The organism is Psychroflexus torquis ATCC 700755, assembly GCF_000153485.2.
Classification (GTDB): Bacteria; Bacteroidota; Bacteroidia; order Flavobacteriales; family Flavobacteriaceae; genus Psychroflexus; species Psychroflexus torquis.
Genome location: NC_018721.1, coordinates 1,498,894 through 1,556,564 on the forward strand (window position 1 = coordinate 1,498,894; position 57,671 = coordinate 1,556,564).

42 protein-coding genes and 6 pseudogenes (1 of these 48 running past the window's edge) are annotated in these 57,671 nt (G+C 34.4%); 20 read left to right on the forward strand and 28 right to left on the reverse strand.

The window, feature by feature from the left end; all coding sequences use genetic code 11:
* Positions 1–25, reverse strand: the 5' end (the start) of a protein-coding gene (locus tag P700755_RS21230; RefSeq protein ID WP_083858482.1) for a hypothetical protein. 239 nt of this gene lie to the left of the window's left edge; only the first 25 of its 264 coding nucleotides appear in the window; it begins with the start codon at positions 23–25; its stop codon lies off the left edge, out of view.
* A 285-nt stretch (positions 26–310) separates the two neighbouring features.
* Between P700755_RS21230 and P700755_RS06565 the strand changes: the two genes are divergently transcribed.
* The 4 genes from P700755_RS06565 to P700755_RS06580 all read left to right on the forward strand — a co-directional run bounded on the left by P700755_RS06565 (position 311) and on the right by P700755_RS06580 (position 3,131).
* Complete coding sequence (locus P700755_RS06565) at positions 311–1,591, forward strand: acetyl-CoA hydrolase/transferase family protein (protein ID WP_015023942.1); 1,281 nt, start codon at positions 311–313, stop codon at positions 1,589–1,591.
* Between the two features lie 152 nt (positions 1,592–1,743).
* Entirely contained in the window at positions 1,744–2,112 is a 369-nt protein-coding gene (locus tag P700755_RS06570; RefSeq protein ID WP_015023943.1) for a hypothetical protein, read from the forward strand.
* A gap of 13 nt (positions 2,113–2,125) precedes the next feature.
* Positions 2,126–2,518: an AAA-type ATPase lid domain-containing protein gene (locus tag P700755_RS06575; RefSeq protein ID WP_157609259.1), complete on the forward strand. Its 393-nt coding sequence runs from the start codon at positions 2,126–2,128 to the stop codon at positions 2,516–2,518.
* 220 nt (positions 2,519–2,738) lie between these two features.
* Complete coding sequence (locus P700755_RS06580; RefSeq protein WP_015023944.1) at positions 2,739–3,131, forward strand: VOC family protein; 393 nt, start codon at positions 2,739–2,741, stop codon at positions 3,129–3,131.
* A gap of 226 nt (positions 3,132–3,357) precedes the next feature.
* On the opposite strand, the gene P700755_RS06585 is transcribed toward P700755_RS06580, so the two are convergent.
* The 3 genes and pseudogenes from P700755_RS06585 to P700755_RS21235 all read right to left on the reverse strand — a co-directional run.
* Positions 3,358–3,921: a PIN domain-containing protein gene (locus tag P700755_RS06585; RefSeq protein WP_015023945.1), complete on the reverse strand. Its 564-nt coding sequence runs from the start codon at positions 3,919–3,921 to the stop codon at positions 3,358–3,360.
* Entirely contained in the window at positions 3,911–4,366 is a 456-nt protein-coding gene (locus P700755_RS06590) for an excisionase family DNA-binding protein (protein ID WP_015023946.1), read from the reverse strand. Before P700755_RS06590 ends, P700755_RS06585 begins: the two co-directional genes overlap by 11 nt.
* Positions 4,367–4,761: 395 nt before the next feature.
* Positions 4,762–5,065 (reverse strand): annotated as a pseudogene (locus P700755_RS21235) (transposase); the annotation flags it as partial.
* Between the two features lie 690 nt (positions 5,066–5,755).
* Between P700755_RS21235 and P700755_RS06595 the strand changes: the two are divergent.
* Positions 5,756–6,250: a hypothetical protein gene (locus P700755_RS06595; protein WP_157609260.1), complete on the forward strand. Its 495-nt coding sequence runs from the start codon at positions 5,756–5,758 to the stop codon at positions 6,248–6,250.
* Between the two features lie 300 nt (positions 6,251–6,550).
* On the opposite strand, the pseudogene P700755_RS06600 reads toward P700755_RS06595, so the two are convergent.
* Both P700755_RS06600 and P700755_RS06605 read right to left on the reverse strand, forming a co-directional pair.
* Positions 6,551–7,683: pseudogene (locus P700755_RS06600) on the reverse strand (IS91 family transposase).
* Positions 7,683–8,459 carry a tyrosine-type recombinase/integrase gene (locus P700755_RS06605; RefSeq protein ID WP_015022703.1) on the reverse strand — a complete coding sequence of 259 codons (777 nt, stop codon included), beginning with the start codon at positions 8,457–8,459 and terminating at the stop codon, positions 7,683–7,685. Before P700755_RS06605 ends, P700755_RS06600 begins: the two are co-directional and overlap by 1 nt.
* 1,081 nt (positions 8,460–9,540) lie before the next feature.
* Between P700755_RS06605 and P700755_RS06610 the strand changes: the two genes are divergently transcribed.
* Together P700755_RS06610 and P700755_RS06615 are read left to right on the forward strand one after the other, a co-directional pair.
* Complete coding sequence (locus P700755_RS06610; RefSeq protein WP_015023949.1) at positions 9,541–9,945, forward strand: hypothetical protein; 405 nt, start codon at positions 9,541–9,543, stop codon at positions 9,943–9,945.
* Between the two features lie 230 nt (positions 9,946–10,175).
* A complete protein-coding gene (locus P700755_RS06615; RefSeq protein WP_015023951.1) occupies positions 10,176–10,697 on the forward strand; it encodes a DUF4440 domain-containing protein in 522 nt (173 codons plus the stop codon).
* Between the two features lie 60 nt (positions 10,698–10,757).
* Here the strand turns inward: P700755_RS06615 and P700755_RS06620 are convergent, their stop codons facing one another.
* Positions 10,758–11,732, reverse strand: coding sequence for an IS110 family RNA-guided transposase (locus P700755_RS06620; protein ID WP_041758658.1), 975 nt, complete (start codon positions 11,730–11,732; stop codon positions 10,758–10,760).
* 1,418 nt (positions 11,733–13,150) lie between these two features.
* Between P700755_RS06620 and P700755_RS06625 the strand changes: the two genes are divergently transcribed.
* Positions 13,151–13,666, forward strand: coding sequence for a hypothetical protein (locus tag P700755_RS06625; RefSeq protein WP_041758660.1), 516 nt, complete (start codon positions 13,151–13,153; stop codon positions 13,664–13,666).
* Positions 13,667–13,680: 14 nt separating this feature from the next.
* Positions 13,681–14,175: pseudogene (locus P700755_RS20615) on the forward strand (DUF6155 family protein).
* Positions 14,176–14,320: 145 nt separating this feature from the next.
* Here P700755_RS20615 and P700755_RS06635 read toward each other — a convergent pair.
* Complete coding sequence (locus tag P700755_RS06635) at positions 14,321–14,902, reverse strand: TetR/AcrR family transcriptional regulator (RefSeq protein WP_015023954.1); 582 nt, start codon at positions 14,900–14,902, stop codon at positions 14,321–14,323.
* A gap of 80 nt (positions 14,903–14,982) precedes the next feature.
* On the reverse strand, positions 14,983–15,738 hold the full coding sequence (locus P700755_RS06640) for an SDR family oxidoreductase (RefSeq protein ID WP_015023955.1): 756 nt from the start codon (positions 15,736–15,738) through the stop codon (positions 14,983–14,985).
* 560 nt (positions 15,739–16,298) lie between these two features.
* Between P700755_RS06640 and P700755_RS06645 the strand changes: the two genes are divergently transcribed.
* From P700755_RS06645 to P700755_RS19690, 3 genes are all read left to right on the forward strand, one after another.
* The gene (locus P700755_RS06645; protein ID WP_015023956.1) at positions 16,299–17,318 is read left to right on the forward strand and encodes a saccharopine dehydrogenase NADP-binding domain-containing protein; all 1,020 of its coding nucleotides are present in this window, start codon (positions 16,299–16,301) and stop codon (positions 17,316–17,318) included.
* Positions 17,319–17,635: 317 nt separating this feature from the next.
* On the forward strand, positions 17,636–17,884 hold the full coding sequence (locus P700755_RS19685; protein ID WP_086000785.1) for a hypothetical protein: 249 nt from the start codon (positions 17,636–17,638) through the stop codon (positions 17,882–17,884).
* A 48-nt stretch (positions 17,885–17,932) separates the two neighbouring features.
* On the forward strand, positions 17,933–18,325 hold the full coding sequence (locus P700755_RS19690) for a hypothetical protein (RefSeq protein WP_157609261.1): 393 nt from the start codon (positions 17,933–17,935) through the stop codon (positions 18,323–18,325).
* Positions 18,326–18,694: 369 nt separating this feature from the next.
* Here the strand turns inward: P700755_RS19690 and P700755_RS06655 are convergent, their stop codons facing one another.
* Positions 18,695–19,603, reverse strand: a complete 909-nt coding sequence (locus P700755_RS06655; RefSeq protein ID WP_015023957.1) for a histone deacetylase family protein — start codon at positions 19,601–19,603, stop codon at positions 18,695–18,697.
* 432 nt (positions 19,604–20,035) lie between these two features.
* Positions 20,036–20,332, reverse strand: a complete 297-nt coding sequence (locus P700755_RS20620; RefSeq protein ID WP_041758193.1) for a hypothetical protein — start codon at positions 20,330–20,332, stop codon at positions 20,036–20,038.
* A gap of 235 nt (positions 20,333–20,567) precedes the next feature.
* Between P700755_RS20620 and P700755_RS06665 the strand changes: the two are divergent.
* Positions 20,568–20,774 (forward strand): annotated as a pseudogene (locus tag P700755_RS06665) (IS1380-like element ISPto6 family transposase); the annotation flags it as partial.
* A gap of 8 nt (positions 20,775–20,782) precedes the next feature.
* Here the strand turns inward: P700755_RS06665 and P700755_RS06670 are convergent.
* Complete coding sequence (locus P700755_RS06670; RefSeq protein ID WP_083858480.1) at positions 20,783–21,343, reverse strand: IS630 family transposase; 561 nt, start codon at positions 21,341–21,343, stop codon at positions 20,783–20,785.
* Between the two features lie 13 nt (positions 21,344–21,356).
* A complete protein-coding gene (locus P700755_RS06675) occupies positions 21,357–21,851 on the reverse strand; it encodes a helix-turn-helix domain-containing protein (protein WP_015023771.1) in 495 nt (164 codons plus the stop codon).
* Positions 21,852–21,896: 45 nt separating this feature from the next.
* On the opposite strand from P700755_RS06675, the pseudogene P700755_RS06680 reads away from it, so the two are divergent.
* Positions 21,897–22,973 (forward strand): annotated as a pseudogene (locus P700755_RS06680) (IS1380 family transposase); the annotation flags it as partial.
* Positions 22,974–23,559: 586 nt separating this feature from the next.
* Here P700755_RS06680 and P700755_RS06685 read toward each other — a convergent pair.
* Positions 23,560–24,204 (reverse strand): 4'-phosphopantetheinyl transferase family protein, encoded by a 645-nt coding sequence (locus P700755_RS06685; protein ID WP_015023959.1) that lies wholly within the window; start codon positions 24,202–24,204, stop codon positions 23,560–23,562.
* Between the two features lie 118 nt (positions 24,205–24,322).
* Here P700755_RS06685 and P700755_RS06690 point away from each other — a divergent pair, with 118 nt between their 5' ends.
* The 5 genes from P700755_RS06690 (at position 24,323) to P700755_RS06710 (ending at position 41,117) form a co-directional block, all read left to right on the forward strand.
* Complete coding sequence (locus P700755_RS06690) at positions 24,323–24,934, forward strand: TetR/AcrR family transcriptional regulator (RefSeq protein ID WP_015023960.1); 612 nt, start codon at positions 24,323–24,325, stop codon at positions 24,932–24,934.
* Between the two features lie 10 nt (positions 24,935–24,944).
* The gene (locus P700755_RS06695) at positions 24,945–30,200 is read left to right on the forward strand and encodes a type I polyketide synthase (protein ID WP_015023961.1); all 5,256 of its coding nucleotides are present in this window, start codon (positions 24,945–24,947) and stop codon (positions 30,198–30,200) included.
* A gap of 17 nt (positions 30,201–30,217) precedes the next feature.
* Positions 30,218–32,695 (forward strand): SDR family NAD(P)-dependent oxidoreductase, encoded by a 2,478-nt coding sequence (locus P700755_RS06700; protein WP_015023962.1) that lies wholly within the window; start codon positions 30,218–30,220, stop codon positions 32,693–32,695.
* A 30-nt stretch (positions 32,696–32,725) separates the two neighbouring features.
* Positions 32,726–39,424, forward strand: coding sequence for a PfaB family protein (locus tag P700755_RS06705; protein WP_015023963.1), 6,699 nt, complete (start codon positions 32,726–32,728; stop codon positions 39,422–39,424).
* Between the two features lie 94 nt (positions 39,425–39,518).
* A complete protein-coding gene (locus P700755_RS06710; RefSeq protein WP_015023964.1) occupies positions 39,519–41,117 on the forward strand; it encodes a PfaD family polyunsaturated fatty acid/polyketide biosynthesis protein in 1,599 nt (532 codons plus the stop codon).
* Positions 41,118–41,497: 380 nt separating this feature from the next.
* Here P700755_RS06710 and P700755_RS06715 read toward each other — a convergent pair whose 3' ends face one another.
* From P700755_RS06715 to P700755_RS06765, 12 genes and pseudogenes are all read right to left on the reverse strand, one after another.
* Positions 41,498–42,931 (reverse strand): acyl-CoA thioesterase/bile acid-CoA:amino acid N-acyltransferase family protein, encoded by a 1,434-nt coding sequence (locus P700755_RS06715; protein ID WP_169314465.1) that lies wholly within the window; start codon positions 42,929–42,931, stop codon positions 41,498–41,500.
* 325 nt (positions 42,932–43,256) lie between these two features.
* Entirely contained in the window at positions 43,257–43,586 is a 330-nt protein-coding gene (locus tag P700755_RS21240; RefSeq protein WP_157609262.1) for a transposase, read from the reverse strand.
* Between the two features lie 302 nt (positions 43,587–43,888).
* Positions 43,889–44,941: an alpha/beta hydrolase family protein gene (locus P700755_RS06725; RefSeq protein ID WP_015023967.1), complete on the reverse strand. Its 1,053-nt coding sequence runs from the start codon at positions 44,939–44,941 to the stop codon at positions 43,889–43,891.
* A gap of 61 nt (positions 44,942–45,002) precedes the next feature.
* Positions 45,003–45,200: a hypothetical protein gene (locus P700755_RS19890; protein WP_157609263.1), complete on the reverse strand. Its 198-nt coding sequence runs from the start codon at positions 45,198–45,200 to the stop codon at positions 45,003–45,005.
* Positions 45,201–45,478: 278 nt separating this feature from the next.
* A pseudogene (gene tnpA, locus P700755_RS06730) lies at positions 45,479–45,871 on the reverse strand (IS200/IS605 family transposase); the annotation flags it as partial.
* 361 nt (positions 45,872–46,232) lie between these two features.
* Complete coding sequence (locus P700755_RS06735) at positions 46,233–47,318, reverse strand: DUF418 domain-containing protein (protein ID WP_015023969.1); 1,086 nt, start codon at positions 47,316–47,318, stop codon at positions 46,233–46,235.
* Complete coding sequence (locus tag P700755_RS06740) at positions 47,318–47,701, reverse strand: hypothetical protein (RefSeq protein WP_015023970.1); 384 nt, start codon at positions 47,699–47,701, stop codon at positions 47,318–47,320. The genes P700755_RS06735 and P700755_RS06740 overlap by 1 nt, the downstream gene beginning before the upstream one ends.
* A 44-nt stretch (positions 47,702–47,745) precedes the next feature.
* The gene (locus P700755_RS06745) at positions 47,746–50,793 is read right to left on the reverse strand and encodes an efflux RND transporter permease subunit (RefSeq protein ID WP_015023971.1); all 3,048 of its coding nucleotides are present in this window, start codon (positions 50,791–50,793) and stop codon (positions 47,746–47,748) included.
* 5 nt (positions 50,794–50,798) lie between these two features.
* Entirely contained in the window at positions 50,799–51,860 is a 1,062-nt protein-coding gene (locus tag P700755_RS06750) for an efflux RND transporter periplasmic adaptor subunit (protein ID WP_015023972.1), read from the reverse strand.
* An 11-nt stretch (positions 51,861–51,871) separates the two neighbouring features.
* Positions 51,872–53,239 carry a TolC family protein gene (locus P700755_RS06755; RefSeq protein ID WP_015023973.1) on the reverse strand — a complete coding sequence of 456 codons (1,368 nt, stop codon included), beginning with the start codon at positions 53,237–53,239 and terminating at the stop codon, positions 51,872–51,874.
* 177 nt (positions 53,240–53,416) lie between these two features.
* On the reverse strand, positions 53,417–54,268 hold the full coding sequence (locus tag P700755_RS06760; protein WP_015023974.1) for a LytR/AlgR family response regulator transcription factor: 852 nt from the start codon (positions 54,266–54,268) through the stop codon (positions 53,417–53,419).
* A 1,252-nt stretch (positions 54,269–55,520) separates the two neighbouring features.
* The gene (locus tag P700755_RS06765) at positions 55,521–55,718 is read right to left on the reverse strand and encodes a hypothetical protein (RefSeq protein ID WP_015023975.1); all 198 of its coding nucleotides are present in this window, start codon (positions 55,716–55,718) and stop codon (positions 55,521–55,523) included.
* Between the two features lie 213 nt (positions 55,719–55,931).
* Here P700755_RS06765 and P700755_RS06770 point away from each other — a divergent pair, with 213 nt between their 5' ends.
* Positions 55,932–56,963, forward strand: coding sequence for an IS1595-like element ISPto1 family transposase (locus P700755_RS06770; protein WP_015022784.1), 1,032 nt, complete (start codon positions 55,932–55,934; stop codon positions 56,961–56,963).
* Here P700755_RS06770 and P700755_RS18675 read toward each other — a convergent pair.
* Both P700755_RS18675 and P700755_RS18680 read right to left on the reverse strand, forming a co-directional pair.
* The gene (locus P700755_RS18675; RefSeq protein ID WP_051007943.1) at positions 56,949–57,335 is read right to left on the reverse strand and encodes a hypothetical protein; all 387 of its coding nucleotides are present in this window, start codon (positions 57,333–57,335) and stop codon (positions 56,949–56,951) included. The two genes, P700755_RS06770 and P700755_RS18675, sit on opposite strands and share 15 nt — an antisense overlap.
* A 12-nt stretch (positions 57,336–57,347) precedes the next feature.
* On the reverse strand, positions 57,348–57,560 hold the full coding sequence (locus P700755_RS18680) for a DUF4062 domain-containing protein (RefSeq protein ID WP_051007944.1): 213 nt from the start codon (positions 57,558–57,560) through the stop codon (positions 57,348–57,350).
* Between the last annotated feature and the right edge of the window lie 111 nt (positions 57,561–57,671).

The following is a 57,671-nucleotide window of genomic DNA, read 5'->3' on the forward strand; positions in this document are numbered from 1 at the left end:
TAATGAACTTTACAAGTTTAGTCATGTGTAAACGTTCCTCCTCCGATTGAGCATAAAAAAATCTGCTATTTCTCCATAATCTTTTGTATCCGCCCAAGAAGCCATAGCCAGATAATGCATGGAGGCTTGTACGTCGTATTTAATCTGGTCGTTAAGTACATTTTCTATTGATGTTGTTATAGTTGTAAGATTCAGTTAACAATGATATAATGATGTGGTTAAACGAATTAATCACAAATATTTATTTAGAATCATTATAAATTATTATTTAGAATCATTATTAATAACTATTTTTGTGGAAAAAAACGAAATGATTATATACGAAACTACTGCAAAAGAAGCTGTTAATATCATAAAATCAGGCGATCGTGTTTTTATTCATACTGCTGCAGCGGCTCCCGCACAACTCATTCAAGCGATGACGGATAGGCATGATGAGCTGGAAAATGTAGAAATTATCTCTGCACATACTGAGGGTGAAGTACCCTATGCAGATGATGCTTATGCCAGAAGTTTTAGTATCAATTGTTTCTTCGTAGGACATAATATGAGGGCGCATGTGCAGAGAGGACGTGCTCACTATATACCTATTTTCCTGAGTGAAATTCCTGAACTTTTTAGGAGTAGAAAAATGCCCATTGATGTAGCTTTAGTTACAGTATCTGTTCCCAATGATAAGGGCTTTTGCTCTTTAGGCTGCTCGGTAGATATTTCTGATGCAGCTATTGATACGGCTCGTTATGTCATCGCTCAGATTAATCCAAATATGCCTTTTGTACATGGTAATGGTATTATTCATTTAAGTCGCATACACGCTTGTGTACATGTAGATGAACCCCTATTTGAAATGAAAATTAATACTATAACGGATACAGAAAAAAGTATAGGTAAACATATTGCAGGTTTAGTTGAAGACGGTGCTACGTTACAAATGGGTATCGGAGGAATCCCAAACGCTGCACTGTCTTATCTAACTAATCATAAAAACTTAGGCGTTCATACAGAAATGTGTTCTGACGGTATTATCGATCTTGTAGAAACAGGTATTATTAATGGTAGTAAGAAAGTGACAGAACCTGGTAAAGTAGTTTCTGGTTTTGCTTTTGGAACAAAACGTATTTATAATTTTATTGATAAAAACCCAATAGTAAACCTGAAGGATGTTGGTTATGTAAATGATACGCGTACCATACGCCAAAATCCGAAAGTCACCTCCATAAATAGTGCCATAGAAATCGATTTATATGGCCAGGTATGTGCCGATTCCATAGGGACAAAGCATTACTCCGGAGTAGGAGGTCAAATGGATTTCATCCGTGGTGCGACACTTTCAAAAGGTGGAAAAGCAATTCTTGCCTTACCCTCACGTACCTCTAAGGATATTCCACGTATAGTCCCAACGTTGAAAATGGGTGCTTCTGTAGTGACTACGAGAGCACACGTGCAGTATATAGTGACAGAATTTGGTATAGCCTCCTTATACGCAAAAAACTTAAAAGAACGAGCTAGAGCTATGATCAGCATTGCACATCCTAATGATCGTGAATTTCTATGCAGAGAAGTATATAAAAATTCAAAAATTATGGTGTAATGCTTCTATTATTCACAATAATGCACCATTTAGAACAGAATCATTAATCTTAATTGTTCTGTTACAACACTAATGAATAGTTCGCTTTCGCTAAAGAATATCAAGAAGAATAAAAATTTTAAAAATTGACCACTAAAAAAATACGTATATCTATGAAAATAAATAGCAAAGATTTAAATAAGCTCTACAGCAACGATATAGGAATTATATTTAAATGGAAAGGTGCCTCTGAAGGACACCCCTATCACGATAAAATTAATTTTGTATTCAATGAGACTGGATTACATTTTGATCTCGCAGAACTATACATTTTCCAGCAAGATGTTGAAAATGCACTGAGGAGGCCTCTACAATGTGGGTGTGAATATCCGAAAGAATGCAGATCAATACTTCTAGAAACACCCTTTTCTCAGCTTAGCTTCGCTATGAGTTATAATGAATTGATATTGATGAAAGAACTCATTGAAGGGAGTTTGTTTCAAATAGAATTATCAGATATACTTCTGAATATTCTAGAATAAACCATCACTATATTTGGAACAACGTATCCTCATTTTCATCGGTGTGCTATCTCTTATTTCAAACACCATCACCGTCTTAATGGCCTACAATTTTCCAGGAAACATTAAAGAATTAGAAAATCTAATTGAGCGGGCTGTTATTGTGGAAAGTGGCACAACATTGAGCCCAGGACGTTGGATGCCAAAAACTGATGTTTTAACTCATACGGATGATTTTAAATCATTTGAAGCGTTGCAACGCGATTATATTATTGACGTTTTAAACTATACTAATTGGCGTGTTAGCGGACATAAAGGAGCCGCTACTATTCTTAATATAAAAGATAAAACGCTTTTTGCCAAAATGAAACGTTTAGGTATTAAGAAACAAATTTCACTGAAAAGTAGTCGATGGGCAACTAAATAATTTGGCTTAAAAGTTCAAATAAAGTGAAGAGAGTAAAACTTAAAATTTCTAGAGTTTAAGTTTTGAGAGATAGCCGATTGCATTAATAAGAGATGTTTAAAGTTATTCTTATTAAAACAATAAAAAAATTACTAGATTTATACTTAAAATAAGATGGAAATAACACAACTTGATTTGTTATCAATATGTTGGCAACAAGCTAAAAAAATAATCTAACTGAATGGAATTTGACCGAACGGGAATAATATTATACACGCTTAAATACAAAAAGTGCGTCGAATTTTATGAAAATATACTTGGACTAAAAACAATGTTCGAAAGCGAAAATTTAACATGTTTTGAGTTTGGACAAGCATATTTAATGGTAGAATTGGATGATATATCTGATGGACAAAAAACTGGACTAGAGCGGACAAAAACATGTTTACGTATGAATGTGTCAAGCGTGAAAATAATTGCGGAAAAATTGATTTCGAAAAATATAGAAGTTGATTATCAAGAGCATTCATGGGGAACAATTGCTAAAATTTTAGACCCTGACGGTAATTTATGCGCTTTTAAGGACAGCAAAATGTTCGAACAACAAATTTCGTCTCATAAGCAAATGGACTAATCAGAGCGTAAAAAAAGCCTACTTACAACAAAACCTATAAGTAATGCGGGCTAAGGTGCTAAATCGATAGGTTTGCGTATTTTTATGAGGTCGCAAAATCTTTAGAATTTTACTTTAGACATAAAATATAAATTAAACAAAAAGCTTTTGCTACTGGCTGTGGGGGAATGGGAATTGCTTCTCTGCTCCCGCACTAATTATAGCTTAGGCGATGGCAATAGTTAGATTACAACTGTGAATGTAGAAAATCAGCAGTTTCTTTCAATCCTCTATTTCTTAGTATATCCAAGACTTGGAACTCATCTAAATCTGGGTTTCTTCTGTTTAATACCAATTCCCTAAAAGCTTTGACTGCCTGTTCTGGATTTAAATCTATAATATCAGTTAAAAAATCATCAGCTGTTTTTGCTGTTAATCCGAAAGAAGCTAAATAATCTTTTGGAAAGTGCTTTATGTTGTTTGTGACAATAACATTTGCGTTTGTCTTAATTGCAGCTGCAAGAACGTGCCTATCTTTTGGGTCTGGTAATTTCAAACTACTAATTAAACCTGAATAATTATTAACTAAAGCATCTGGAAAAGCGTCATTTGCTCTTTTTGCTCTTTTATTGGCTTCCTCTTCACTTACATCTTTTCTTGCCATTACATCTTTCCATTCATCAAAAATATGTTCGCTCCATTTTGGAGTAAACATATCATAATATGCAAACCAAAATAGTAAATCCCTAATCTCAATCGGATAAATTACATTGGTATCTAAAACGCATTTAAATCTTACACTATGAATCATAAATTCCTAATTCTTCGTCCGACTTCATTATATCAATAATATTTTGTTTCTGAATTTTCTTCATTCTATTTTTATATCTCATAACATCTTCTAACTTAACCCTTCTATGCTTACCAACTTTAGTATATTCTATTTGACCATCTTCAAGTAGCTTAACTAAATGAGGTCTTGAGCAACCAATGATTTCGGCAGCTTTTTGGGTTGTAACTTCGGTTGCAACAGGAACTAATGAAAATGGTTTTCCTTGACTCATTGCTTTTAATATTTCACCCAAGAATTTTAAAGCGCTTAAAGGAATTTTAATTCTCTCATGAGTTTCCTCAATCTCAATCTCTGGATTTTCTGACTTCAATTGTTCAATTACAGAAGCCAAAGCATCATAGGATTCTATTGCTACCTTTTGCTCATCTTTCGAAGGCTTATTGAATTTTCTATAAGTTTCCATTGTCCCTGTTTTAGTTTATTCTGCACAATATTAAACGAAATAAACGAAATAACCTTACAGTCTGGTGATAAATTTTTTAAATAAGTATTGCCAATAACTAAGCATATGGCTTGCCGATAGGCGAACACTTCGACAGGCAGGCTCAGTGGAGTACGCTATATGATTTGTTGACTGATCCGGGATTGCTGGTAAGGGGGAATTCGATGAGTTGGCAGGAACCTTACAAGAGGAGAAGGTTGTTTTTAGAGTGCTTTGCATCCCTTTTTATTCAGTTGCTTATCTAAATAAGGCACTTTTTAGAGAAATCATGCTTTTTTTGTGTGAGAATCTGCTGTTTTTTATCATTTTCCTTCAGTTTAGGCACTAGTAAGTCAAGGCTCTTTTTAGAACCGTTTTTAATGTTTGTATTCCAGTTTATCCTTTATAATTTTTTTGTAATCCCTGGGCGGTCCACGACTGTCAAAAGTGAAAAGTGTGATTAAGGTCTTCTTTTTACAACTCGGATAACAGCGATGTAAGGACTTCTCTTGAGTGGCAAAGGTTATTATGTGTACCAAGTTTTTATCTCTTAATTGCAATTGTAATAGCGAATTTCTCTTTTTTCCAACTGCTGCTCAAAAACTCATAATGCCTTATTCGAGTAAAGCCTTTGGAAAGAATATGGAGTTGAAAACGCCGTATAAATTCTTTAGTGGAGAGTTATAGTGTGGTTTTTTTAATAATCTTACAGCAATCATTACTCGGCGGACTACTAAGCAAATTTTGCATTTATTTTTACAACATCTCAACGAGGACATAACTTTAGGCTATCCGTTCTTAACGGTTAAATACCTTTAAATGATTAAAAAAGTAGTTTTTTAAAGTCTATTTTAACTAATTTAGTTGATTAAGGCATGATTAATTTATGACTAAAAATAACGAAAGCAGCTAAAGTTCAGACTATGTATCGCAAAGCTTTAAAAACACTAACGGTAAGCCTTGGAGCACCCCACACACTTTACGTCATAGTTTTTCAACACCCTTATGGAACGAGGAACAAGCTTAAGACATATTCTGGCTGCTTTAAGTCATAATAGCTTCAAAGCGACAGAAATTTATACTCGAGTTTTAGTGATGAATACAAAGCCCATTGGATATTATGTGTGAAAGTGTTAGATTAGATGAAAATAAAACAACGTCCTAAATAGATATATACCCTATAATGAAGATTTGAATGGGGTTTATACGGATGTTACCACACATTTGAGAAAAATCGTAATCATATTGATATTAGTGAGTTTGTTTTATAATTGTAAAACTGACAATACTAAAGTGGAACAGAAAAATGCGGAATTTTATTATCCACGAATTACGAATTTTGAGAAAGACTCGACTCTGACAAAAATTTATTTGGATTCTATCAAAGATTATGGCGAACTGATTAAAATAGCGGATAGAATTGCTTGCAATGGAAAACTACCTGTTCTGAAATTTAGTTCTGACAAAAACGACTTCAATCTTTTAGTTTTTAAAATGTGTTCAGAATCGAATATTATAGCAGATTATTCAGGGAAAAATGTAATCTCAATCGAAAATAATACAGTAATCATAAATGACCAAATTGAAAAGCCTTTCGATAGTTTAAAAACTGTTTTACGAAATCATATCCTAAATCCCCAAAAGCAATCTGACTATTCTCAAAATATAAACAAAGCTTTAATTTTCTATTATCAAGATAGTCTATTTGGAAAAGAAGAAATCAAAAAACAACTTATAAAAATAACAACTGAATTTAACGAGCTGAATCGGAAAAACGGCAATAGCCTTCCATTGAAAATTAAGTTAAGTGATTATCCATACATCCGAATTGAAATGCCGATACCACCACCACCGAATGAAAAATAAAAAACGTGTGGTAATAACTAAGCATATGGCTTGCCGATAGGCCAAAGCTATATGATTTGTTGACTGATCCGGGATTGCTGGTAAGGGGGAATTCGATGAGTTGGCAGGAACCTTACAAGAGGAGAAGGTTGTTTTTAGAGTGCTTTGCATCCCTTTTTATTCAGTTGCTTATCTAAATAAGGTACTTTTTAGTGAGATCATGCTTTTTTTGTGTTAGAATCTGCTGTTTTTTATCATTTTCCTTCAGTTTAGGCACTAGTAAGTCAAGGCTCTTTTTAGAACTGTTTTTTAATTTTTGTATTATAGTTTATCCTTTATAATTTTTTTGTGATCCTTTGGCGGCCCGCGACTGTCAAAAGTAAAAAGTGTGATCAAGGTTTGCTTTTTACAACTTGGACAACAGCGATGTAAGGACTTCTCTTGAGTGGCAAAGGTTAATATGTGTGCCAAGTTTTTATCTCTTAATTGCAATTGTAGTAGCGGCAACTTCTCTTTTTTCCAACTGCTGCTCAAAAACCCATAATGCCTTATTCGAGTAAAGCCTTTGGAAAGAATATGGAGTTGAAAACGCCTTATAAACTCTTTAGTGGAGAGTGTTAGTGTGGTTTTTTGCCCACCTTTTCTATAGTCTTTTAAACTAAATGTAATCCTCCTTTTTTCTTTATCAATCGACAAGATACGGTGATTACTTATCGCTATTTTATGGGTGTACCTACCTAAATATTCAATCACATGTTCTGGTTTTCCAAAAGGAGATTTGGCATACACCACCCACTCTTTTTTGAACAACTTATCATATAAAGATTGGGGTAATTGGGGAAGTGCTTTTCGTAATTTGGACACAAAACGACCTCTAAATTTATCACTCATCGCCTCTACTGAAAATAGAAAATCATCTTTTGCTGTTCCTTTTTCCAGAATCCTGCCTCACAAACACCTCCCCCTGGAACAATACAGTGCAAATGCGGGTGCAATTGCAAATTCTGACCCCAAGTATGTAGCACGGCAATCATCCCTAGTTTTGCACCTAGATGTTTGGGGTTGTGTCCAAAGGCAGATAGGGTTTCCCAAGCGCTATCAAATAAGATCTTATAAAGCACTTTGGGATAAGGTATTGCCACAGAATTGAGATGGTCTGGGAGTGTAAAAACAACATGAAAATAAGGCACAGGAAGGAGTTCTTGCGTTCTTGCAGCAACCCACTCATGCTGCTTATGCCCTTGGCAAGTAGGACAATGCCTATTGCGACAGGAATTGAATTGCAAATGGAGCTTCTTGCAATTCATACACCAATCTAAATGTCCACCAAGAGCTTTAGTGCGGCATTTTCTTATCGCATGCAAAGCTCTTTCATTCCAACTGGTATGGGCTATTTCTTGTAGATGATCTACCTCTAGATTCAATACATCTGCTACTCTATGTTTGGGTTGCATTAGTTTGTAAACAAGGTATCCAGGGGACTGAATTTAACTGAACTTCCAGAATTGGACACTTGCAAATACACAATGGTAGTTTCTATATGAGCGTGCCCCAAAAGCTCTTTTAAACACATAATATTGAGCCCATCTTCAAGCAAATGGGTGGCGTAGGAATGTCTAAGAGTGTGGGCTGTGAACTTCTTTTGTGTGTTTACCTTAGGACGACATTCTTTAATAACCCATTGGAGAGCTCTTGTAGTGATCGGTCCTGGCAGACAATCTGTGGTTTTCTGACTGTTGAAAACATGTTTTACAGGATTTTCTGTTTTAAAATATTTTTGTAAGCCTCTAATTAAATGAGCACTCAAAGGAACGTAGCGGTCTATTTTTCCTTTCTGTTTTTTTACAAATACCGTTTTACGCTCAAAGTCAATATCAGCCTGCAACAAATTACAAAGCTCGTAGCTACGCAATCCGCAGCCGTAAAGCATAGCTAACATCAATTGATGTTTTAGGTATTTAGGAGCCTTTAATAACTCGCGAACTTCCTTTTTGTTGAGCACAATGGGAAGATCATTCTGCCTTTTTATTTGCGGAAGCTGGATGCGCTTTTTATCCATTCCCATCACCTTGTAAGCAGATCGAAGACCATAGATGGTGTGTTTAAAAAAGCTTTCGGAAGGCGTGTTGTGTAGGTTCTGGCAGTGGAATAAGTAGTCGTTGATCTCTTCTTCACTAAGGTGGACAGGACTGCATTTATAGTAAATAGCCAAGTGAGCAAGGCAGCGCAAGTAATTGTTTAAGGTGCTTTTTGCTTTACCATTGATGGCAAAGCTTTTTTCTAAAGTAAGGGCAAGTTCTTTAAAGTCGGGAACTTGGTCTAAGGCCGTTTCTAAAATCGTTTTGACTTTTTTTTAAATACATCATTATAGGTTTTTTGTGAATCCATCAAGATAATGTATTTTTAGCTTGACTCTAGAAGCTTCCGAGGTACGAGGATTAGTTCAACACGGTGTATAATTAATTGCTTTGACCAGTGCTTATTTGGAAAATTCCTTCGGAATTTTCTCTAGTCCGTATTTGTTTATTAATTTAGTTGCTTAACCACGCAACTAACCATACACATCACGTTGTAAGTAATTGGGGAAAATCCTCAAACTGAATAAATTTATAGTGGAATAATCTTAAATTTCTCTATTTTTAATTTCGAAAAAAATGAAAACTATGGAACACTCTTTCGCTAATTGGAATTTTATCAAAACGCAAAATTTACAAAGTTTGCGGAATTGAGCAACTTTCGGAATTAAGCAAGTTTGAGGAATTAAGCAAATTTTCAGGATTGAGCTACGTCCGAAATTGAGCAAGTTTGCGGAATTTTTACTTATTTAAAAAATATCTAAATTTCGGGATTGAGCAAAAGAAGGAATTTAAAAGATTGCGGAATTTTCACTTTTTTGGAAAACAGAAACCAAACAAAAATTGCGGAATTAAACATAAGACGGAATTAAAAAAGTTAGAAAAATTAATGAAAATGTGATAATAAATAAACAACTACTTACAACACCGTGCATAATTTATTGCTGTATTGTTTTTCTTGCGAAAATCCTCGGAATCGTCAAAGTCTGTGTATTTTAATTAATTTTTTGCTAAATTTACGCAACAAATCATGCACAAACCCGTTGGCGTTAATTAAAAAAAAGCGAACCATTTAATACAATGATTTCAAAACTGAAAATTTCAGAAATTAGAGACAGATTGGAAACCATTACAGAGTATGGCAATCAAAGATTAAAGGAATCCTATTTCTAAATTGACTTTTTTCAGAAAGAACAGAATTGAAGTTTTGTAAACTTTTAGAAAAACCCGAATAAAATGAAAAGACACATAGTGACTTTCTTAATTATAGCCCTGATAAAAAGTGGACTGCTTTTTTTGATAATCCTTCTTGGCGAGTGGATTCCTTCGGCTTTTGGCATATTGAGATTTATTGTGTTTTTCATATTTATTTGGCTCATTGATTTAATAGTACTGAAAAAGAAACTAATAGAATTCATAAATCCCAATTGGATTAAATATACGTTGTATCTATTTGGAACCTATTCGATGGTTATTTTTATTACTGGGCCAATGTTTCTGTTATACAATTTGATTTTAAATATTCAACCTGATTCGGAAACCAAAACACCAACTGTTGCTATAATTGGTTTTCTTATTATTGGATTAATAATTTCTACAATTAACTCAGTATTGATTTTGAATAGGGAGAAGAATAACTAACGCCAACAAAAAATATAGTGCATTTGGCAGATAGTGCTAAAGATGAAGATGGTAGCAATAAATAAACATAATAGTAAATTGAAAAACTGGAGCATTGAAATGCCAAACGCACCATACACAATTCCGTTGTATGCAATGCAAAAAAATCAACGTTGTGAATTTGAACAGAGGTATTTTAATTAAAACGGAGTAAGCCGAAAACCGATTAAAGTAGGCATCAAAATAATATTATGATTAAAATATTTTCATTTAGACCAATCGTATTAATTGGATTATTATTAATTGTTGGCTGTTCAAATGTTGAAAAATCAAAATCTTCAATATCCGATAACAAAGATTCAGAATCCGTAAAGAACGAACTCGATACTGCATTTAAAAAAATGTGGAAGAATGTAACTCTAAAAAATGCAACTGAATATTTCAAAACTGATGTTTCCGACAATTTCTTTACTATAAATGCAGATGGAATTGTTCAAAATAAGTCGGAATTACTCGCTGATACAAAACGACTTGAAATGCTTGAAATTTTGAGTTTTGAATTTTTCGACCAACAAATTAAAGTTTATGACAATGTTGGAATTATCAATGGAAGAATAAAAGCCTTTTCAGAGGGAACATATGTTGGCGAGATTTTTTATACAGCAATATTTGTAAAACAAAAAGACATTTGGAAATATGAAAACTGGCAAGGAACTTGGACAAAAGACTCACCACCACCACCATCTTTTATTTCGGAAAATGAATTAGAATAAATTAACGGAATGAAAAGCACTGCATACAACAAAGTACTGTGGCTAAAAACAAGTAAAAACTCATTTATTTCTCACTAAAGTACTTTTATATTCTTTATCATATATCAACCCTGATTTAGCAATAGCAAAGGCCTGTTTTAACAGCTTATTGCACACCGCAATAAGTGCTAATTTCTTACTCTTTCCTTTGGCCACTATTCGCTCGTAAAGATCTCTGCAAGCCTTGTTATATTTACAAGCATTAAAACTGCACATAAATAATAAATTACGAAGTTTTTGATTGCCAATTTTACTTATTCGAGGGCGTCCTTTTACACTACTACCACTTTGCCTAATCACCGGTGTTAGACCAGCATAACTGCATAGTTCTGCTGCACTTGTAAACCGATCAAAACCACCTGTTAAAACCACTAACATAATTGATGTTTTAGGCCCAATGCCTGGAATAGTTTTTAAACGAGTTAATAGGTCTTGATGTGATTGTTTTACCAAAACCAACAACTTATCTTCTAAGGTTTTCATCTCTTTTGTAAGCTGTTTTAAACTCCGTTTTAAGGACCTTACAACTGCTTTACTTGGCTCTCCCAAAACAGCTTCTCCATGTAATTTGTTTTTTAACATGGTGCTCTGCTTTGTATATACAGAGAGAGCTCTGGTGATTTGAAGGCATTCCATCTCATCTTTAGTGTTACCCTTCCACAGTTTTAAATCTACCTTCTGAGCATACTCACAAATAAGTTTTGAATCACTCTTATCTGTCTTGATTTTTGACAACTTCATCTGGATAAAACGTTTTACAGCTAATGGGTTTTCTACAGATACTTTTATACCAGATTCAAGTAAAAAATAAGCCAGTTGGTAGTGGTAATAACCGGTGGCTTCCATCACACAGTGACTCTGTTGATTTAAGAGTTTTACAAACTTTTTAAAGCCAGAAGAATTGTTTTTAAACTGATGATAATTACCATTGGAATCCGTGATGTCGAAAACTAAATGGCTAATGTCAATTCCAAAATATTTAATATCTTTAATCATAACAAAATGTTTTTTTTGAAAGTACATACTACGCGAGTTTCAACGACTTAAAATCGAGGTCTAAAGCCTCATACAACTGTTCGAAATCTGTGTAGAAAAGAGAGGGGATTTTCAATGTTGACGAAATCATAGTCTCTGCGTATATAATAACCTTATTCCTCTCTTTGGTGCTTTCTGATTTATATCTAAATTTAATGAATTGTAAACTTAAGCCGTATATAATTTATTGCTTGCTTCTGGCTTACTTACGAAAGTCCTCGCGGACTTTCTTGGTCGGTAATTATTTACTAAATTAGTTCCTTAAAACACGCAACAAACCATAGTGTGCCAAGAATCAACCATGGCAATAAATAAAATGGTTGAATGCTGTGTATAGTGTCTGGTCGGAAATACAGCAAAATTAAAAATGTTTCTTTTTGCGATTTTCATCTTAAATTTTAATCGCCTGATGCTAATGCATCACCTCATAAAATAAAAAACAAATCTCATCAAAAATAATTCATTTTATAAAATCTGTCTATTTCCAACCAGTCACTAGTTAAGATGATGGTAAGTCCATCAGAGTCGTTGTATAGGCGATGGCTCTAAACCCCCTAAAGGTGTTGTTGTAAAGAGCTCCGAAGCCTCGGGGGTGCTGAGCGTTTAGGAGAATCCAATCCACGAGGTTGGCAAGGTGTGAGTAATGGAGTTGAACCCTTCGTCAAGCTCAGGATAAACTTCAGTAAACCACTGACGAGGTGTCCCCGAAAAAACGGGGCAGGCTGAGAAGTAGGAACCTCCAGTCAAAAGCTACAGGGCGGAGCGTTAAGAAAATGTCCTGAGGACATTTTTAGTGAACGAGCGATCAGGCGCGAGGGGCGATACGGAGTGAAAGGTAATGTTAGCAACAACATTAATTACAGAGATAACCTATTTATTTTCTGTAAGGCTGGCGTCATTCAGGTGGCAAGAACTTTACTTGGGCTTAATTATGGAACTTGGGAATCTGCTTATCGATGATATACTTGTGTAAGGCTACCGCATTAGGATTCGCTACAAGACAAAGGGAAATATTCAATCGAAACAATCGAGAGATAGTCCCGATAGCAATCGGAAGAAGTTATAAGCAGAGGCGGACTCATTCGTAGTAGTGTTGATCCCGAAACTTCGGGAGTGTAATGAAACTGGAGCAAAGGGATGGGCTAATTTTAATTTACAATTTGCCAACTTGAAAAAGGATGAGCTTATATTTGTATACTAAATTAGAAGAGCCCCCGACAAAAACGGGGTAGGCTGTGTGAGGGGAGACTTTCAAAGCCTGTCCCGTGTTTTCGGGACACGATTCTGTGAGAGGCTTGGGGTGAAATTCCCCTTGTCTACTCGACTACAACAACGTTGGTGGGCATATGAAACGACACGTATATGACAGGGAAAAAAATATGATAATATCACAAGAAGATAAAGATGAGAGTGTAAAAATTATTCAATTAATTAAGAAGGTTGATAATATTGACGAAGTTTATGTTAACTCAGAAAGTGAAATAATATCTCAAAAACAACCTTTTTTAATTTCATTACTGTTGGGTTATAGATTTGACTTAAAAGAAAATGAATTAGAAGAAATAATGAAAATTATTTTTATCATTTGGGAGTATTTTAAGAGCTTTGAACAAATTCTTAAAATTAAGGTCTCTGAAAAACAGTTTGAGAAAATTCAACAACGAAATATTAATATGCTTAAATATTTTGAGGGAGAAAATGGACAAAATTCACAATACAACCTTGTTGAATCTGATTTAAGACATTTACATTCAAAAGCACTTTTGACTGGAATATTTTTTCAATTCAATCACAAAAAATCACTTGTTGAGATGAATAATGAAGAGAAAGGGATTATACTAATTGGCATGAAAAGTTTAATAGAATGTTTTGATGAAATTAATGCAAAAAATTAGAATAATATTATGGATTGAGAAAAGTAAAATTAGAACTAAATAAGCTTGAAAAAGAGACTTTGATAAAGCATATTTTAGAACTCTATAAGAAATTTAAACCCGTTAAAGAATATTTTGACTTTTATATCAATCCAAATGAAAGTAAAATATTGGAAGAATATAGAGAAAAAGTTCGAGAAGGATTTTATCCAAAACGTGGAGATAGATTAAGGTTATCAATTTAAAGAAAAGCAATTAATGATTTTAAAAAACTGGGAACTTCAAAGGAAAGTATTGCTGATTTGTTATTGTATTATGTTGAGTGTGGTGTGGAATTAACCAATGAATTCGGAGATATTGATGAAAATTTCTATACAAGCATTGAAAATGCCTATGGAACATCACTCGAATTAATGAGCAATGAAGGGATTTTAAGTAAATATAAAGACAGAACACGTGAAATAGTAAATAAAACTGAGAATATAGGATGGGGATTTCACGACTATTTGTGGGATGTGTATTATGAATGAAATACGCCCTACAACACTATTTATGTTTAATGCCGATTTATTGTAAAATTCAATAGTATAACCATTAATAAATCATTGCTAAACGAAAAGTTAGGGCCTTCGAAATCTGCCACCAATCGATTACCAAACCTTAGCAGACATCTGGTCAAACCAACAATGATAATACAATGTTTATAGAATCAGATGATTCTTTTTTATTCGGACGAGTTTTGGAAACAACTCGAATACCATTATATAAGGTGTAAAAAAGAGTTGCAAGGGATTTTAAATCTTGTGTTGTACTTAATTGACCACTTTCTTGACCTTTTTTAAGATAATTATAAAATACGTTCTCAAAATCTCGTTTGTTCTTTTGTAAAATTAGTAAAAGACTTTTATCATTTGGAATAAGTTCTGTTGTCGTATTTACAGCAAAGCAACCCTTGTTATCTTTATCAAGTATGTCTTCTTGAATAGCAGTATGAAAAAGTTCTGAAAATCCAATCTTTACATTCGGTCGAGTTTCAAAAAAATGCATGACTCCTTCAAGATTTATCTTACGGTAAAGCTCAAACGATTTTTTAAAAAGTTGTTCTTTACCTCCAAAAGTATCATATAAACTTGCTCTATTAATACCCAAATGGCTCACCAAATCTTGGACAGAAGTAGCTGAATAGCCTTGTTTCCAAAACAAATTCATTGCTTTGGTCAAGACTTCATTTTCATCAAATAATTTTACTCTTGGCATACGAAAAAAAATGTGGAAGCATTAAATACTTCCACAAATGTAATTTATTGGAACATTCATTCCAAATATTGCTAAAAAAATTAACTCAAAAGTGGATTAATAATTATTCCACCATCTATATTGTACTCACTTCCAGTAATGAATGAAGCATCATCAGATGCTAAAAACGAAACAAGTTTAGCAATATCTTCAGGTTGACCAAAACGTTTTAAAGGAATACGATTTTGCATAGCTTCTGCAAATCCATTTAATTGTTCTTCTTCCATTCCTGTTTTACCATAAATTGGTGTTGAAACTGGACCTGGATTTACAGAGTTTATTCTTATTTTCCTTGGTGCCAATTCAGTCGCAGCAGTCCTTGTATAAGCGTTCAATGCAGCTTTTGATGCCGCATAAACCGCAGTATTTGGCATTCCAGTATAAGCATTTACAGAAGACAAATTGATGACTGATGCACCATCATTTAAAATTGGCAGAAACTTTTCAGTTGTAAAAAATGCACCTTTAAAGTTTATACTCATTTGGTGGTCGAACATTTCTTCGCTAATTTGACCAACAGGAGCAGGTTGAAAAATACCAGCATTTACGAATAGAACATCAACTTTTCCAAAATCTGATTTTACTTGTGCCACCAAATCATCTATTGCCGAAAGACTTTTAACATCAGCAACAATTCCTTTTACACCAAGCTCTTGTGATGCTTTTGCAACCTTTTCCGAATCTCTTCCTGTAATTACAACAGTTGCACCTTGACTTTTAAATTCTTTAGCAGAGGCATAACCAATACCACTATTACCACCTGTAACAACAGCAATTTTTCCATTTAATTTACTCATTTTATCTATTTTTTTATGTGTTAATAATACTGGAACGTTTATTCCATTATGCAAACATACGAATACTAGAATGTTTATTCCAAATAAAATATTGAATTTTACAAAAAAATATAGCCGTTAACAGAAAACTGAAGGGAAAAACAACTCTTTTTATCATTGATTTAGGGCACTCGTATTTTAGGTTCATAGATCCACCGTAGTCATTCAAAAAACTTTTTTATTGATAATTTATAGTGATTTTATTCGCAACAAAGAACCGCATGTTTACGCATAATGTCAGCCCACTTTTGATACAGCATAAATTTAATTGAGTAACTTATTGGAGACTGCTTTAAATGAAAGCGTCTGAAAACGCCACCCTATTTACGATTCACTCCTGCACCCTTTTGAAAGCAATCTCATACTCATAAGTATTGTCCAAAAAAAGACCAGCAGGCACCTTCGCTTACTAAGACATTTAAATAGCATTATAAAGTAATTTTCCTTTTAGACAATTGTCCTATTTCAACCTTTATAAGAGTTTTAATTTTGCTCATGTTAATTTAAGAAACAAAAACAAGATGAGTACGACTATTTTAATTATTGGCGGAACTGGTTTGATAGGAAAAACCATTCATAATATGCTTTCCAAAAGAGACCCACAGTTAAAAATCCTAATTGGGACACGTAAAAAAGATGCAATCCATAATCATATCCAGTTAGATATAAATAACTTAGAATCGTTTGAATCTTTGAAAAAGCATTCTATAAATGTTATTATCGTTTGCACAAAAGACGCAAATAATCATGTTTTGAATTACGCCATAAAACATAAAATTGATTATGTCGATATTACAAAGCCTTCCAATGAATTATTAAAGGCTCATGACAGCATCAAAAACAATGTCATAAAAAGTAAAATTGTGTTTAGTTCGGGCTGGATGGGTGGAATTGCGCCTTCATTACTTTATGCTACTGGTATTTTGGCAAAAGACATACAAAGTGTCAAAATGATGGTATACTACTCTACTAAAGATAAAGCAGGTAGTAGTTCAGCCGATTTTATGGCTCATAATGTGAGCAAACCATTTTTCTTTTATCAAAACAATGTAGCCAAACAAACAAAACATTTTTTAGATGGAGAGGATACCATATTTCATTTTGATAACCAAAAAAGAAAAGTAGCTGACTTTGACATCCCAGATTTATATATTTTTAATCAAATAGAACAAATTCCAAATGTAAGAGCTAAAATGACATTCGATTCTAAAGTAGTCTCAGCCATATTAGCCTTTATGCAAAAAATAGGATTTTTTAAGATGTTAGGCTTTAGAGAAAAAAAATGGATTTTTGGTGGTAGTGGGAATGGTGATATTTCATCCTTTGAAATTATATATGCTGACAATACATCAAAAGAAAATAGAATCGTTTTGAAATGTGACGAAGGGCAATCAGAACTTACTGCTTTTTCAACAGTGCTTCATGTTGAAAAAATGCTTGGAAATTCAAACCCAAAAGGTATTTATTTTAGTCATCAATTGCATGATTCCAAGAAGTTTATGGATTCATTAATCTCAAATAAATCAATATCAATACATTAATTTAAAGAGAAAAATAGTTTAAATATTCATGTGCATTTAAATAATTACAATCTAAACTTTGCATGCACATATGTTTAGATAAAAGAGCGTTTTTGAAGAAAACTAAAGTGACTACTGAGAACAATATGAAAAAACCATAAGGAGGTCTGAGCTTAGTTCAAAGACTTGGACTTCCTTATGATTTTGCCAAATTATCAATTCGGCTTTTAAAAAATTTAAAGTTAACTATGTACTTTTTGCTTAGTCATAAATAGAAAAAGAAGGCTTCCCTCCTACTCTAAATTTCTTAAATTAACCCCCCTTTTAAATACTATAAAATGAATCACCCCTTTTACCTAAAACCTAGTAAAGAACAGCGCCAAATTCAAATAAAAATTGGAGTTATCGCTTTATTTTTTAATGTAATTGTTTCAGTATTATCAATAGTTAGTGGTTTGTATTTTTTTATATGTGTATCAATAGCCATTACCCTTTCTATAATCGCCCCTTTTTTTGATATTCCAGCTCTTAAAAAGCAGGGAAAGTTGATATATTATTCTACTCTTTTTATTACTGAAAAAGAGTAGAAAGGAATCATCAAAATTCACGGCGGTTCCTTATTTGATTATGTTTTTGTGATAGACAAAACATTGAGTGGTAAGCAAAAAACCAATTTTATACTGCAGAAGTATTTAGAAGGAATTTTGAATTTAATAGATAGTTGTGAAAAAGACAATAATACTGCTGTCAGAATTAAGGGAACTACGTATATTCTAAATGAAAGAACGGCTCATAAAATTGGGTTGAACATCATTAAAACTGACTTTATTCAAAAAGTGATCTTGACATTTAATTATGTGAATATTCTGATATCCAATTCAATTACAAAACGAAAATTATCATTTCCAAAATTGACTACTATTAAAACGTTTGAAAGTACTGTAGAGGAATTAATTAAACGGAGAGAATTCATTGAAGGATTAAATGATAAATTAAAAAATAAAGTCACTTTAAGCCAAAGTCACTAAATAGCCTTAAGCATTGACTTTAGCAGATTCGATATAATTATAAAATTCAAAAAAGAATGGCGCTAAGCCTAATCTATTAACGAAAATTTGAAATTGATAGTCTCTTCTTATTAAGCTTGAATTCAATTTCTAAAATCTATAGCCTCTTCTTAAAATCTAAAAAACGCCATTTTCCTGTGTTGGAAAATGATAGAATTATAGATATTATGAGTCAGAAAGACCTCTTAAAAGCCGCTTTATAATACTGAAGAGTTTTTGCTGGAAGCGTAAATGAAATAATTTCAAATATCAGACTTCTAATTTAGTGCTTAGCATTTAAACTCTGGACTTTCGTCTATTGATTATCATCTAAACTATAGATGTTTAACTCTAAAAATAGATCTGCTGTGCCGTACGGTAAGTGTTGGCATGCGCATCTATAATGGTTTTTATATCTTTAGAATAGCCTCCGCCCATACTCACCTCAACAGGAATTTCTCGTTGTAAACACTGCTCAAAAACAAATTCATCTCTTTTTTTACAGCCAGCCACACTGCAACCTAGTTTTCCCAATTTGTCAGTACTCAAAATATCTACTCCAGAAAGGAAGAATATAAAGTCTGGTTTCACCTGATCTATAAGTTTCGGCAAAGTCACTTTTAAAGTCTCTAAATACTGGTCATCATCGCAATTGTCTTCCATGGGAATATCCAAGTCTGAAATCTCCTTTTTGAACGGGTAATTACTTTTTCCGTGCATAGAAAAGGTAAACACTCTATCGTCTTTTTGAAAAATTTCTGCTGTTCCATTCCCTTGGTGGACGTCTAAATCAACAACAAGAATTTGCTTTGCCAACTTATTTTGCAAGAGATAGTGAGCGGCAATAGCTTGATCGTTTAACATACAAAAAGCTTCCCCATGATCTGAATAAGCATGGTGAGTCCCTCCAGCAATATTCATAGAAACACCATATTCTAAAGCATAATTACAGGCTTCAATAGTGCCATTGGTAATTATTCTTTCTCTTTTAACCAATTCTGCAGACAATGGAAACCCAATTTTACGAGCGACTCTTGGTTCTATACTAATGTTATACAGTTGCTCTAAATAGTCTGAGGTATGGACAGACTGTATATAAGTTTCATTGTCGAGATTTATTTGTGGCTCAAAGAAATTTTCTGGTTCACACGTACCCTCGTGAAGCAATTGCTTGGGAAGCAAATCATACTTATCCATTGGAAAGCGGTGCCCTTCGGGTAGTGGATGTTTATAAATGGGATGTAAAGCTATTTTGAGCATACTTTAAATAAAGAAAAACCAAAAGTATTTATTTTGAAGCTGTTCTTACTTGAAAAAGAGTTTAAATTTTTGATAAAATTGTTTACTGAATTCTTCACTCGCAACCTTGCCCAGTAGTTTTTGATTCATCCAATTGAGTATCTATTTTCTTAAATTCAGCTATTACTTTATTTTGGCGTCCTGTTTTCTGAATCTTTAATGTTCCAAATTAGTCGATTTTAGGAATTTGATGATCTCACAAAATCAATTATACCATTGAGTTAAGCGACAAATGCCCAATTATTTTTATACGGCTTAAGTTTAGAGTTCAAAATTTAGGTGTATATCAGAATGCCCCAAAATGAGGAATAAGGTTTTTTTATACGCAGAGACCAATTTAAAAGGAGATAAAAACCTTGGATAATAGGTTGCTGATTTTTATAAACAATCACATTAAGACGTTTTAATGTGATTAAAAATGAGGTCAAGGATTGATAATAAAGCATCAATTGTGTTAATGGCTATTTTTCTTGCAGTAGCAGAAGCAGCAGTCTCTTTTCTATAGGATATTCTGTTGAAAACGTTAAAAAGGTGAGTGTCTTTTAAATTTCCAATCGAATTAGCAGTCTGTCTTAAAGTAATTTTAAGCCTATTGCCAAGACTCATCAAGAAAAAGAATTGAAAATGCCACTTAAAACTATTCAGTCCTCTTAAAAATCGCTTTACACTTATTGAAAATTCAAAAATCAAAAAAACAGGGAATTTAAAGTAAAAGACTCAAAGCTGCTTGGAACGAAAAATATTTACTAAAAGTTCTTAACGTCAAAGTATAAGTTTGCCCTAGTGTACCTTAACTCCGCAAAACTTTATAGTTTTTTTTTAGAAGAAAACACTGTGTATAAAAGATTACACACAGTGTTTCAATGTAAATCTTTTCACTTATTTTAGTGATGTCAAAGTCATAAAACAGTTTAAGATATTTACAATGATAAAAGTACAAAATTATAAGAAATCTGTAAGTCCTTTTTCGGGAATTTCATTTGTTAACGAATCCTTCAACAGTATAGGTTTGTCAAGTTTAATAGATTCAGAACTCGGTAAAAGGGTTAAATACACTGGCTATTCATACAGCGAAATAATCAGAAGCCTAACCAATGTATTTTTAAGTGGAGGCGATGTTATTGAAGATGTTATACCAATTTAGTTATTAAATGCCGTATTAAAAGCCTTTAGAAAATGATGGTTTCCTGTTATAGATTTAATGGTTTCAGGTTTCATTTCGCAGACCATTTCGCTTAGCCATTGTTTTAAACTTTTCATCGATTCGAATCTTTGATTCTTAAATCGATTTTTAATGTATTGCCATACTTGTTCGCATGGGTTTAGTTCAGGATTGTATGGGGGTATTCTTAACAAGACTATATTTTGTGGCACCTCTATATTTTTTGTAGAATGAAACCCTGCATTATCAATCACTACAATTTTATATTCCTTTGGATTATGTGTTGAAAATTCCCGCAGATAGGCTTGAAATATGTTAGTACTTACACCATTTATTTCCCAAACAAAAGAGTCTCCGTTTATTGGAGAGTAACTACCATATAGATAGGTCGTTTTATAAATATGTTGATAGGTCACTATTGGCTTTACACCGCTAGCGGTTATGTATTTTCCAAGATGATTCATCATTCCAAATCGAGCTTCATCTTGAAAGTATAAATTAACAGAGTCGTAACTATCTTTATTAAGACTAATTCTAATGTTATCTAGCGTATTAGGGAGTTTTTAAAAAAGCTTTTTCAGCCTCTACATCTTTTTTGTAGTGAGATTTCCTAGGAGTCTTGGGTTTTGTTTTAAAATGTTGAATCAAATACTCACGGATCCGTTGGTACTTAACAACTACGCCATACTCTTGTTCTACCCAATTTTGAGCATCCCAGTATCCCAAAAAAGGATTATTTGGGTCATGTACTCTTTGGGATAAACCCTTATGTATTTGTGGTGTAATAATTTTAGACGTTTTATTTTTAGGCTTATCAGTTAACATCATCTCAACCCCACCAGCATTGTAGTTCACAATCCACCTTTCTAGGGTTCTGATATGAATCCCTAAAAAATCAGCTAATTCTTGTCGGGTTTCAAATTTGCCAGACTTAATGGCTAGCAAACTCTTTAAACGTTTTTCTGCTTTTAAGGTTTTCTGTTTTAACAAGAGTTTGTTTAGCTCCGAATCTGATTCCTTGATCTCTAAAATTGCTTTTCTTCCCATTCATAAATATACGAAAAATATACGGCAATACAAAACATATTTGGTATTAATTCTCATTTAGGCATACATTTAAAGGGAATTCCCAATAACAATGTTCCTAGTCCAGATACAATTCAAAGAGGTCTCAAAGAATTAACGACAGAGAATGCGATTTATCAATCAAAATCTGGCATAAACTATGATTTTAACATCAACAAAAAGCTAAATTTACTCAATATTAAGTCTTTACTTTTAACCAAACAATTGGAATCAAATAAGAGCTACGATTTTGATTATGACAATCAAATAACAGCTAATAAAAAATATGATGCAAAACGCACATACAAGAAGAATAAAGGTTACTTCCCAGGTGTAGCAACGATTGGCGACAATATTGTTTATATTGAAAACCGAGACGGAAATGCCAATGTAAAATTTAAACAAGCACAAACACTTGAGAATGCCTATGGTCTATTGAACTCGCAAGGCATTACTATAAATCGCTCAAGGATGGATGCAGGATCATATTCAAAAGAGATTATAGAGGTCGTTGCAAAAAACAGTAAACTATTTTACATAAGAGCCAATAAAAGTGATGCTGTTTTTGAACAAATACAAGAAATAAGTGACTGGATAGATATTGAGTTAAACTACAAAAACTATAAAGTAGCTTCGATACGGTTTAAGCAATTTAACGAAGATAAAAATTATCGTTTGGTAATTATGCGAGAAAAAACAACTAATAATCAGGTTGATGCTTTTACTGGGGACACTTTCAAATACCGTTCAATACTTACAAGTGATTGGGAAAATACAGAAAAACAAATTATTGAATATTACAATAATAGAGGAGCAAGCGAAAAGATTTTTGATGTAATGAATAATGATTTTGGCTGGAAACGAATGCCTTTTTCATTTCTAAATCAAAACAATACCTTTATGATTATTACAGCACTGATAAAAAATTTCTACACTTATTTTGTTGTTTTAGTCTCAAAGGTGTTTGAAAATATTGCGCCAACAACTCGTCTTAAAAGGTTTGTTTTTAGATTCATAAACGTGGCTGGTAAATGGGTGTATCAAGGCAGGAATTGGGTATTAAAACTCTACAGTGAAGCACCTTATGAACAGCTTTTGATTTAAAAAACAACATTTTTTTAAGAACATAGGATAACTATGCCTTGTAAGATTATTTAAAACAACACAAAAGCCTGTTTATCAATGTCTTATTAAATTAACAGCATTTCTAGAAACAAACAAGAAAAAACGTCATTTCAAAAGCAGTTGGAAAAGAGAAATCTTGTTTTTTTTATGCAAATTCCCTTCAAAATAAATTCAAAATATGATGTTTTATAGGAACTTTGTAGATTTGAAGTCAACTTGCGGATTTAAGGTTTAATAAAAATACAAAAAAAACTTTCGCTATGGAATTTAGAGGTAAGCGTTCATCTGTATCTTAATGAGTACTTAGCTATAAAAGAAAAATATGGCAGAAACAAAAGACGCAAGGTTGAGTACAGAATTTCAGTTTAGAAGATTTAGGAGGTACATCTCTAAAAAATGAACAAAAGGTTTAGATAATTATATAGGGAGAAAATCTTAACATAGATTCAGGCAGTTATTTTATAGAGCGGTTTCAGAAGAAATTATTTCAACGCTTAAAGTAACAAACTTATCTAATTAAAACTTAGTAGCATTTGGAAAACGGCGCATTGCTATTTTAAAATGATTAGTCTTTCAATAAATCCTTTAATTCAATAAATTCCATAGCAATAGCAGTCTGAGTCTCCGTCGCGACTATTCCATTAAAATCAGGATCAAAATCAAAGGATTTAAAATAATAGCGTTTCTCCTTATACGTCCCGTAATGCTCATATACTTCTAGTTGTTTTAACTCTTTCAAAGTACAGCCAACTGCCTTTAATAAGGCTTCTTTACGGATCCAAAACCAATAAAACCGCTCTAAGGAATTTTTAGCATTTAAAATAGACGCCCACTCCAGTGCCGTAAATAAATAGCTAAATAGTTTTAAATCTATAGTTTTCTTTTTCTCAATATCTATACCAACAGAAAAATTGGTACTAAAAGCTAAGACAACGTACCCATTGCTATGAGAAATAGAGAAATTATGATCTTTAAAACTCGGTTTTCCTTGTTCAGAATAGCCTATTTCTTCCAATAAAGAAGCTGGAAGTCCGTTTTCAGATAATGCTCTTTTTAACAACAGGCGCCCAGCACTATAACTCATTGAACTTTCTTCGTCTAAATACCTTTTTGCCCTTTCTTGAAGCCTCTTCGGGAGGTTTTTTAATAATAGTTCTTTTGTGAAAAAAGGCTTGTTTTTAGCTATCTCAACGATCCTTATTTTTAGCATTTATTCGGTATTAAGAAACATTTATGATAAAACATAAATCACTTTAATTTATAAATCAGTTCTTTACGGTACTAACGGTACATAAATATTACCACCAGAACAAATGTAGGCAAATTATATGATTACAAAAGACTACATAATAGAGATAACCACTCAATTATACTTAAAAAACGGTGTGAAAGCGGTGACTATTGCTGACATCACTAAAGAATTAAGCACGTCTAAACGTACGATTTACAATCATTTTATAGATAAAACTGATTTAATGCAAGCCTGTATAGAACGGTATTTGGCTGGTATTAGAAGCAATAACGACGAGATAATTAACAACTGTAGCTCTGCGATTGAAGCGATGGGAATAATTCAACAACAAATTTTAAAAAGAGCGGATTATAGCAATGCACACTTTTATAAAGATATACTAAGGTATTTTCCTAGTGTCTTAAAAGACTCGTACGAAAAGAATTCAGAATTCGCTTTTCGCGAATTGCTTTATTTAGCCAAATGGGGCGTAAAAGATGGTTTATTCAGAAAAGATTTAGACCCAGAAGTTACAATGGCTACAGTTCAAACATTGCTAAAATTATGTAACAATACAAAAGTATTTCCATCAGCACAATTTTCTAAAGCCAGGCTTACTGAAGGCATTATGGTCGTTTACCTAAGAGGATTGTGTACCGAAAAAGGGCTTTTAGAAGTTGAAAAACAGAAACATCTATACTTAACATAGACTAAAAATTATGGACACTATAAACAGTTCACTTAAAAAAACACCAGTAGCAATTATTGGTTTGTCTGCAATGTTTGCTGATGCCAGCAATGTAGAAGAATATTGGAATAATATTATCAATCAGAAAGATAGTATTGTGGATGTTCCAGAATCGCGTTGGAAAATCGAAGATTATTACGATGCTGACCCTACAATAGCAGACAAAACCTATTGTAAAAAAGGAGGGTTTATTCCTGATATTGACTTTAATCCAATGGAATTTGGTTTGCCTCCCAATATTTTAGAAGTCACGGATGTGTCTCAATTATTGTCCTTAATAGGTGCTAGAGATGCATTTGAAGATGCTGGTTATGGTAGGGAATCAGGTAAATTTACGGCACTTTTAAAAGAAAAAACCGGAGTGATTTTAGGAGTTGGTGGTGGTCAAAAACTAATTACGCCGCTAACCTCAAGGTTGCAAGCTCCTATTTGGGAAAAAGCCCTTAAAAGTAGTGGCATTAGCGATGCTGATATTCCGCACATTATTGAAAAAATGAAGAAAGCATATGTTGGATGGAATGAAAATTCTTTTCCGGGTATGTTAGGCAATGTCATCTCTGGTCGAATCACGAATCGTTTTGACTTAGGAGGCATTAACTCAGTCGTGGATGCGGCCTGTGCGGCCTCACTCTCTGCTATTAAAATGGCAGTCTCAGAATTGATTGAAGGACGATGTGATATGATGCTCACAGGAGGTGTCGATACAGATAATTCTCCTTTTATGTATATGTCGTTCTCTAAAACTCCCGCATTTTCACAAAAAGGAAGTATTCGTCCTTTTGATACCGACTCAGACGGCATGTTGATTGGAGAAGGAATTGGAATGTTAGTTTTAAAAAGGTTAGAAGATGCAGAACGTGATGGGGATCGAGTTTATGGGTTACTTACTGGGGTTGGTTCTTCAAGTGATGGGCGTTATAAATCGGTTTATGCGCCACGTCCTCACGGTCAGGCTTTGGCGATGCAACGTGCTTATGACGAGGCAGGCTATGATGCTTCTACGGTAAAATTAATTGAAGGTCACGGCACTGCAACAGGAGCAGGAGATGCTGCCGAGTTTGAGTCAATGTCTATGGTTTTTGGCAAAAGTGACACGACAAAAAATCATATTGCGATTGGTTCTGTAAAATCACAAATAGGGCATACAAAATCGGCTGCAGGTGCTGCTGGAATGATAAAAGCAGCTTTAGCTTTATATCATAAAGTGTTGCCAGGCACGATAAACGTTACCAAGCCTCACGAAAAATTTGAGATTGAAAATTCTCCTTTTTATGTCAATGCAGAAACCAGACCTTGGTTTAAAAACGGTGTACCTCGTAGAGCTGGAATATCTGCTTTTGGATTTGGTGGTGTGAACGTGCATTTTGCTATGGAAGAATATGAAAACAAAACGTCCTTTACAGATAGAGTACATCAAACATTTCACAGTATTTACCTTAAAGCTACTAATGCTAACGACTTATTAACGCATCTGAAAAACACAGTTGCTGGATTGAATTCGAAGGAAGCAACGGCGTCATATTATAACTTAAAAGAAAGTTCTAAGCAAGGCACTGCAAAACAAAACGAAGCGCGTTTAGGTTTTGTTGCAGAATCTTTAGAGGATTGTATTTCTAAACTAGAAATTGCAGTCAAACAATTAGAAAATAATAAGAACGCTTGGTCGCACCCAAAAGAAATTTTCTTTAGACCAAACGGAATTTCAAGCAGTATAAAAGTGGCTTCATTATTCTCTGGTCAGGGTTCTCAATATGCTAATATGGCAAAAGAGGCGACGAGTAGTTTTGAAACGCTACAACAAACAATTGCTGCTTTTGATGCTAAAAAAGGATATGATTTAGCAACTAAAATATATCCAAAACCTGTGTTTACACCAGAGGATAATGATAGCTTAGAAAAAAATATTACAAATACAGAGTTTGCGCAACCTGCCATAGGTGCCATAAGTTTAGGGTACTATAAAGTCTTTAAAAATGCTGGTCTTGTAAGTGATATGGTGGCTGGACATAGTTTTGGTGAGCTTACTGCACTTTGTGCATCAGGCGTACTTAGCGAAAGTGATTATATGACACTTGCCATTGCTCGTGGTAAGGCTATGGCAGGTGAAAATACAAGTGGAGATGCTGGTATGATGTTAGCTGTTAAAGCGGCTACTTCTGAAATTCAGCCTTTAATTGCTAGTATTCCAGGGGTTTCTATTGCAAATATTAACGCCTCAAACCAACTCGTTTTAGGAGGAACAACAGAAGGTATAACGAAAGCAAAAACGCTGTTAGATACTAAAAGCTACCGTTCCGTTATATTACCTGTTTCTGCAGCTTTCCACACGGATTGTGTTGGACACGCACAACAGCCTTTTGAAAAAAGTATACAGGCTATAGAATTCTCAAGCCCCGTGATCCCTGTGTATTCAAATTCGACAGGAAATGCCTACCCAACGAAGACTCCTGAAATTAAAAATATCTTAGCGCAACATATTTTAAATACGGTCGATTTTAAAACTGAAATTGAAAATATGTACGCTGCTGGTGCGCGTGTTTTTGTTGAATTTGGGCCTAAATCTATTTTAACCAATCTCGTAAAAGACATCTTAGCTGATAAAGAACATTTTGTGGTGGCAACAAATGCAAAAGCAACTAAAAACAGTGATTTACAAATTAGAGAAGCTGCCATACAATTACAAGTTCTAGGATGTGAATTAGGTGCCATTGACAGTAACGCACGTCGAGTAGCAGCGCCTTTAGTACAACCAAAAATGGCGGTAAAAATAGCGGGTAACAATTATGTGAGTCCTGCAACACAAAAAGTGTATAATGACGCTTTAAACAACGGATTTAAAGTGAGCAACGCTACAGAAATTGTTAAAACCGTAGAAGTGATCAAGGAAGTGATAAAAGAGGTTCCTGTTTCTATAAATAAAATCAGTACAGACCAAGTTACAGAAGAAGATATGAAGTCTACGATCATTAAAAGCGCCATTGATGGCATTAAGGAAAATCAATCTAAAACATTAGATATGTTCCAAACTATTTTGACGGAACAAAACAAACAAACAGCGCAATTATTAGCCCTTTTATCAGACAATTTTGAAGGGGAACAAAACCCTGAAAATGCTGCTACTGTTGCTATTAAAACACCTGCTGACACTAGTCCTCCAGCTCCTCCAGCTTCAGTTTCAGCTCAAATAGTTGAACCCAATAAACCTGCTGCTGCGAAACCCGTAATTGAAACCGCGGTGCCGACTGAAGGGAATTCAGAAATGCTTGACCTTATGCTAAGCGTCGTTGCGGACAAAACAGGCTACCCTGCTGAAATGTTAGAATTGAGTATGGATATGGAGGCCGATTTAGGAATCGATTCTATCAAACGTGTGGAGATTTTTGGTGCTATTACTGAGCAATCAGATAAGTTAACAGACATCAACCCTAACGACCTCACAGAACTTAGAACATTACAAGAAATTGTGGATTACATTTCTAGTAAAGCTGGAATTAGTGGTACTTCTGCACCTGTTGCTGAACCAATAGCTCAAACAGTTGTGAATACCAAGCCTACTGCAACACCAGTTGTCGAAACAGCGGTGCCGACTGAAGGAAATTCAGATATGTTAGACCTTATGCTAACTGTAGTTGCTGACAAAACAGGCTATCCTGCTGAAATGTTAGAACTAAGTATGGATATGGAGGCCGATTTAGGAATCGATTCTATCAAACGGGTAGAGATTTTTGGAGCGATCACTGAGCAATCAGATAAGTTAACAGACATCAACCCTAACGACCTCACAGAATTAAGAACATTACAAGAGATTGTGGATTACATTTCTAGTAAAGCTGGAATTAGCGCCACTTCTGCACCTGTTGCTGAACCAATAGCTCAAACAGTTGTGAATACAGATCCTATTGCAACACCAGTTGTCGAAAAAGCGGTGCCGACTGAAGGAAATTCAGAAATGTTAGACCTAATGCTAACTGTAGTTGCTGACAAAACGGGGTATCCTGCTGAAATGTTAGAACTAAGTATGGATATGGAAGCCGATTTAGGAATCGATTCTATCAAACGTGTCGAGATTTTTGGAGCGATCACTGAGCAATCAGATAAATTAACAGACATCAACCCTAACGACCTCACAGAATTAAGAACGCTACAAGAAATTGTGGATTACATTTCTAGTAAAGCTGGAATTAGCGCTACTTCTGCACCTGTTGCTAAACCAATAGCTCAAACAGTTGTGAATACAGATCCTATTGCAACACCAGTTGCCGAAACAGCGGTGCCGACTGAAGGAAATTCAGAAATGTTAGACCTTATGCTAACTGTAGTTGCTGACAAAACGGGGTATCCTGCTGAAATGTTAGAACTAAGTATGGATATGGAAGCCGATTTAGGAATCGATTCTATCAAACGTGTCGAGATTTTTGGAGCGATTACTGAGCAATCAGATAAATTAACTGACATCAACCCTAACGACCTCACAGAGTTAAGAACGTTACAAGAAATTGTGGATTATATTTCTACAAAAGCCGGAATTAACGCAACTTCTGCACCTGTTGCTCAACCAGTTGAAGCAACGAAGTCTATCGCTACGCCATTAGCTGAACAAGGTGTACCTGAGGAAGGAAATTCAGAAATGTTAGACCTTATGCTAACTGTAGTTGCTGACAAAACGGGGTATCCTGCTGAAATGTTAGAACTAAGTATGGATATGGAAGCCGATTTAGGAATCGATTCTATCAAACGTGTCGAGATTTTTGGAGCGATTACTGAGCAATCAGATAAATTAACTGACATCAATCCTAATGACCTCACAGAACTTAGAACATTACAAGAGATTGTGGATTACATTTCTGCCAAAGCGGGAATTAGGGTTACTTCTGAACCAGTAGCTCAAACAGTTGAAGCAACGAAGTCTATCGCTACGCCATTAGCTGAACAAAGTGTACCTGAGGAAGGAAATTCAGAAATGTTAGACCTTATGCTAACTGTAGTTGCTGACAAAACAGGCTACCCTGCTGAAATGTTAGAGCTAAGTATGGATATGGAAGCCGATTTAGGAATCGACTCTATCAAACGTGTGGAGATTTTTGGAGCGATTACTGAGCAATCAGATAAATTAACTGACATTAACCCTAATGACCTCACAGAACTTAGAACATTACAAGAGATTGTGGATTACATTTCTGCCAAAGCCGGAGGTGTTATTAAAAAAAAAAATCTCAGCCTAACTTAAGTGTAGAAGAAAACAATATGGAAATCAAGGAGACTACCTCAAAACAGGAATTCTCCTTGCCTACCAAATTCTACAATGTGCCCCGGAAATCTATCGGCTTAAAATTTATTCCTAAAGTAGATCTTTTAGTACAGGACATTTCGGCATTAAAACCTGTTGTAATTACAGACGAAGGAAGCGATTTGACTTTGGCTGTAAAAGCAAAATTAGAAAGCGAAGGCCATACCGTTATTGTCATTCAATTTGACGCTTTTAAAAAGAATCCTAATCTAAAAAATGGGATTTCTATTTCAGACATAAATGACCAAAATATAAAAACGGCTATTGATACAATCTTAGCTAAAAATGACATTGGTTCTTTTATTTATTTACACCCACATTTCACCTTTTCAGGATCTAATTTCACACAACATTTTGATACAGAGCGTGCATTGCTAAAAGCCACTTTCTTATTGGCAAAACAGCTACAAGCACCATTAAATGCCAACAGCAAAACACAACGAACTGCTTTTATGACCGTATCTCGTTTAGACGGAAAATTTGGAATGGACAAACGTTCTAATATGTCTATCATTGCTGGTGGATTATCTGGATTAACGAAATGTATGAATCTAGAATGGTCTCCAGTATTTTGCAGAGCAATCGATGCAAAACCTGAATTAGCGGCAACAGAAATTGCGGATGCTTTATTCTTAGAATTACACGATGCAGATGTACGCTATGTCGATGTCGCCATCACTGAAAATGGACGGATGACTTATGAGGTTACAACGAATGAAGTAAGTGCTGCAGAAGACTACCAACAAACGGTTACAGATAAAGACGTTTTTTTAGTTGCTGGCGGTGGTAGAGGTGTTACCGCGACCTGTATCAAAGAAATGAACATTGCTTTTAAATCCAAATTTATCCTTTTAGGGAGATCTGCTTTAGATTTTGAATTACCAGCTTATGCGTTAAATGGAGTCGGCCCTGCAGCCCTTAAAAATGAGATTATGCAGGAGATGAAATCCGGTGGAGAAAAAGTTTCAATTAAAGGGCTAAACAATAGGTTTAATAAATACGTTGCTAAAAAGGAAATTGAAGAAACTATTGCGCACATCAAAGCAAATGGTGGCGACGCTATTTATGTGGCGGGTGATGTTACGAATTTAACCATCAAACCTGAATTACTTGAGATTGAAAAAAAATGGGGTAAAATTACTGGAATTATTCACGGTGCTGGTCGTTTAGCGGATAAGCTCATTCAAGATAAAACTGAACAGATTTTTGATGATGTGACTTCCGTAAAATTAGATGGTTTAACAAGCCTCTTAAAAATGGTAAACGTGAACGAATTAAGGCATTTAATTATGTTTTCTTCAGTGGCGGGTTTCTACGGAAATGTTGGCCAATCTGATTATGCGATGGCCAACGAAATTTTAAGTACCGCGGCACATTTGTTTAGTACCAACCATCCTAACACTAAAGTTACCTCAATTAATTGGGGCGCTTGGGAAGGCGGTATGGTAAGTCCGGAGTTACAAAAAATGTTTGAAGAAGCAGGTGTTTCTTTGGTCAACCATCCAGGCGGCGCTGCTCGTTTTGTTCAAGAATTAAACGGGGCGTATCACCACCAATCCCAAGTCATAATTGGAGGCACTTTACCTGCAAGTATTTCAGATATTTCTGGCCCTTTAAAAAACTATACTATTCAACGGCATTTAAGTTTAAAAGACAATGCGTTTTTAAAGGATCACGTTATTCAAGGCAATTCTGTTTTACCAATGGTAAACGCCACAGCGTGGATGGCAGATTCTTGTGTAAAACTATTCCCAGATTATAAATTAACGAGTATAGCACATGTAAAACTGTTTAAAGGGATTGTTTTTGATGGCACTGAAAAAGAAGTTTATTTCACAGAAATTAAAGAACAAAGTAAAACTGCAGACCATATTGTTTGTGATGTCACTGTGTATAGTAAAGGGGTGAAGCTACCTTTAAATCATTACCGTTCAACCATTACGCTTTCGCGAAAAAGAAGCGATAAACCTAAATTTCAAACCCCTACACTAAAAGAGAACAAAATAGATGGCGCTACCTTTTATAAAGATGGTTCTTTATTTCAAGGTCCTTTTTACCAAGGGATAGAAACGGTTTTATCTATAGATAAAGATCAAGTTTTACTAAAATGTAAAGCACCAGCAGTTTCTTTAGAAACACAAGGGCAGTTTCCTAGCACGAGTTTAAACGCATTTTTCTTAGATATACAATATCAAGGCATGATTCTATGGGTGCAAAAGTATCATAACGGTGCTAATAGTTTGCCTTTACAAACAATAGAAGGACTGGTTTATGGGGAAATTCCTGCAAATAAAAGTTTCTATGTACATATGAAAGTACAAGAAAATTCAGCTATAAAAATGATCGCAGACATAACCGTATATGATGAAAATAGAGATGTTTTTTTATTCACAGAAGGCGCTGGATTAACCGTTTCAGAAGGCTTAACCTGGTAGTATCCTTAACGCCCCAATCAACACTAAAGCATGAAAGAAAAAATAGCAATTATTGGCATGTCCTCTCTTTTTCCTGGCTCTAAAACGGTACAAGAGTTTTGGAATAACCTTATGGATAAAAAGGACTTGACTGGTATGGCAACAAAAGAGGATTTTGGTGCCGACCCCGCACTCTTCTATAAAAAAGATAAAGGAACTATAGACCGGTGTTATTCCTTACGTGGAGGCTACATTCGTGATTATAATTTTAACAGCGCAGACTTCGGTTCTGAAGACTTAAATGACTTAGACCAAATGTATCAATGGGGCTTGCAAGTAACCAAAGATGCTTTAATGCACGGCGGTTACTGGAATAAAACTGAAGCTTTAGACCACTGTGGCGTCATCTTTGGAAATTTATCTTTTCCAACAAAATCCTCCCATAAAATTATGGCGCCCATTTATACAAAAACCCTTGAAAAAGGAATTAAAACCCTTTTAAAAGATGACAGTTTTGAAATTCCAGCAACAGCATATGAAATTCCAAAAAACAATCCTCTTGAAGGTGATGTCTCGGAATTGGTTAAAAATGTAATTGGTTTAAAAGGCACAAATTTCGACCTAGACGCCGCTTGTGCTTCTTCGCTCTACGCTATAAAAATGGCTTGTGACGAATTGTTAATCGGCAAAGCCGATATGATGTTGGCAGGAGCCGTTTGTTCGTCAGACCAATTGTTTATCCACATGGGGTTTTCAATTTTGCATGCCTATGCAGGTCATGATCATAAATACTCACCATTAGATAAGGACTCTGCTGGATTAGTATCGTCGGAAGGCGCTGGGATGATCCTTATGAAACGCTTATCAGATGCAGAAAAAGATGGCGATAATATCATCGGTGTTATTTCAGGAATTGGTTTATCCAATGACGGCGGTGGTAAATATTTATTAAGTCCCAATCCAAAAGGACAAACATTAGCTTATGAAAGAGCGTATAACGGAACAGTTTCTAAAGAAAATACCTCGTATATAGAATGCCACGCAACAGGCACGCCTCTTGGCGATGTTACAGAAATCAACTCACTCGAAACTTTCTTTGGGGACAATCCAGAAAAATTGCGTTTAGGGTCTGTAAAATCAAATATTGGGCATATGCTCACGGCAGCAGGAATGCCTAGTCTAATGAAAGTTTTACTTTCTATGGAGCATCATAAGATTCCACCTGGAATTAATTTGTCTACCGCAATTCAATCTAAAAAAGGCTGGTTTACGCAAGAGCAAATCATAGAAGAGCCTTTAAAATGGGAGACAAACGATAAGCAAGCAGCGGTAAATTCTTTTGGCTTTGGAGGCACCAATGCCCATTTGGTTGTGGAAAGCCATCATAAAGAAAAAAGTAAGAAACACACAGACGTCAAACTTAAAGAAATGGCCATCACGAGTATGGAAGTTCATTTTGGTGATTGCGTTAATCTAGATGCTTTTTATCGATCTATTTTTGAAGGAACCCAGCATTTTTCTGAGATGCCAATTCATAGATGGAAGGGTTTTGAAAAAAATGATGACTTATTATCCAATTTTGGTTTAGATACTAAAAAGCCACTTAGAGGCAGCTTTATAGCTGATTTTGAAATGGATTTAATGCGCTATAAAATTCAGCCTAACGAAGTTGGCACTATGGAACCACAGCAAGCTTTAATCTTAAAGGTTGCTGACCAAGCCATTCAGAAATCAAACTTAAAAAAAGGGGAAAACGTAGCGGTTTTAATTGCGATGAATCCCGAACTTGCGATACATCATTACCTAGCGCGTTGGGATAGCAAATGGCAATTAGATGAAGCATTAGATCGTGCTGGAATTGATTTAGAAGACACACAAAAAGCAAGCCTTTTAGGCGAATGTCGTAATATATTGTATAAGATAGAGAACGCACAGACCCCTAGTCAGCATACTAGTTTTGTTGGTAATATTATGTCGAGTCGTATTTCCGCTTTATGGGATTTTAGTGGCCCCTCATTTACAATTACCAATGGAAATAACGGAACAACAAGAGCTTTAGAAGTCGCTCAGAATATGTTGTCTTTAGGCGAAGTTGATGCTGTTGTTGTGGGAGCAGTTGAGTTTTCGGGAGGTATGGAAGCCGTTCTTTTACGGAATCTGATTGCCAGCGTAAACCAAAATAAACAACCAAGTTTGTCTTTCAATGTAGACGATTATGGTTGGTTGATTGGCGAAGGGGCATCGGTTATTGTTTTAAAGGCTGATGACAAGATAACAGAAAAAGATGCTATTTATGCTACTATTGATGCTATCGGAGATTTGTCAACAGGTAAAAATATCGCCTTACAAGAATTAGTAGCTTCTGGATTTAAGCAAGAGGATGACTTAGAACAAGCCCAATTATTAGCGCAGACATCGGATCATAAAATTGCATTAGGGTCTGTAAAAACGAATATCGGACATACGTTTGCGGCAGCGGGATTAGCTTCTGTTGTAAAAACAGCCCTTTGTTTGTATCATCAATTTATTCCGGGCATTCCAAATTGGAAATCTGTAAAAAAAGATGCCTTAAAAAATAGCAATTACTATTTTCCAAGCCAATCAAGACCTTGGATTAATGAGACAGATTACCCGAGACAGGCACTCGTAAATTTGAGTCCACATTCTCGTGTAAAACTATCAGAGGTTTCACATCCTAAACATCCTAAAATTGATAATTTCTTAAAAAAGCATCTGTTTGTTTTAAAAGGAAATACGCAAAATGAGCTTAGAGAAGACCTAAACCTAATTAGCAAAGATATTCTTGTTGATGACTTGGGATTTATAGCACAGAAGTGTTATAACAAAGCAGCCAAAACCAAAGCAATATATAGCCTTGTTCTAGTTGCTTCTAGTCAGAAATCGCTACTACAAGATATCGGGTTTATAGAAAAACAATTAGCGGTAGCCTTTGATAAAAATACAGATATCAAACTCCCTAGTGGTTCTTTCTTTAGTCCAAATCCAAGCGCAGCTAAAGGCGATTTAGCATTTGTATACCCAGGCTCCGCGACAAGTTATGAGGGATTAGGACACGATTTATTTCAGTTTTTTCCAAACCTTTTAAGCGATTTTGAAAACAAAATTCCAAACCTTAAAGATTTCTTTGGCTTAGACTATTTATTTCCTAAAAAGCAAGACCTTGAAACAGCTTCTCTAAACATTCAGAATGATGCTATTTCTATGATGTCTGTGGGGGTGCTTTATTCGACCTTGTACACGCACATATTAAGAGCATATTTTGGCGTAAAGCCAAAAGCAGCTATGGGTTATTCTATGGGGGAGTGCAGCTCTATGTGGTATTCATTTGGCATTTGGAATCCCGGTGAGGGAACAAAAATATTCCGCAACTCTCCAATTTTTAAAAATAAATTTTCTGGCAATTTGGAATTATTAGCCGAAGAATGGAATATCAGTACAAAAGAAGCAAAAGCCAGATGGCAAAGCTGGATTTTATTAGAAACCAGAGAGAAGGTAGAAGCCCATATTTCTAAGTTTGATAAGGTCTTCATCACTTTTGTAAACTCTGAAAAGGAGTTGATAATTTCTGGTGATAAAAGTCAGTGTGAAATGTTAATTAAGGCTTTAAATTGTGCATCAGTACTCGTGCCTTTTCAAAATGTTATCCATAACGAGTTCTGTAAAAAGGAATACGATGGATTGATCGAAATGCATAATTTCCCATTAGAAAACCATCCAGAAGTTGACTTTTATTCTAGTTTAACGGGTGAAAAAATTCCTATGGAGTCGTTAGAAATAGCAGAGAATTCGACAAAAGTGTGCTATAAAACAGTAGACTTTCCCGCTTTTGCGAAAAAAATGTCAATAAACGGATTTAGTACGTTTGTAGAACTCGGTCCGAATAGGACCTGCACCAATTGGCTTAAAGCTACGCTGAACCAACAGCAACATACTGCTTGTGCTATTGATAAAAAAGGCACGAGTTCTATTCAGTCTCTTTACGAATGTTTGGCGCAATTAATTTCTAACGGAATTGATATTGATTTAAGTTTATTATACCCAAATACCAATCAGAAACAACCCAAAAAGCATTTTACTAAAAAGGTAAAAACCGGGGGGAGTCCTGTGTATGATGTGTTATTATCTGAGGATATTCAGCGGCAGTTTGCTACCGTAAAAAGAAAAGAGAAATCACAAAACACAACAAAAAACAAAGGGGCTAGTCAGCCTATTACAACAAAAAATACCTTAGAAAAAATAGCTAGTATGATAGATACTTCAATACGAAAAACAGATCCCAAAACGACTGTTAAAATCGCAGAAAACGGATTAAAATTACAGGATTATAATGACCCAAATCACTTAAAAGATAAGAACGTTATTTACACGAAAGAAGATTTAATTGAATTTTCAGAAGGAAAAATCGGTAATGTGTTTGGTGCAGAATACAATGTTATAGACCAATACAAACGCAGGGTGATGTTGCCAATGGATCCTTATTTATTGGTGAGTAGAGTTACTGGTTTAGATGCTAAACTGGGCGAATACAAACCATCTACCATGCAAACCGAATACGACATTCCGTATAACTCAGGATATGCAACCGATACACAAATTCCTTGGGCAGTGTCTGTAGAATCTGGGCAATGTGATTTAATGTTGATTTCTTATTTGGGAATCGATTTAGAAAACAAAGGAGATTATGTGTATCGTTTATTGGATTGCACCTTAGAATTTATCGACGATTTACCTTTTGAAGGGCAAACTTTGCGCTATGATATTTCTATCAATTCATTCGTTAGAAACGGACGTAATTTATTGTTTTTCTTCAGCTACGAATGTTTTGTAGAAGACCGTATGGTTTTAAAAATGACCAATGGCGTTGCTGGATTCTTTACTGATGAAGAATTGAGTAAAGGAAACGGGGTGGTTTATACAGACAGTGAAAAGAAAGTGTTAGCAGGTGTAGAAAAGAAAAATTTCATTCCTTTTTTAACCACAAAAAAGACTGCTTTTGATATTGAGGATTTAAGACATCTGATCAATGGAGATGCCCATAAATGTTTTGAAGATATTTCTTATTTCCCTAATGGAAAAAATAAATCGATACGATTAGCTCCAGAAAAAATGCTGATGTTAGATCGTATTGTTAAGGCAGATGTCAATGGGGGTGCTTATGGTTTGGGAGAAGTTATAGCAGAAAAAGACTTAAGTCCAGACGATTGGTATTTTCCTTGTCATTTTAGAGATGACCAAGTATTGGCAGGTTCTTTACAAGCAGAAGGTGGCGGAAATCTACTGCGTTTCTTTATGATGATGCTCGGTTTGCAGCGCCTTAAAAAAGATGCGCGTTTCCAACCCATTTATGGACTCCAACAAAAAGTAAGATGTAGAAAAGAAGTCACTCCTAACGATAAAATATTAACCTATCGCCTTGTCATTAAAGAAATCGGCTTATTGCCTGACCCTTATGTGATCGGTGATTTAGAAATTATTGTAGATGGTGTTATTACGGTTCATTTTGCCAATCTAGGATTGCAATTAAGAGAAAAAGACAATCCGAAATACTTAGAGCAACCTAAGAAAGAGACCGAAAATGTTTTGCTAAATGAAACTGATATCGAAATATTTGCTTTGGGAAGATTAGCCGACTGTTTTGGGCCAGAGTATGCCGTTTATGACAATAGAGCCTTATCGCGTCAACCAAACACAGATTTACAAGTCGTAAGCCGTGTGATTAAAATTGACGGAGAGCGTTTTGATTTCTCAAAACCAACAAATATCTGGACAGAATACGACGTGCCTCAAGATGTTTGGTATTACAAACAAAATGCATCCATGACAATACCTTACGCGATATTGATGGAAATTGCACTACAACCTTGTGGACTCTTAGGTGCTTATTTGGGAAGTACCTTATTATTTCCTGACAAAGATTTATACCTTAGAAACCTAGATGGTGACGGTGAATTATTAGAACTTCCTATAGGTACAGATTTTAGAGGAAAAGTGATTAAAAATAAATCAACCTTAACGTCTTCTACCTCATTAGGCGGTTATGTAATTCAGAAATATCTGTTTGAAGTCTCGGTTGATGAGCAGGTCTTCTATAAAGGATTTTCTTCTTTTGGATTTTTCCCTAAGGAAGCTTTAGCGCAACAAGTAGGCTTAGATAAAGGAAAGGATATCCCAGCTTGGTATGTGCAAAACAACTTGACAACTAAAGATTATTTCCAAATAAAACTAGATTCTTTATACGCAAAAATGAAATTGTATAAAGAAAATGACAAAGCAAACGCCTTCCGTTTGGCAGAAGACCAGCTTAATTTACTAGACAGCGGTGTCGTAGTGAAAAATGGGGGTGAATTTAATAAAGGCTATATCCATTGTTCCAAAGCCATTCATACTTATGACTGGTTCTTTACCTGCCATTTTTATTCTGATCCTGTAATGCCAGGATCTTTGGGTGTCGAAGCTATTTCGCAAGCCATGCAGTTATTTGCATTACAACAAGATCTAGGGAAAGATTTTAACAAACCACGATTTGTACAAGTTGTAAACAATAAAACCGAATGGAAATACCGTGGACAAATAAGAGTAAATGTAGAAAACATGCATTTAGAAGTCCATTTTAAAACTATAGAAAAACGAGGCGCTACTTTGGTTTTGATCGCTAATGCTTACCTCTGGAACGAAGGCACAAGAATTTACCAAGTCACAGATTTGGCATTGGGAATTCAAGAAGCATAACCAGACGTCGCAACTAAAAAAATAGGATTATTTAAACGGGCAGTAGTGTTGTTTGTCTGGTTATAGATTAATAAAATAAATTAAAATATTAAAAATGATTGACTTAAAATGGATAGGATCTCCCAGAGAGATTTCATTTGACATCACAGGAATGTTTGACAAACTAAAAAACACTGCCGTACCTTGTTATGTGGTAAAAGATTTGTCAGGTCGCATTGGAGTTACCAATACGGGAACCATTCAATCAGAAGGAAAGGGCTTATTTTTAAAAGCTATAGTGCCTGCGTTTACAGCAGAAGATTTAGGGGATGCCTCGTTTAAAGAAGACTACAAATTAAAATATGCCTATAAAGCAGGTGCCATGGCAAACGGAATTGCCTCTACAGACTTGGTCATTGCTTTAGGAAAAAAACAAATGATGGGATCCTTTGGAGCTGCGGGGATGATTCCTTCGCGCGTTAAAGAAGCCATTGCCACGATTCAAAAAGCATTGCCTACTCAGGCCTATGCTTGCAACCTTATTCATAGTCCCATTGAAAAAGCCTTGGAAGAAGGTGCCGTTAACTTGTTTATAGAACACGGTGTAAAAGTGGTAGAAGCTTCTGCTTATATGAACCTGTCAGAGCAAATTGTAAAATACAGGGCTGTAGGATTGAGTTTAGATGCGCAAGACGAAATTATCATTGCCAATAAAGTGATTGGTAAAATTTCTAGAAAAGAAGTGGCTGAACGTTTTATGTCGCCTGCACCCATACAATTTTTAGATAAATTACTAGCTGTTGGAAAAATTACGCAACAACAGTATGAATTGGCTCAAAAAGTTCCCATGGCAGATGATATTACTGTGGAATCAGATTCTGGCGGACATACAGACAACCGTCCTATGATCGTTGTATTGCCTATCATTTTACAATTGAGAGACGAAATTCAGGATAAATACCAATACAAAAAACAAATTAGAGTCGGTGCTGCTGGAGGAATAGGGACTCCCGCCTCTGCTTTAGCAGCTTTTGCTATGGGTGCCGCCTATGTGGTAACAGGTTCTATCAACCAAGCTTGTGTAGAATCGGGGACTTCAGAAGCTGTGAAGGACTTACTTGCCAAAGTAACCTCAACAGATATCACCATGGCTCCTGCTTCAGATATGTTTGAGTTAGGCGTAGAACTGCAAGTCCTAAAACGAGGCACTTTATTTGGTGCCAGAGCAAAGAAATTATACGAAATCTACAACCGTTATCAGGGCATTGATGCCATTCCTAAAGACGAAAGACTAAAGTTAGAAACTAAAACGTTTAAAATGCCTTTAGAAGAGGTGTGGAACCGATGTGTCAGTTTCTTTGAAGAAAGAGATCCAGAGCAAATAAAAAATGCCCAAGGAAATCCAAAACGTAAAATGGCTTTGATTTTTCGTTGGTATTTAGGGCTGTCTTCTAATTGGGCCAATGCAGGTGATCCAGACAGAGTGATGGATTATCAAATTTGGTGTGGCCCTGCGATGGGTGCTTTTAACGAATGGACTAAAAACTCCTATTTAAGAGAAGCAAAAAACAGAAAAGTGGCCGATGTAGCGACCCACTTGTTGGAAGCTGCTGCATATTTACACAGGATCAATACCATAAAAAATCAAGGCGTGGATTTGCCGCTTGACCTATTGCATCTGGGTATTGAAGATAAACATTTTGCAATGGTTTAGTTGGTGTGCTGATTAATTGAAGACAGAATCTGTTGTCACAACAGATTCTGTCTATAAAAAATAGGAAAAGTAAATTTGGTTTCTCAGTTTAGTTGTAGGCTATACTGGACGAGGGTATCATACCAAATTAGACCTATAATGACGCAATAGATCGTTTTACCGATATGAAATCGGCACAGGCTTTTTTCGCCTGCTTTTCATCAAAAATAATTACCGTAGCTAAGGCTATGCTACTTATTTTTGATTTCAATCAATCAAAAAACCTGTGCTGAGCTACGTCGTAGTATAATTCAATTTATTCATACGGCATTATAAATATAATTTGGTATCATTTCTTGCACAGTTGAATTTTCGTTTGTAAAGAAAGTAGATCAGCTTTTTTATTTATTCAGTTCTATAGTTCCGAGTTGCTTATTTAAAAAAATAAATATTCTATTCCACGAATCTATGGAAGCTAATGCGTTTCCTTGAAAATTTCCACCTGATTTCCAAGTGCTGATATTGGAAAAATCTAGTTGTGGGATAAATGGTAGGTCATCGAATTGGTGTCCTGCATTTTCATACGAATAATGCTTGATTTCATAGTTGAATTTATACTTCTCTGCTCTAGCTTTAATTCGATTACTCATCATCGTCGATGGCCATTGAAGGTCGTCTTCCCCAGAAATTAATAAGATAGGACATTTTATATTTTCGATTTTAATGGAGCTCTTTTCGATTCTTTTAGTTTTTTCAAATGCACTTAACATATAAGGAAGTTGAACTTGAGCTTTGCCCCCCGTACTTTTTAAATATCTAATGCCTCCTCTAGCCTTAGGAACGCCTTTACCATTATAACTCCAAGGGGACTTTATATAGCGTTTAGAGCTCCAAGTAACACTTGAACCAACTTCAGAAACAAGAGCCTTAACGTCATTGTACTTTGAGGCATATAATAACGCATATTCTGCGCCTTTAGATCTGCCCATAAGAGCAATTTTTGAGGAATCAACTGCTGGTTTATTTTTTAACCAATTAATTGCGTTGTGAAGATACTCTAAAGGAACATTTTCCAGATTTTCTGGTAAATTTTTTGCTCCAAAATATTTTAAATCCAATACATTATAACCTTTAGAAGCTATATACCCTGCTTTACGATGTTGAAAATTACCGCCAGACCCTGGTAACAGAACAAGTGTTGGTCTTTGGGTATCTGTTTCGTGCAGGTAAAAATTAGCAACCATTTTATTCCGAATCTCTTTTTTTGTAATGTTATGATTTTCAATATTTTCATAACTTTTTCTGAGAATTGTACGCGTTAACCTGTCGCCATCACCTGTGTCAAAACTAATCGTAAAATTCAAGTCGGTATCAAAATGGAATGAACTTAATTTTTCCGGTTTTAGAGACCAAAAAAGTCCCATTGTATGCTTTCCTTCATAGGAGCCTCCAGCTATAGGTGCTTGATTTTCAGGATTTATTTCGCCAGATTCATTGGCTTGAAAACAAGCAACGGATTCCCAACGTATATCTTTAGAATCTGTTACGGATAGTTTTAAAGACCCAATTTGAAAGGGTTGTAATCCTGTAATATGTATAGCTACTATATCGTCTGAGTATGAAATATTAGGTGTTACCTGTAACGTTCCTTTTTTGCCTGTTTTAATTTCTAAAGTCTGACAGGGTTTTGTGTCGGAATTAAAAAGCTGACTCTTAACTCTTGAAGAAGGGTAAGATGAAATACAGCTATAAAATAGAACTGATGGAATGAAAATTAATAATATAGTCGCAGAAATTATTTTCAATCCACTTTTTATAATAGTTATTATCTTCATTAGTTTGTATCTAACTGCTGTTTCCAACATTTATAAAGTTTTTTTAATTGCTGGTAACTCCTTATGTGTGAATAAATATAAGTAACATTTGTTTTTTTTCTAAAGATAATACAATATGTAAATCCCTTTTTATTCCTAAAAGTTAAAACTTAAAAATTCTTTTTAACGCTAGTTTCTTATACTAGTTATTATCTTCATTAGTTCATATTTAACGCTGTTTCCAACATTTATAAAGTTTTTTTAATTGCTGATAATGGGAGTCTGCGCAGCAACTCCATTTGGATTAAAGTTAGCGAATTGATTAGGATTTAGCTAAAGTACTTTTCTACGTTGTATCTGAATGGGGATGTGGAATCCGGGATAAAAGAAAGTCTGCCCTAGGGGCCGATATTTCCTCTAACAGGCCAAAAAATATGGGGACAAGCCTTTTTAGCCTGTCTTTCAACACTTTTGTGTCAAGAATGGACACAAGTCTTTTGATATTGTAACATATCATGATTAGGTTCACCTCGGAGAGCACGTTCTGTTTTCCTTTCATCAATGTATGAGTGAAGCCCCATTGCCTTTTTAGGGTACCGAACTGATGCTCTGTTATTTGTTGCCTTAGCCTATAGTATTCCGGGTTTTCCTCTATCCTTTTTTTGTTTTCCTCCAAGGCCTCCTGATAGATAGAGCGGTCTATGAATCGTCCGTTTTATTTGCGATACATAGATGTCTTACGGTGCATGTCTTGCAGGCGGGTTAGTTCTTGTAATGCTTTACCTTACTTACACCATTAAAAAACACTTGAAACTTATCAGTAAAAAAATAAAAAGTGACATAGTAGAACTAGGTTACTTAATTATTTTTAAAACGGATCAAATAGCAAGTGAAACTTATATTTTAGATTGAAAATAGTTCGTCATTTCAAATAAAATCCGCTGGATAAACATATTAATTATATATGCTCCTCAAATATTACTTCGAATTTTGAATTACAAACGCACTAACATCACTTAAAACATCTTTGACGAATGCCCGCTTTCCAAATAATTCTAATTTAATTAAAAAACCAATCCCGGGATTCATAGCACTAAAGTGCTTACTTTTCAATAGGCCGTGTTCTGCTTCTTGATATATTTTTAATTGGTAATTATCAGTATTATGTGTTGAAAAAATACGCTCATACGTTTGATGAGATTCTTCAAAGTCTACATTCAAATCCTCTGCACCAAATACACCAAAAATGGGGCATCGAATATTTTTTAAATCTTGCTCTGCATCACTTGAAATATTTTTTTTGACAAAATAAAATCGCTCCTCGCTCATAAAGTCGCAGTCCTCTTCTTGTTCATTTTTACATTGTTCTTTCTGATATGTCACATAGTCGGAATAGGTACTATTCGCATTAAAAAGATTGAAATCAATTTCATTTTGTCTTACCCCTGCTTCAATCGCGTCTTTATTAGCACCTTCCAACTCCATTCTTGTTCGAGTTAAATAGTTGCTTTGTCGTTTCCAATTAATCGCACCGGATACACTAATGATAAAATCAGGATACTTCGATAAAGTCACCACTTTTGGCATTACCCATCCTGCTTGACTAAAACCCATTAATCCTATTGAAGAAAAATTAAAACGAGGATCTGCTTTGATAAAGTCAATCGCGGCAATTACTTCATATGCTCGGTCTTCCATAGATTGATTGAGCCATTTTCCAGTACTTTCGCCTATGCCTTTTTTATCCCAAGACATGCTTGCAATACCTTTTTTTGCTAATTCATTCCAGATATGTTCGTAATAGCCGTAGGCATCACGTCCTAATTCTCCGTCACCATGAACAAAGATGACCAGAGGCGTTTTCTCTCCAAGGCTAAACTTTTTCTTGGGTAAATTCACGACTCCTTCAATGGTATCTGATTGAAATTGAAAATGGATAACTTGACTTTGGTAATTCGTTTTCCCCCACAAGAAAGTAGTGGCAACTAGGAGTAAAATTATGACGATAATTATTTTTGATATTTTATTCATTGTATGTATGTTTTAATTTTAGTTATGCACTTACTACGTTTGAGTTCTGAAATAAATTCAATTAAAAATTAAATCTTACTTCTAACTGAAATCCGAAATTTCTATTGATCCCTTTAGACGTTTGCCAATGTTGAAAAACTCCTGCTCCAATCACGATTCCAAACTCTGTCCAAGGAATTGCCTTTATTTGTTTATGAATTGAAGGGCAAAGATATTTTGCAATAAAGAATAAAGTGAACCTCCCTATAATGTGAAGCAAAAAAAAGTGTCTTACTTTATCGGGAACACACTACTAATACTATTAAAGTGCTTGTATACAAGTAGTTAAGTAAGTAAAAAAAGCGCATTCAATATACCTGAAAAATAATTAATCATGTATACCCTTGTGCTGTTTACTATCCGAAACTATCGTGATTACTGCTTTTCTGATAAAAAGATAGGAAATAAACCACTATGACTGGAAGTCCATAGTTTAATAAAGAATGAAATTCTTTCTAGCATATCTAATATCCAGTTACTTTTCTGAATGGGCTTAACTTTATGGTGCTCAAGATATTCTTGAACCATCTCATCAGTTAACTGGCCAGTAATCCACGCCCCATATCCTACTTCCCAAAAATGTCTACCCCAATATTGCTTATTCAACTTGGGAAATTCCTTCTGTATTAGTCGAGAAGAGCGGCCTTTCAATTTCTTTACCAAAATACTTACACTCAATGAAGGTGGGTACTCAACATGCATGTGTACATGGTCCTTACTCACAACTCCCTTTAGAATTTGTACATTCTCAGAATTGCATATCTGTATCAACAAATCTCGACAGCGATGCTGTATATCGCCTTGTAAAACAGAGTAACGATATTTTGTCGCCCATACTATATGACAACTCAAATTAGTTATTGAGTGGGAATTCTTGCGGTAGTTTGACATCCAACAAAACTAAAAAAATTTATAGAAACTAAAGTAACTGCAATGAAATTGCAGGGTTTTAACCTTTAACTAGATAATAAAATCTAACAAGAGAATGCTGTATATTTCAAATGTATAGTTTCTGACATTTTAATAGATGAAACAGACCTATTCAAAATTTAGCATCTAAAGGAATCATTAATAGCGAATAGCGTTTGACCATTGAAAAATAAGGAATAAAGCCACCTGAAAAAAATCTCATTATCTTCTCGGAATAAAAGGAGGTTTATTAGTATCAAGCAAAATACGAACACAACAACGGAAGATTAGCAAGTGAAGTTTTTCAGGTCGAAAAAAAAGCGTTGGCAGTTTGCATTGGCTTTCATCCTGTAATTTTTCGCATGATATACTCCAGGGGGCCTTTTTTAAATTTCATGCACCAAATATGAGAAAAAAATATAATTACAACGCTAAAAACAATCGCATAAACTATGGTAAATTCAATAGAAAATGCAAACTCTAATTTCCTAAAAAACAATTTTATAGCCAGCATTCCAATGATAACGTGAAAGAAGTAATTACTTAATGAAAGCTGTCCTGTGCTTACCATCTGCTTTATAAAAAGGGTATGCGATAATTTAGTACTAATGTATATGGATATTGAAATAATAAAAACAGCTAAACTAGAAGCTGTAATCATATAAAAAAACATTGGTGGCATTGGTGTTGTTCCTAAAAGATAGGTAAGGTCCGATGCTTTTGTTGGCGATAATTGACTTAGATTATCAATTAAAAATAGTGAAATACTTTTAAAAACAAGAAATAGTGTAAGAGAAAATAGGCTTACTCGCTTTCTTACCTTCGCATTATTAAAGTTTATCCTTCCAATCCAAATGCCTGTTAGAAGAAAAGCAATCCAAGGGAAAACAGGATGAAAGCCATTCAGAAAAAAATTGCGAAAAAATCCGTTTACGGTATAGAAATCTGTGTATTCTAAAGTAGTCCAATCCCAACCTGCTTCATAATTAAAGAATAACAGGAAAGCAGAATAAGCTATTATTAACAAAAAACTTAGTGTTTGTAACCAGTTGCGGGAGACAGACAAAAACAAAATTCCTATTGGTAAATACAGACCATAATAATGTAAAATATCGCCAGGCCAAATAGAATAATAGCTCAAGCCTAAAACCAAAAGGAATGCAGCTCTTTTTAATAGGATTGTTTTTACTTTTCTTATTTCGCCAACATCATTTTTAGCTTTTGCACTTTGATACATTAAAGTCATACCAACACCCACAAGAACTACAAAAAGAGCCGCTGCTTTACCCGATACTAATTCTACCAACTGATACAAATAAGCATCAGTTTCTACTACCATCACGGTCTTAAAATTCACGAATATCATTCCAATGATAGCGAGACCTCTTGCAAAATCATACCCTAAAATGCGATGCGTTTCACCTGTCATTATTCTTTTGTTGTATAATGAATATCAACACCGTCCATTTCTTTAATGTCAATATTCAAAACCATTTTATTCATTGATAGCTTATCAATAAAAAAATTTATAGCTTCTCCTTTATCATTAAACATAGTAAAATAGTTTTTCTCAGTATTGAAAGTCCATTTTCCTGCTGTTTTTATCCCCTCATCCAAACCCATATAAGTCATATCGCTTTTTAGCAACATATAATCGTTCTTTTCTTTTTCCTCAGGTTCGTAATCTACCCACATAACTTCATACTTTTCGAGATACCACTTTTTACAAAGTGTTTCTGTGTTTAAAGTTTGTGAAAACCCACTCGTATATAAAAGGGTAAGAAGTACAGATGTTAATAGTATTTTCTTCATGGTATAAGATTTATAAAAAATTAGTATTGAATAACTCGATGAATCTATTTCTTAATTAAGGTGGTAAATAAGACAGGGATCACCACCAATGTTAAAATTGTTGCTACAATTAAACCAAACATAAGTGCTACTGCTAAGGGAACAAACATTTCGTTGCCCGATAGCGAAAGTGGAATAAGAGCCATTACGGTAGTTGCTGTGGTGACCATAATTGGAACAAATCGCTGATTGGATGAATCTCTACTCGCTTCGATAATACTCATTCCTTGCTCTTTGGCCCTGTTAATGAACGTAATGAGCAATATGGCATCGTTTACAACAATACCTATCAAACTGGCAATTCCTAAAATTGCGGTAAATGAAAAGGGCTGACCAGTAACAAGCAACCCTGCAATTGAGCCAATAAATGCCAATGGCAAAGTGAGTAGTATTACAAAAGGTTGTGCAAATGAATTAAATTCAATCATTAAAATAATATAGACAAGGAATATTGCAGCAAGTGCAGCGAAGCCTATGTTTCCAGAATCTTTTTTAGATGCTTCCCGCTCTCCATTGAAGGTAATATCCGTTCCACTTGTATTTAGTTTTGGTAAGATTTCAAATTCAATAATATCGGCAATTTCGGTAGCACTATAACCCTCTTTTGCATCGCAAAATACGCTTATGTTTCGTTCCTTATTGGTATGCCTGATGACAGGATATTTCTTCTCAATTTTGATATCTGCTATTTGTTTTAGCAGGATTTTTTGTTGAGTTTGTGACGAGACAATTCCCAAATTCTCAAGCTCGGAAATAGAAGATATATCACCCGAAATGTTCACAGGGAATTCGTTTCCATTTTTCCTATATTTTGTCAGTTCGCTGCCCATAAGAGCCAAATTAATTTGCTTTTGAATATCGTATTGGCTTAAACCTAGCGACGCTGCTAAATTAAAATCAATATCGGCTACATATTCGTATTTCGCATTACTTATGCTCGTCCCAATTTTATAGGCTCCTTCAAGGTTTCGAAGTGTGTCTCTTATCATTTTTGCAACTTCAATATTTCTATCAATATTATCGCTCGAGATATCGAGTAGCACTGCACCACCCCCCGAACCCGACAAGCTTAATAAGCGGGTTTGAACAGAAGCTCCTATAATTTTTTCGTTAAATTGATTTTGTAAATAGGCTGCCAGTTCTTTTTTATTGGTGAACTTTTCGCTCTTATCCATATCAAAATCAACTTTAATTTGTGCATATTCCAAGGATTGCACATTTACTTCCATCAGTTGATAAAAGCGAGGCAATGGTTTACCAATAGATGAGGTATATGATTTTGTTTCGGGTTGTTGTTGTATAATATGCTCTATTTTTTCAACAACATTTTCTGTATTTTCTAGACTAAAACTTTCGCCAGAAATATCAATATAAAGCGTTTGCTTATCTGCTGGGGGGAAATATTCCTCATTGAGAAACCGCACTGATATAAAAGCTACTATTAATACTACAAAACTAATGGTAAGTGTTGCCTTTTTATAGGTCAAAGCTTTGTCCAAGAAATTAATAAAGAACATTCGCAAATAATTTTTCCTTATTTTTTTCTCTTTAGACTTTCGTGCAAATAATACGGTTAAGGCTGGTATGACCAGCATTGACACAAAATAGGAAGCAATTAAGGAAATAATTACAATTTTTGGTATGGCACCCAACAAATCGCCAGCAGCACCAGGTAAAAATAATAAAGGCGAAAAAGCCGCAATAGTGGTTAATGTTGCCGAAAGTATTGGTTTTGCAGTTTCTTTTGCACCCAGATATGCGGCTTGTAATTTATCTTTTCCTTTATTGAGGTGTTCTTGCACTGCTTCTACCACAACAATGGCGTTATCGACGAGCAAACCCAAAGCAATAATTAAAGCCGTTGTAGATATTTGGTGAACCTTTAAATCGAAAACCCACATGGCGATAAAACTGATAAGTATTGAAAGCGGTATAGCCACCGAAACAATAATTGCATTTCTGGAACCCAAAGCAATAAAAACCACAATCATCACAAAAGCAATACCCTGCAAAAGATTCATCATAAAATCAGAAATTGATTTATCTATGCTCTCTGGCTCAAAAGATATTTCATCAATAATTAAATCATCAGGGAAATCTTGTTTTGTGCTTTCAATTCGTTGTCGCACATCCTTACCTATTGGGATAATATTCTTCCCAGATTTAAAGAAACCTGCCAGCAAAACCGCATTTTTTCCATTTTGTTTGGTTTTGTATTTTACATCTTTACTTTCTACTATTTTTACAGTAGCTAAGTCTTTAAGCCTTACAGAACTGCCATTTTCTGTAGAGGTATAGAGTATTGTATTTTCAATATCCTTTACAATTCCGAATGGGCTAGTAATATTCACGTTTATCTGGCCATTTTCAGTTTTAATTGCTCCAGCAGGAAAGGTAACATTCTGAGCTTTTATTATGTCTGCTACATTTTCAATCGAAATTGGATATTTCTGAAGTTGAGCAATATCAACCTTAATTTCAATTTCTTGTGGAATTTTCCCAATCAGTTCAAAACGAGTAACTCCATCAACTTTGGAGAGTTGCTTCTGAAAAACTTCAGCATAGGCCGATAATTGTTCATAGTTATAGTTTTCGCCGGAAAAACTGATGATCATTCCTGCAGTTTCAATCAGTTTTGTGTCTATGTAAGGCTTATAGGCCTCTTTCGGAATACTACTATCAATATCATTAATAACTCTTCTGAGTTCTTGCCACGATTTTTCTACCTCAGCGTCATTGGTTAAGGATACGACAACAATAGAAGCACTATTAAAGGAATAGCTCTCTACTTTATCAAAACCTGAAATCTCATTAACAGCATTTTCAATTGGATTCGTAATAAGTTGCTCAATATCTGTTAGGGATGCACCCGGATAAATGGTCGTAATCATGGCAACAGGCACTGCGATATCTGGGTTTTCTTGTTTTGGTAAAAGAGTGTAAAAATAGAAACCAACGATGGCAACAGCAATTGCGATAAACAAGGTAATCTTGCTCTGTTTTATTGGAGCTGATAGAAACGATGTTTTTAAATTTTGATTTGTTTTATTCATGATTTCTATTTAACAATTTTTACTTTATAACCCTCTTTGATACTTGCCGCTCCCTTAGTAATTAACTTATCGTTTTCTCTTAGGCCAGAAACCCGAACTTCTTCGCCCGAAAAATCAATAATTTGAACTACTTTTTTTCTTAATCTGTTGTTCTCTGACAGATTCACAAAGTCTTGCCCATTGTTTGAAATATATTTTATGGGAATCCAAATTCCTTGAAGCGTGTCGGTTTCAAAATATATTTTTGTGGTAAGCCCAATACTTGCTTTTATGGAACTATTATTTGAGAAATCAATTTTAACAGTATGCCTAAAAGTCTGAAAATCCGGAAGTGTAGCTATATAATTTACCTGACCATTTACTTTCTGATTTTTAATTTCAACGATTACTTTTGTGCCTTTTTTTATGATTTCCAAGTCTTTTTGCGACAATGCCGTTTCTGCAAATAATCCTTTGCCTTGAATAATTATGGTTTCTGCTCCTGCATCAATAAGTTCTCCAACTTTTGGTAAAATATCAGAAACAATTCCGTTGGATTGAGCAATAAGTGTCGCTTGTTTAAAATCTTCATTTTTTGCATCGCTGTTGATTTTACTTTGTTCCCAATCTTTATATTTTAGATCACGGTTCAGTTTTTCTTTTTCGATATCTGTTCCCGACACCCCTCCTAATTTAAATACTTTATCAAGGTTTTGACAATATTTTTTGGCTTCTAAATAGGCACTTTCAGCTTGTTTTTCTTGGTTCTTAGCTACATTTAAGGCTAAACTGAAACCTTTTGTTTCTAATTGCATCAATTTAGTGCCTTTTTTCACAAACTGATTTTTACTGACAAAAATTGATTTTACTCTCCCAGGTGTCAGAAAGCTGTAGTTGATAATTTTAGAGCTTACTATTCCAAAATATTCAATCTGACGAACTCTTTCTTTGTTTTTTAGAATTTCAATTTCAACAGGAAATTCTAGTTCTGCTATCTGTTCTTCATTTACATCATCGCAAGAAAATAGTGTAAAAATCGCAAGGAATAGCAATGAGGAAGTAAAGGGTTTTAAACTAAATGTTTTCATTTTTTATTTTTTTAGTAATTAGCAATTGCGTTGTTAAAATCAATCTGTGTGCACTTAAAATTATAAATGCTGTTGTATAAATTTATTTCAGCTCTGTTATAATCGTCACTTATATTTCTTAAATCAATTTGAGATATTAAACCGCTTTTTGCCGTTTCAACAGCAATTTCATAAGCTTTCTTTGCTGTTTCTCCTGTTGATGTAGCTGCCTGTATGGTTTCATATTCTTCTGATAATTTCAATTCTAGATTTTGAATTTCAATAGTCATACTCATTTTGGCTTCTTGTTTTTCAAGTGAAGTAATATTAGATACTATCTTTGCCTTACTTACTTGAGATTTTCTAAAACCACCCGAAAAGATTGGAACAGTGAGTGTTACCGCTGCATATATAATTTTATTCTGATTATCTTGAAAGGTCCATTCATCTGAACTACCAAAATAACTGTAACCTGCTCTAAAGTCTAATGTTGGATAATACTCCGCTTGCTTATTTTTAATATCTAATTCTTGCAAATAAGTATTGGCTTCCAATAATCGGTAGTCTATCCTATTGCCAATTACATCTTCTGAATTTACTGTAGAATCTTTTAATTCATATTCTGCTAAATCGTAATCTAATACAATGTTATCCTTTGGGTTTATTCCTGCAATTAATTTTAAATTTCCTAAAAGCATTAAATAATTTCTTTTTGCTTTTAGGGAATTTGGTAATTCTTCTTCCCAGCGTATTTTAGCTTGCAACAAATCCAATTCAGATATTAACTGATTATCATATTTATTTTTAGACGCTATGTAGTTTTCTTTTGCATGTAACTCCGATACCTGACTAATTTGGTATACATTTTTAATTAATACGGTTTGTAAGAAGGCTTTTTTAGCTTCAGCAATTATCTTGATTATCCGGTCTTCATTTTGCAATCTTCCAATGTTAGAAAACTGTCGTGCTGATTTTAAATTGTAAATATTTCTAAGGCTAAATAAGTTTTGTTCTAACAAAATATTAGCCTGAAACTCGTTATTAAAATTTGTTTTGAATCTTTGCACTATTTGAGGAACATCACCTGTAACAGGGTCAATATTTTCAAAATCTGGAGCCTCAAAAAAGATGAATTGATCGTTTAAATTACGTTTTACTTCAGTTTGTCCATTTATCTGTGGCAATAATGCCGACATAGCCTCTTTAATTGATAAGTCTGCTAATCGACTCTCTTTTTCAGAGATTTTTATTTGCAGATTATTTTCACGAACTGTATTCACAAATGTTTCTAGATTGTAAATAGTTACATTGCTTTGCGAAAAAGAAAACTGTGAAATAAAACTTATCGTCATAATAAATAAGCTTTTAATAAGGGTCCCTTGAATACTAAATAATTTCATTTGCTCACATTGTTAAGTTTAAAACAATGCAAAGGTGCGATGCAAGAAAGAGCAAAAAAATTTAAAGGGCTTAAGGCTAAACTATAGGGATAAGAAAGTGATCTTTGGGCTATTTAGGTGTTCGCCCCATCAGTTGGGGTGAAAGGCTCCTTATACCATTAATTGATATACAGACAGTTACGGTTTTGTGGTAAATTTATTAAATTCAGAAATGTAGCTTTTTGATATAGGAATTGTTAGTTCCGAAACCTGATTTAATTTTAAATTATAACCAGATGATGTCTTTTTTGCAAGTTCGATATTGTTGGTATTTACAATGAATGACCGATGACAACGTATAATAGGGGTATTCCTGAAAGTAGGTTCCAATTTTTTTATAGAGTTTCTTAATAAAGACTTTGACAGTACACCATTTTCTAAAAAATTAACTTCTACATAATTATCCGCAGATTGTATAAAAAGTAGATTTTCTGTTTTTAAAACTAGTTTCACAATCTCATTTTCGTCTTTAAGGGTAATGTCTGGTAAGATTTTTTCTACCGATTTATGTGTGCTATTTTCATTTTCTAAATTCTTGATTATATCTTTAATGTGAATGTAACTCACATATAAAAAATAAGGGGGGAGCATAATTAACACATACGCCAAAAGGTTGTCAAACCAAACCGTTATAAGATTTCCTGTAAAATCCTTATCTAAAACTTCAAAGACAAACCAAACTGACGCCACAAAGACTGCTTCTAAAAGAAACCAGAAAAACAAGGAAACAACAGTAAACCTATTTATATTAAATAAAACTCTGATAACAAATTGAGATAATAGCAAGACAACAAAAGCTAAAGTCATCGCTATAAATAATTCAATAAAGACGTCTTCCTTTGTACTTGATTTTTCGTAATATAAACCAAACGGTTCAAAAAAGTTGAGAAATACAAAAGCTATGAAAACAGAAAAGGCGACAAGATAAAACTTTCTATTTGTAGAATTTAGGTCAATATCAGATTGTATGTATTTTCTAATCCGTTTCAAGTCAAGTTTTATGAATTACTTTTTAATATCGTAAATGTATAGTATTATTATTATTTCTTGAGGTAGAGAATTTATACTCTTTTATAAATCAAGTAAGAAACTGCCACTTAATAACCCAAGGGAGTGTAATTTGCATAGGCTTCTTTTATTGTCCTAAAAGGGCAAAAATGGAATGGCAAAACAAAATCTTTCCAGTCAAACAATTTACTAAATATATGTTTTAATTCACGCCACAATATTTCTAATCTATATACTATTGTTTATACGTCTGGTCTAATACCAATTTAGTTTATAAATGTTGCATTGAAGTTTTGAATTATACTACGACGTAGCTCAGCTCAAGTTTTTATTTAGTTGAGGAAAAAAATACAGGCATAGCCGTAGTTACTGTAATTATTTTTGATAAAAAGCAGGAGAAAAAAGCCTGTGCTGAATTCATATCGGTAAAACGATTTATTGCGACATTATAAGTTTAATTTGGTATAAACCTATTTCGAGATTTTCTCAGGCTATGGTCTATTGGAAAAATCATGGCAATCTGCAGGAGTTTTCATTCTTAAAGATTTATAAGATCTACTATGATTATATTCTTTTGCAAACTGATTTAAGATACGTTGTTGGGCTTTCAAATCAAATGCTCAGTGGTTTGAAGCAAGCTGCCTTTAAACCGTGTGGAATACGCCCCATATCGTCCGTTATGGTCTGGACGTGCTGGGTAGTTCACTAAAAATGTCCTCAGGACATTTTCTTAAGGCTACGCCCTGTAGCTTTTGACTGGAGGTAGCAACTTCTCTGCTTGACACATTTTTTGAGGACACCTCATCGATGGTTCACTGAAGTTTATCTTGAACTTGACGAAAGGTTCAACTTCTTTACACATAACTTGCCAACCTAGTGGATTGGATTATACTTAACGCTCAATACCAAGACTATCAATCAAATCACCTTGGGGGGGTTTAGAACCATTGCCTATACAACAACTCTGATGGATTTACCATCATCTTATCTACAGCATTCAACCATTTTATTTATTGCCATGGTTAATTCTTGGCGCACTATGGTTTGGTGAGTGTAAATTATAAAATTATTTTCGGATTAAACACGAGCCGAAATTTTAAATTTTTCTTATTATCTTTTTTTATCAATAAGCCAAATTAAAAAGATTTAGCGGACTTAGTAAATGTGCCAAAACTTTGGGTTAAGCACCTAAACCCTCATTAAACATAGCCCTTGTTGGCTTGAGTTCTAGTTATTATTTAGCTCCAAATTTCATTACGTACTTTAAGTATAATGTTCTACCTACATTCGTCAAAGAATACTTTCCATTATTCATGTTTTGTACAACTAATCCAAATTTTACAAGACTATAGATAAATTCATCAAATTTAGTCTCATCTTCAAACTCCCCTTTTGCTAAATCATCTTTCCATATCCAAAGGAAGTGAAGCAAATTCAGATCCTCATCACCAAGTTTTTTACGAAATTCATTAATCTCATCAACATATTCTTCAGCAACTTCTTCAGGTTTTATTTTCTCAGATTTTAATAGTTGCTCTAACTCATAAATTGAGAGACCAATTGATTGTAATTGATCTTTGTCTTTTATTTCACTTAATTGTTTTCGGCTCTAGTTTAATACAGCTATTATATGTATATTTAGATTATGAACATAGATAATCTAAAAGAGGAAATACTATCACTATCCACTCTAGATCGTGATAATCTGTTAAAGGATATTACAGATTCACTTGAGCATAATCAATTGGTTGAGCGGGCTTCCCGTCGCCATATTTTAGATAATAAAATGGGCGGATGCCCACATTGTTTACATGAAAAATATGTTCGTTTTGGAGTTGACAAAGGCTCGCAGCGCTATAAGTGCAAGTCTTGCAATAGAAGCTTTACTGAATATACTGGCACTTGGATGGCGGGACTTCAAAGAAAGGATATGATTTCATCTTATTTAAGTCTTATGGTTCAAGAAAAAAGTTTAGATAAAATAAGTTCAGAATTAGGCATCAATAAAAAGACAGCCTTTGATTGGCGTCATAAGATATTAGCTTCATTCGATACTAAAAATGACGATGACCAAGACAACTTTACAGGTATTACAGAGAGTGACGAAACCTTTTTCCTAAGATCAGAAAAAGGTATGGAGGTAAAAGATAGGGAATCAAGAAAAAGAGGCGGTAAGTCTAAAAAGAGAGGTATAAGTAAAGATCAAGTTGCGGTAATTGTAACACAGGATAGAAAATCAACATTAGACCTTAGCGTGGCTAAACTCGGTCGAATAGGAAAAGTAGATATAGAAAATGCTATCGGTAAACGTGTTATAAAGGATATAACCATATTGTGTAGCGATGCCCATCACAGTTATAAAGGGTTTGCCAAAGATAGCGAAACAGAGTTCCACATCGTAAATGCATCAAAAGGAGAAAGAGTAAAAGGAAAGTATCACATACAACACGTTAATTCTACTCACAATAGAGTTAAAAAATGGATTGAAAATACCTTTTGGGGAGTATCAACAAAATATCTACAACAATATATGAATTGGTATCGAATAAAGGAAAATATAAAGTCTAGAAGCGATAGAGCCAACGCCTTTGTGGAAGAAACAATTGCTCTAGGTACATTGAAACGGTATAATCAAATCGAATCTAGATATGAAAACTTAATATCAACGCAGACCTAAACTAGAGCCTTGTTTTCTTAAATCCGAATTTTCTTTAGCTAGTCTAGCTAATTCCTCGGCTAAATTTCCCGTATTTATATCTTCACTTGCTCTCACCCATCCGATTAGTTCTTTTCGTCTCTCAAATTCAGATATAGTCTCATGTACTGCCAATTTAATGTCTTTATTATCATCAAAGAATTTTATCATTTTTGCCATGACTTCTTTTCTAAATTCAGCAAGTTTATGAGGATTAATTTTCTCAATAGCATCACTCCCTTTTTCTTTTATTTTAGCTTCATTTGCCTCATCGCTAATAACTACTGCAAAAAAGGGTTTACCTAAACTTATAGCGTATTCGTATTCAAGCTGAGTATAACTTTTACCAGTCACTGATTCTATGCTTCAATATCTTCCTCCTAGTATAAGTAAATAAACATCTGACTCTTCAATCCATCTTTTTATTACTTTCATTTGTGATTCATCACCAGCTGTGAACAATTCCATTCCAGCAGGTATATGTCCACAGGAAAGTACTGCTTGTACAGCAGCTTGCCGTTCTTCAATTAGATCAATAAAAGTTGATGAAATGAAGACTTGTAACTTTTTATTTTTCATTTATGTTTTTTTTGTAATACAAGTTGATATTAAATTCTGACATATTCCTCGTGATCGATCTTCAACAGAAATTTTCTTCATGAAACAATAAGCATTGCAGCTAACGTATCG

Excerpts from the sequence above, each read along its gene's own strand:
- P700755_RS06565 (WP_015023942.1), top strand. The coding sequence starts at position 311 with ATGATTATATACGAAACTACTGCAAAAGAAGCTGTTAATATCATAAAA.
- P700755_RS06570 (WP_015023943.1), top strand. The coding sequence starts at position 1,744 with ATGAAAATAAATAGCAAAGATTTAAATAAGCTCTACAGCAACGATATA.
- P700755_RS06580 (WP_015023944.1), top strand. The coding sequence starts at position 2,739 with ATGGAATTTGACCGAACGGGAATAATATTATACACGCTTAAATACAAA.
- P700755_RS06585 (WP_015023945.1), bottom strand. The coding sequence starts at position 3,921 with ATGATTCATAGTGTAAGATTTAAATGCGTTTTAGATACCAATGTAATT.
- P700755_RS06590 (WP_015023946.1), bottom strand. The coding sequence starts at position 4,366 with ATGGAAACTTATAGAAAATTCAATAAGCCTTCGAAAGATGAGCAAAAG.
- P700755_RS06610 (WP_015023949.1), top strand. The coding sequence starts at position 9,541 with ATGAAAAGACACATAGTGACTTTCTTAATTATAGCCCTGATAAAAAGT.
- P700755_RS06615 (WP_015023951.1), top strand. The coding sequence starts at position 10,176 with ATGATTAAAATATTTTCATTTAGACCAATCGTATTAATTGGATTATTA.
- P700755_RS06620 (WP_041758658.1), bottom strand. The coding sequence starts at position 11,732 with ATGATTAAAGATATTAAATATTTTGGAATTGACATTAGCCATTTAGTT.
- P700755_RS06625 (WP_041758660.1), top strand. The coding sequence starts at position 13,151 with ATGATAATATCACAAGAAGATAAAGATGAGAGTGTAAAAATTATTCAA.
- P700755_RS06635 (WP_015023954.1), bottom strand. The coding sequence starts at position 14,902 with ATGCCAAGAGTAAAATTATTTGATGAAAATGAAGTCTTGACCAAAGCA.
- P700755_RS06640 (WP_015023955.1), bottom strand. The coding sequence starts at position 15,738 with ATGAGTAAATTAAATGGAAAAATTGCTGTTGTTACAGGTGGTAATAGT.
- P700755_RS06645 (WP_015023956.1), top strand. The coding sequence starts at position 16,299 with ATGAGTACGACTATTTTAATTATTGGCGGAACTGGTTTGATAGGAAAA.
- P700755_RS19685 (WP_086000785.1), top strand. The coding sequence starts at position 17,636 with ATGAATCACCCCTTTTACCTAAAACCTAGTAAAGAACAGCGCCAAATT.
- P700755_RS06655 (WP_015023957.1), bottom strand. The coding sequence starts at position 19,603 with ATGCTCAAAATAGCTTTACATCCCATTTATAAACATCCACTACCCGAA.
- P700755_RS06675 (WP_015023771.1), bottom strand. The coding sequence starts at position 21,851 with ATGGGAAGAAAAGCAATTTTAGAGATCAAGGAATCAGATTCGGAGCTA.
- P700755_RS06685 (WP_015023959.1), bottom strand. The coding sequence starts at position 24,204 with ATGCTAAAAATAAGGATCGTTGAGATAGCTAAAAACAAGCCTTTTTTC.
- P700755_RS06690 (WP_015023960.1), top strand. The coding sequence starts at position 24,323 with ATGATTACAAAAGACTACATAATAGAGATAACCACTCAATTATACTTA.
- P700755_RS06695 (WP_015023961.1), top strand. The coding sequence starts at position 24,945 with ATGGACACTATAAACAGTTCACTTAAAAAAACACCAGTAGCAATTATT.
- P700755_RS06700 (WP_015023962.1), top strand. The coding sequence starts at position 30,218 with ATGGAAATCAAGGAGACTACCTCAAAACAGGAATTCTCCTTGCCTACC.
- P700755_RS06705 (WP_015023963.1), top strand. The coding sequence starts at position 32,726 with ATGAAAGAAAAAATAGCAATTATTGGCATGTCCTCTCTTTTTCCTGGC.
- P700755_RS06710 (WP_015023964.1), top strand. The coding sequence starts at position 39,519 with ATGATTGACTTAAAATGGATAGGATCTCCCAGAGAGATTTCATTTGAC.
- P700755_RS06715 (WP_169314465.1), bottom strand. The coding sequence starts at position 42,931 with ATGAAGATAATAACTATTATAAAAAGTGGATTGAAAATAATTTCTGCG.
- P700755_RS06725 (WP_015023967.1), bottom strand. The coding sequence starts at position 44,941 with ATGAATAAAATATCAAAAATAATTATCGTCATAATTTTACTCCTAGTT.
- P700755_RS06735 (WP_015023969.1), bottom strand. The coding sequence starts at position 47,318 with ATGACAGGTGAAACGCATCGCATTTTAGGGTATGATTTTGCAAGAGGT.
- P700755_RS06740 (WP_015023970.1), bottom strand. The coding sequence starts at position 47,701 with ATGAAGAAAATACTATTAACATCTGTACTTCTTACCCTTTTATATACG.
- P700755_RS06745 (WP_015023971.1), bottom strand. The coding sequence starts at position 50,793 with ATGAATAAAACAAATCAAAATTTAAAAACATCGTTTCTATCAGCTCCA.
- P700755_RS06750 (WP_015023972.1), bottom strand. The coding sequence starts at position 51,860 with ATGAAAACATTTAGTTTAAAACCCTTTACTTCCTCATTGCTATTCCTT.
- P700755_RS06755 (WP_015023973.1), bottom strand. The coding sequence starts at position 53,239 with ATGAAATTATTTAGTATTCAAGGGACCCTTATTAAAAGCTTATTTATT.
- P700755_RS06770 (WP_015022784.1), top strand. The coding sequence starts at position 55,932 with ATGAACATAGATAATCTAAAAGAGGAAATACTATCACTATCCACTCTA.
- P700755_RS18680 (WP_051007944.1), bottom strand. The coding sequence starts at position 57,560 with ATGAAAAATAAAAAGTTACAAGTCTTCATTTCATCAACTTTTATTGAT.